Annotated in this window: 45 protein-coding genes and 1 pseudogene (1 of these 46 only partly in view); 14 read left to right on the top strand and 32 right to left on the bottom strand. The window is 72.0% G+C overall.

The window, feature by feature from the left end:
- A protein-coding gene (locus BG482_RS22000; protein ID WP_256096439.1) for a hypothetical protein crosses the window boundary here: on the bottom strand, positions 1-8 show its 5' end (the start). The gene continues 751 nt to the left of window position 1, outside the view; only the first 8 of its 759 coding nucleotides appear in the window; it begins with the start codon at positions 6-8; its stop codon lies beyond the left edge, outside the window.
- A 214-nt stretch (positions 9-222) separates the two neighbouring features.
- On the opposite strand from BG482_RS22000, the gene BG482_RS22005 reads away from it, so the two are divergent.
- The 4 genes from BG482_RS22005 (at position 223) to BG482_RS22020 (ending at position 9,314) form a co-directional block, all read left to right on the top strand.
- Complete coding sequence (locus tag BG482_RS22005; RefSeq protein WP_069770796.1) at positions 223-1,608, top strand: alpha-amylase family protein; 1,386 nt, start codon at positions 223-225, stop codon at positions 1,606-1,608.
- Positions 1,609-1,773: 165 nt separating this feature from the next.
- Positions 1,774-7,191: a pullulanase-type alpha-1,6-glucosidase gene (gene pulA, locus BG482_RS22010; protein WP_069770797.1), complete on the top strand. Its 5,418-nt coding sequence runs from the start codon at positions 1,774-1,776 to the stop codon at positions 7,189-7,191.
- A gap of 72 nt (positions 7,192-7,263) precedes the next feature.
- Entirely contained in the window at positions 7,264-8,907 is a 1,644-nt protein-coding gene (locus BG482_RS22015; protein WP_069770798.1) for a fused response regulator/phosphatase, read from the top strand.
- Positions 8,908-8,948: 41 nt separating this feature from the next.
- Entirely contained in the window at positions 8,949-9,314 is a 366-nt protein-coding gene (locus BG482_RS22020; protein WP_069770799.1) for a 5-carboxymethyl-2-hydroxymuconate Delta-isomerase, read from the top strand.
- Between the two features lie 4 nt (positions 9,315-9,318).
- On the opposite strand, the gene BG482_RS22025 is transcribed toward BG482_RS22020, so the two are convergent.
- From BG482_RS22025 to BG482_RS22045, 5 genes are all read right to left on the bottom strand, one after another.
- Positions 9,319-10,008 carry a TetR/AcrR family transcriptional regulator gene (locus tag BG482_RS22025; protein WP_107450679.1) on the bottom strand — a complete coding sequence of 230 codons (690 nt, stop codon included), beginning with the start codon at positions 10,006-10,008 and terminating at the stop codon, positions 9,319-9,321.
- A 79-nt stretch (positions 10,009-10,087) separates the two neighbouring features.
- Complete coding sequence (locus BG482_RS22030) at positions 10,088-11,113, bottom strand: PDR/VanB family oxidoreductase (protein WP_069770801.1); 1,026 nt, start codon at positions 11,111-11,113, stop codon at positions 10,088-10,090.
- Entirely contained in the window at positions 11,113-12,000 is an 888-nt protein-coding gene (locus BG482_RS22035; protein ID WP_069770802.1) for a metal-dependent hydrolase, read from the bottom strand. Before BG482_RS22035 ends, BG482_RS22030 begins: the two co-directional genes overlap by 1 nt.
- 86 nt (positions 12,001-12,086) lie before the next feature.
- Entirely contained in the window at positions 12,087-14,015 is a 1,929-nt protein-coding gene (locus BG482_RS22040; protein WP_069770803.1) for a hypothetical protein, read from the bottom strand.
- A 219-nt stretch (positions 14,016-14,234) separates the two neighbouring features.
- Complete coding sequence (locus tag BG482_RS22045) at positions 14,235-14,738, bottom strand: tetratricopeptide repeat protein (RefSeq protein WP_069770804.1); 504 nt, start codon at positions 14,736-14,738, stop codon at positions 14,235-14,237.
- Between the two features lie 100 nt (positions 14,739-14,838).
- On the opposite strand from BG482_RS22045, the gene BG482_RS22050 reads away from it, so the two are divergent.
- Positions 14,839-15,252: a hypothetical protein gene (locus BG482_RS22050; protein WP_069770805.1), complete on the top strand. Its 414-nt coding sequence runs from the start codon at positions 14,839-14,841 to the stop codon at positions 15,250-15,252.
- Positions 15,253-15,336: 84 nt separating this feature from the next.
- Here the strand turns inward: BG482_RS22050 and BG482_RS22055 are convergent, their stop codons facing one another.
- From BG482_RS22055 to BG482_RS22085, 8 genes are all read right to left on the bottom strand, one after another.
- Entirely contained in the window at positions 15,337-16,926 is a 1,590-nt protein-coding gene (locus BG482_RS22055; RefSeq protein ID WP_069770806.1) for a DUF1996 domain-containing protein, read from the bottom strand.
- Positions 16,927-17,101: 175 nt separating this feature from the next.
- Positions 17,102-17,758 (bottom strand): response regulator transcription factor, encoded by a 657-nt coding sequence (locus tag BG482_RS22060; protein WP_069770807.1) that lies wholly within the window; start codon positions 17,756-17,758, stop codon positions 17,102-17,104.
- Positions 17,743-19,026: a sensor histidine kinase gene (locus BG482_RS22065; protein WP_069770808.1), complete on the bottom strand. Its 1,284-nt coding sequence runs from the start codon at positions 19,024-19,026 to the stop codon at positions 17,743-17,745. Before BG482_RS22065 ends, BG482_RS22060 begins: the two co-directional genes overlap by 16 nt.
- Positions 19,027-19,078: 52 nt before the next feature.
- A complete protein-coding gene (locus tag BG482_RS22070; protein WP_256096440.1) occupies positions 19,079-20,215 on the bottom strand; it encodes an NAD-dependent epimerase/dehydratase family protein in 1,137 nt (378 codons plus the stop codon).
- A gap of 65 nt (positions 20,216-20,280) precedes the next feature.
- On the bottom strand, positions 20,281-20,883 hold the full coding sequence (locus BG482_RS22075; RefSeq protein WP_069770809.1) for a winged helix-turn-helix domain-containing protein: 603 nt from the start codon (positions 20,881-20,883) through the stop codon (positions 20,281-20,283).
- Between the two features lie 117 nt (positions 20,884-21,000).
- Positions 21,001-21,123, bottom strand: a complete 123-nt coding sequence (locus BG482_RS45355; protein WP_333741507.1) for a hypothetical protein — start codon at positions 21,121-21,123, stop codon at positions 21,001-21,003.
- Positions 21,124-21,278: 155 nt separating this feature from the next.
- Positions 21,279-22,310, bottom strand: coding sequence for a glutamine synthetase (gene glnII / locus BG482_RS22080; RefSeq protein ID WP_069770810.1), 1,032 nt, complete (start codon positions 22,308-22,310; stop codon positions 21,279-21,281).
- 296 nt (positions 22,311-22,606) lie between these two features.
- Positions 22,607-23,056: a MarR family winged helix-turn-helix transcriptional regulator gene (locus tag BG482_RS22085; protein WP_069770811.1), complete on the bottom strand. Its 450-nt coding sequence runs from the start codon at positions 23,054-23,056 to the stop codon at positions 22,607-22,609.
- An 84-nt stretch (positions 23,057-23,140) separates the two neighbouring features.
- Here BG482_RS22085 and BG482_RS22090 point away from each other — a divergent pair, with 84 nt between their 5' ends.
- Positions 23,141-23,986 (top strand): alpha/beta fold hydrolase, encoded by an 846-nt coding sequence (locus BG482_RS22090; RefSeq protein WP_069770812.1) that lies wholly within the window; start codon positions 23,141-23,143, stop codon positions 23,984-23,986.
- Positions 23,987-23,989: 3 nt separating this feature from the next.
- Here BG482_RS22090 and BG482_RS22095 read toward each other — a convergent pair whose 3' ends face one another.
- Together BG482_RS22095 and BG482_RS22100 are read right to left on the bottom strand one after the other, a co-directional pair.
- On the bottom strand, positions 23,990-24,739 hold the full coding sequence (locus tag BG482_RS22095; RefSeq protein WP_069770813.1) for a hypothetical protein: 750 nt from the start codon (positions 24,737-24,739) through the stop codon (positions 23,990-23,992).
- Positions 24,740-24,887: 148 nt separating this feature from the next.
- A complete protein-coding gene (locus BG482_RS22100) occupies positions 24,888-25,247 on the bottom strand; it encodes an arsenate reductase family protein (RefSeq protein ID WP_069770840.1) in 360 nt (119 codons plus the stop codon).
- Between the two features lie 141 nt (positions 25,248-25,388).
- Here BG482_RS22100 and BG482_RS22105 point away from each other — a divergent pair, with 141 nt between their 5' ends.
- Entirely contained in the window at positions 25,389-25,703 is a 315-nt protein-coding gene (locus tag BG482_RS22105) for a hypothetical protein (RefSeq protein WP_069770814.1), read from the top strand.
- A 158-nt stretch (positions 25,704-25,861) separates the two neighbouring features.
- Here the strand turns inward: BG482_RS22105 and BG482_RS22110 are convergent, their stop codons facing one another.
- Complete coding sequence (locus BG482_RS22110; RefSeq protein ID WP_069770815.1) at positions 25,862-27,046, bottom strand: winged helix DNA-binding domain-containing protein; 1,185 nt, start codon at positions 27,044-27,046, stop codon at positions 25,862-25,864.
- 309 nt (positions 27,047-27,355) lie between these two features.
- Here BG482_RS22110 and BG482_RS22115 point away from each other — a divergent pair, with 309 nt between their 5' ends.
- On the top strand, positions 27,356-28,696 hold the full coding sequence (locus BG482_RS22115) for a DUF2252 domain-containing protein (RefSeq protein WP_069770816.1): 1,341 nt from the start codon (positions 27,356-27,358) through the stop codon (positions 28,694-28,696).
- A gap of 156 nt (positions 28,697-28,852) precedes the next feature.
- On the top strand, positions 28,853-29,140 hold the full coding sequence (locus BG482_RS22120) for a hypothetical protein (RefSeq protein ID WP_069770817.1): 288 nt from the start codon (positions 28,853-28,855) through the stop codon (positions 29,138-29,140).
- Between the two features lie 68 nt (positions 29,141-29,208).
- Here BG482_RS22120 and BG482_RS22125 read toward each other — a convergent pair whose 3' ends face one another.
- From BG482_RS22125 to glnA, 3 genes are all read right to left on the bottom strand, one after another.
- Positions 29,209-29,832, bottom strand: a complete 624-nt coding sequence (locus BG482_RS22125; RefSeq protein WP_069770818.1) for a hypothetical protein — start codon at positions 29,830-29,832, stop codon at positions 29,209-29,211.
- Between the two features lie 5 nt (positions 29,833-29,837).
- The gene (htpX, locus tag BG482_RS22130; RefSeq protein ID WP_069770841.1) at positions 29,838-30,758 is read right to left on the bottom strand and encodes a zinc metalloprotease HtpX; all 921 of its coding nucleotides are present in this window, start codon (positions 30,756-30,758) and stop codon (positions 29,838-29,840) included.
- Positions 30,759-30,952: 194 nt separating this feature from the next.
- The gene (glnA, locus tag BG482_RS22135; RefSeq protein ID WP_069770819.1) at positions 30,953-32,362 is read right to left on the bottom strand and encodes a type I glutamate--ammonia ligase; all 1,410 of its coding nucleotides are present in this window, start codon (positions 32,360-32,362) and stop codon (positions 30,953-30,955) included.
- 197 nt (positions 32,363-32,559) lie between these two features.
- Between glnA and BG482_RS22140 the strand changes: the two genes are divergently transcribed.
- On the top strand, positions 32,560-33,027 hold the full coding sequence (locus BG482_RS22140; protein WP_069770820.1) for an RDD family protein: 468 nt from the start codon (positions 32,560-32,562) through the stop codon (positions 33,025-33,027).
- 72 nt (positions 33,028-33,099) lie between these two features.
- Here the strand turns inward: BG482_RS22140 and BG482_RS22145 are convergent, their stop codons facing one another.
- The 4 genes from BG482_RS22145 to lipB all read right to left on the bottom strand — a co-directional run bounded on the left by BG482_RS22145 (position 33,100) and on the right by lipB (position 36,219).
- On the bottom strand, positions 33,100-33,804 hold the full coding sequence (locus tag BG482_RS22145) for a DUF4191 domain-containing protein (protein WP_069770821.1): 705 nt from the start codon (positions 33,802-33,804) through the stop codon (positions 33,100-33,102).
- A 77-nt stretch (positions 33,805-33,881) separates the two neighbouring features.
- A complete protein-coding gene (locus BG482_RS22150) occupies positions 33,882-34,082 on the bottom strand; it encodes a hypothetical protein (protein WP_069770822.1) in 201 nt (66 codons plus the stop codon).
- Between the two features lie 289 nt (positions 34,083-34,371).
- On the bottom strand, positions 34,372-35,337 hold the full coding sequence (lipA, locus tag BG482_RS22155; protein ID WP_069770823.1) for a lipoyl synthase: 966 nt from the start codon (positions 35,335-35,337) through the stop codon (positions 34,372-34,374).
- An 84-nt stretch (positions 35,338-35,421) separates the two neighbouring features.
- On the bottom strand, positions 35,422-36,219 hold the full coding sequence (lipB, locus tag BG482_RS22160; protein ID WP_069770824.1) for a lipoyl(octanoyl) transferase LipB: 798 nt from the start codon (positions 36,217-36,219) through the stop codon (positions 35,422-35,424).
- A gap of 245 nt (positions 36,220-36,464) precedes the next feature.
- Here lipB and BG482_RS22165 point away from each other — a divergent pair, with 245 nt between their 5' ends.
- Positions 36,465-37,982 (top strand): regulator, encoded by a 1,518-nt coding sequence (locus BG482_RS22165; protein ID WP_069770825.1) that lies wholly within the window; start codon positions 36,465-36,467, stop codon positions 37,980-37,982.
- 71 nt (positions 37,983-38,053) lie between these two features.
- On the opposite strand, the gene BG482_RS22170 is transcribed toward BG482_RS22165, so the two are convergent.
- Both BG482_RS22170 and BG482_RS22175 read right to left on the bottom strand, forming a co-directional pair.
- Positions 38,054-39,472 carry an NAD(P)/FAD-dependent oxidoreductase gene (locus BG482_RS22170; RefSeq protein WP_069770826.1) on the bottom strand — a complete coding sequence of 473 codons (1,419 nt, stop codon included), beginning with the start codon at positions 39,470-39,472 and terminating at the stop codon, positions 38,054-38,056.
- A 161-nt stretch (positions 39,473-39,633) separates the two neighbouring features.
- Positions 39,634-40,527: a TIGR01777 family oxidoreductase gene (locus BG482_RS22175; protein WP_069770827.1), complete on the bottom strand. Its 894-nt coding sequence runs from the start codon at positions 40,525-40,527 to the stop codon at positions 39,634-39,636.
- A gap of 71 nt (positions 40,528-40,598) precedes the next feature.
- Here BG482_RS22175 and BG482_RS22180 point away from each other — a divergent pair, with 71 nt between their 5' ends.
- Positions 40,599-41,114 carry a GNAT family N-acetyltransferase gene (locus BG482_RS22180; RefSeq protein ID WP_069770828.1) on the top strand — a complete coding sequence of 172 codons (516 nt, stop codon included), beginning with the start codon at positions 40,599-40,601 and terminating at the stop codon, positions 41,112-41,114.
- Between the two features lie 18 nt (positions 41,115-41,132).
- Here BG482_RS22180 and BG482_RS22185 read toward each other — a convergent pair whose 3' ends face one another.
- Entirely contained in the window at positions 41,133-42,317 is a 1,185-nt protein-coding gene (locus BG482_RS22185; protein WP_069770829.1) for a MarP family serine protease, read from the bottom strand.
- 197 nt (positions 42,318-42,514) lie between these two features.
- On the opposite strand from BG482_RS22185, the gene BG482_RS22190 reads away from it, so the two are divergent.
- Together BG482_RS22190 and BG482_RS22195 are read left to right on the top strand one after the other, a co-directional pair.
- Positions 42,515-43,429 (top strand): peptidoglycan recognition protein, encoded by a 915-nt coding sequence (locus BG482_RS22190; RefSeq protein WP_107450682.1) that lies wholly within the window; start codon positions 42,515-42,517, stop codon positions 43,427-43,429.
- Positions 43,430-43,543: 114 nt separating this feature from the next.
- Positions 43,544-43,759, top strand: coding sequence for a hypothetical protein (locus BG482_RS22195; protein WP_069770830.1), 216 nt, complete (start codon positions 43,544-43,546; stop codon positions 43,757-43,759).
- 54 nt (positions 43,760-43,813) lie between these two features.
- Here BG482_RS22195 and BG482_RS22200 read toward each other — a convergent pair whose 3' ends face one another.
- The 5 genes and pseudogenes from BG482_RS22200 to sucB form a co-directional block, all read right to left on the bottom strand.
- Entirely contained in the window at positions 43,814-44,335 is a 522-nt protein-coding gene (locus BG482_RS22200) for a DUF4240 domain-containing protein (protein ID WP_069770831.1), read from the bottom strand.
- A 56-nt stretch (positions 44,336-44,391) separates the two neighbouring features.
- Positions 44,392-45,375, bottom strand: a complete 984-nt coding sequence (locus tag BG482_RS22205) for a YafY family protein (RefSeq protein WP_069770832.1) — start codon at positions 45,373-45,375, stop codon at positions 44,392-44,394.
- Between the two features lie 401 nt (positions 45,376-45,776).
- On the bottom strand, positions 45,777-48,482 hold the full coding sequence (aceE, locus tag BG482_RS22210) for a pyruvate dehydrogenase (acetyl-transferring), homodimeric type (protein ID WP_069770833.1): 2,706 nt from the start codon (positions 48,480-48,482) through the stop codon (positions 45,777-45,779).
- A 284-nt stretch (positions 48,483-48,766) separates the two neighbouring features.
- Positions 48,767-49,390, bottom strand: a complete 624-nt coding sequence (locus BG482_RS22215) for a GntR family transcriptional regulator (protein ID WP_069770834.1) — start codon at positions 49,388-49,390, stop codon at positions 48,767-48,769.
- 384 nt (positions 49,391-49,774) lie between these two features.
- Positions 49,775-50,854 (bottom strand): annotated as a pseudogene (sucB, locus tag BG482_RS22220) (2-oxoglutarate dehydrogenase, E2 component, dihydrolipoamide succinyltransferase); the annotation flags it as partial.
- Positions 50,855-50,969: the final 115 nt, after the last annotated feature.

Genomic DNA, 50,969 nt, shown 5'->3' on the forward strand with positions numbered 1-50,969 from the left:
GGGGTCATCGGGGGATTCAAGCAGGGCGCGGCGGGTCCTTCGACCGAGCAACCGCCCCACCGTCCCCCGGCCGCCGGGGTGTTGCCGCTCATCCGGCCGCCCTTTCTCGCAGATCCTTCACGCCACCCCCCTGCACTTTTCGGCCGACGACCCTTAACATCACGCCACTGCAAGGTTTCTGAAAGATTGCAGCAAGAGCCTTCAAAGACGAAGGAACCCCACATGACACGCAGCAGACCCCTTTCGGGCGCCCTCGCCCTGGCCGCCGCTCTGGCCGCCGTGATCGTCCCCGGCGCTTCCACCGCCGCCGCCGCCCCACCCGGCGCCAAGGACGTCACCGCCGTCCTCTTCGAGTGGAACTACGCCTCGGTCGCCAAGGAGTGCACGAACGCCCTCGGTCCCGCCGGCTACGGATACGTGCAGGTCTCCCCGCCCGCCGAGCACATACAGGGCTCGCAGTGGTGGACGTCGTACCAGCCCGTCAGTTACCGGATCGCCGGGCGGCTCGGCGACCGTACGGCGTTCCGGAACATGGTGAACACCTGCCACGCGGCGGGTGTCAAGGTCGTCGTCGACACGGTGATCAACCACATGGCGGCGGGCAGCGGCACCGGCACCGGCGGCTCGTCGTACACGAAGTACGACTACCCGGGCCTGTACTCCTCCTACGACTTCGACGACTGCACCTCCCGGATCTCGAACTACGCGGACCGCTGGAACGTCCAGCACTGCGAACTCGTCGGGCTCGCCGACCTGGACACCGGCGAGGAGTACGTCCGCAGGACCATCGCCGGGTATCTGAACGACCTGCTCACCTTGGGCGTCGACGGCTTCCGCATCGACGCGGCCAAGCACATCGACACCGCCGACCTCGCGAACATCAAGTCCCGGCTCACGAACCCCGGCGTGTACTGGAAGCAGGAGGTCATCTACGGCTCCGGCGAGGCCGTCCAGCCCACCGAGTACACCGGCAACGGGGACGTCCAGGAGTTCCGCTACGCCTATGACCTCAAGCGCGTCTTCACCAACGAGAACCTCGCCTATCTGAAGAACTACGGCGAGGGCTGGGGGTACCTGAGCAACTCGGTCGCGGGCGTCTTCGTCGACAACCACGACACCGAGCGCAACGGCTCCACCCTGAACTACAAGGACGGCGCGAACTACACCCTCGCCAACGTCTTCATGCTCGCCTACCCCTACGGCGCGCCGGACGTGAACTCCGGCTACGAGTGGACGGACGCGGACGCCGGCCCGCCCGACGGCGGCGCCGTCACCGCGTGCTGGCAGGGCGGCTGGAAGTGCCAGCACGCCTGGCCGGAGATCCAGCGCATGGTCGCCTTCCGCAACGCCACGCGCGGCGAGCCGGTCGGCAACTGGTGGGACGACGGCGGCGACGCGATCGCCTTCGGGCGGGGCGCGAAGGGCTATGTGGCCATCAACCACGAGAGCGGCTCGCTGAGCCGGACGTTCCAGACCGGGCTCCCCGCGGGCACGTACTGCAACGTGCAGAACAACACCTCCGTCAGCGTGAACTCCTCGGGGCAGTTCACGGCGACTCTGGGGGCCGACACGGCGCTGGCGCTCTACGCGGGCAAGTCCAGCTGCTGAGGCGGCCTGTGAGCAAGGGTCGTGAAAGTTCTTTCTCGTTCTTTCATGACCCTTGCTGTAAAGCTTGCGTCGGCGATACCGTCGCGCGGGCGCCCGGCGACGCAGTCGCGCCCCAGGCGCAGGGGTCGGACCCAACAGAGCCGCAGCCGCAAGGAGTTCCCACCTGTGATACCGAGATGGCCGGCGCCCGGGACGCGCCGAACCGCCCGCGCCGGACGAGTGGCCGCCGTCGCCGTGGCCGCCCTGGCCGCCGCCCTGGTCCAGCCGCTCGCGGCGCGGGCCGACAGCCCGCCCCCGCCCCCCTCCGACGCGAAGCTCGCCGCCGAGCCCGCCCGGCACGACGACACCCGTGAGCAGTTCTACTTCGTCATGCCGGACCGCTTCGCCAACGGCACCACCGCCAACGACCGCGGCGGACTGACCGGCTCGCGGCTGTCCACCGGCTACGACCCCACCGACAAGGGCTTCTACCAGGGCGGCGACCTCAAGGGCCTGACGAAGAAGCTCGACTACATCAAGGGCCTCGGCACCACCGCCATCTGGATGGCCCCGATCTTCAAGAACCAGCCGGTGCAGGGCACGGGGGCCGACGCCTCCGCCGGCTACCACGGCTACTGGATCACCGACTTCACCCAGGTCGACCCGCACTTCGGCACCAACGAGGACCTGCAGAGCCTCATCGCCAAGGCGCACGCCAAGGGCATGAAGGTCTTCTTCGACGTCATCACCAATCACACCGCCGACGTCGTCGACTACGCGGAGAAGTCCTACGACTACCTGTCCAAGGGCGCGTTCCCGTATCTGGCGAAGGACGGCACACCCTTCGACGACGCCGACCACGCCGACGGCCGGTCGGAGTTCCCGGCCGTGGACGCGGACTCCTTCCCCCGCACCCCGACGGTCCCCGCCGCGAAGAAGAACGCCAAGACGCCGTCCTGGCTCAACGACCCCACGATGTACCACAACCGCGGTGACTCGACCTACGCCGGCGAGTCCACTGCGTACGGCGACTTCTCCGGGCTCGACGACCTGTGGACCGAGCGTCCCGAGGTCGTCCGCGGGATGGAGAAGATCTACCAGCGCTGGGTGCGCGACTTCGACATCGACGGCTTCCGGATCGACACCGTCAAGCACGTGGACATGCAGTTCTGGACCCAGTGGGCGACGGCCCTCGACGCCTACGCGGCCAAGCAGGGCCGTGACGACTTCTTCATGTTCGGCGAGGTCTACTCCGCCGACACGTCGGTCACGTCCCCGTACGTCACCCGGGGCCGTCTCGACGCCACTCTCGACTTCCCCTTCCAGGACGCGGCCCGCCAGTACGCCTCCCAGGGAGGCAGCGCGAAGAAGCTCGCGTCCGTCTTCGCCGACGACTACAAGTACACGACCGACAAGGCCAACGCCTACGAGCAGGTCACCTTCCTCGGCAACCACGACATGGGCCGCATCGGGTACTTCCTGAAGCAGGACGACCCCAAGGCCACCGACGCCGAACTCCTCGCCAAGGACGAACTCGCCAACGAGCTGATGTTCCTCAGCCGCGGCAATCCGGTCGTCTACTACGGCGACGAGCAGGGCTTCACCGGCTCCGGCGGCGACAAGGACGCCCGCCAGACCATGTTCGCCTCCAAGGTCGCCGACTACCTCGACGACGACGAGATCGGCACCGACCGCACCCACGCGAGCGACGCCTACGACGCCTCCGCCCCCCTGTACCGGCAGATCGCGGGCCTCGCCGCACTCCGCAGGGCCAACCCGGCCCTCACCGACGGCGTCCAGACCGAGCGCTACGCGGCCGACGGTCCCGGCGTCTACGCCTTCTCCCGCAGCGGCCTCGGCAAGGACCCGGCCGAGTACGTCGTCGCCTTCAACAACGCCGGCACGGCGAAGGAGGCGACGTTCGCAACCGGTTCCGCGAACACCGCGTTCCGCGGGATCCACGGCACGAGGAAGACGGTCACGTCCGGAGCCGACGAGAAAATCACGGTAACCGTTCCCGCGGGCTCGGCGATCGTCCTCAAGGCCGACCGCAGGCCGGCCGCCCCCGCCGCCCGGCCGACGATCACGCTGCACGCCCCCGCCGCCGGCGCCACCGGCACCGTGGAACTCGGCGCGGACGTCGGGGGAGGCGGGCGGCTCGACCGCGTCGTGTTCGCCGCCCAGACCGGCGACGGCAGGTGGCGGACCCTCGGCTCCGCCGACCACGCCCCCTACAAGGTCACCCAGACGATCGGCGCGGACGTGCCGGCCGGCACCCCCCTGCGCTACAAGGCCGTCGTCGTGGACTCCGCCGGGCGCACCTCCGCCGCCACCGCCGCCTCCGTGACCGGCACCCCGCCCGCCGAGGAGGTTCCCACCGCGTCCTCGCGCGACTACGCGATCGTCCACTACAAGCGCACCGACGGCGACTACGCCGACTGGGGCCTGTACGCCTGGGGCGACCTCGCCGACGGCGAGTCGACCACCTGGCCCGCGAGCCACCCGTTCGCAGGCCGGGACGCGTACGGCGCCTTCGCGTACGTCAAGCTGAAGCCGGGCGCGTCGAGCGTGGGCTTCCTCGTCATCGACAAGGCGGGGAACAAGGACGTCTCCGCCGACCGCACCGTGGACGTCACCAAGACCGGTGAGGTCTGGATCGAGCAGGGCAAGGAGGCGGTCCTCACGCAACGGCCCGACTACCCGGCCCAGGACACCGCGAAGGCCGTCCTGCACTACCACCGTGCCGACGGGGACTACGACGGCTGGGGTCTGCACGTCTGGACGGGCGCCGCGAACCCCACCGAATGGTCCAAGCCCCTCCAGCCGGCCCGGACCGACGCCTACGGCGCGGTCTTCGAGGTGCCGCTCGCCGCCGGCGCCACCAGCCTGAGCTACATCGTCCACAAGGGGGACGAGAAGGATCTCGCCGCCGACCGTTCGCTGGACCTCACCGCGAACGGCCACGAGGTGTGGCTGCTGAACGGGCAGGAGAAGTACCTGCTCCCGCAGCCGGCCGGGTCCGCGGCGGCCCTCGACCTCACCACCTCCAAGGCGGTCTGGATCGACCGGAACACCGTGGCCTGGAACGGCTCGCAGGGCGCCGCCTCCACGCAGCTGCTCTACAGCCGTGAGGGCGCGATCGCGGTCGAGGACGGCAGGCTCACCGGCGACGCCAAGTGGCTGCGGCTGACGAAGAGCGCGCTCACCGACGCCCAGAAGGCCAGGTACCCGCACCTCAAGGACTACACCGCCTGGTCCGTCGACCCGCGCGACCGCGACCGGGTGCGCGAGGCGCTGACCGGTCAGGTCGTCGCCACCCAGCGGACCGGAGAGGGGGGCGTCCTGGCGGCGACCGGCGTGCAGATCGCGGGCGCGCTGGACGACCTGTACGCGGGCGCGACCACGGCGCGGCTCGGCCCGGTCTTCCGCGACGGCCGCCCCACGCTCTCCGTCTGGGCGCCGACGGCGCAGCAGGTCGCCCTGGAACTCGACGGCGCCACGGTCGCCATGCGGCGCGACGGCGCCACCGGCGTCTGGTCGGTGACCGGCCCGAGCAGCTGGAAAAACAAGCCCTACCGCTACGTCGTGACCGTGTGGGCGCCCAGCGTCCGCAAGGTCGTCGTCAACAAGGTCACCGACCCCTACTCGGTCGCCCTCACCGCCGACTCCGCGCGCAGCCTCGTCGTCGACCTCGGGGACAGGGCCCTGGCCCCCCGCGGCTGGTCGAAGCTCGCCAAGCCGAAGGCCGTCCCGCTGCGCGACGCCCAGATCCAGGAACTGCACGTCCGGGACTTCTCCGTCGCGGACCCGACCGTCCCGGCGAAGGACCGGGGCGCCTACCTCGCCTTCACCGACCGGGGCAGCGACGGCTCGAAGCACCTGCGGGAGCTGGCGGCGGCGGGCACCTCGTACGTCCACCTGCTGCCCGTCTTCGACATCGCGACCATCGCCGAGAAGAAGGCCGACCAGGCGACTCCCGCCTGCGACCTCGCCTCCTACCCGGCGGCCTCCGAGAAACAGCAGGAATGCGTTTCCGCGATCGCCGCGAAGGACGCCTACAACTGGGGGTACGACCCGTACCACTACACGGTCCCCGAAGGCTCCTACGCCACCGACCCGGACGGGACGGCCCGCACCGTCGAGTTCCGCAGAATGGTCCAGGCCCTCAACGGCGACGGCCTCAGGGTCGTCATGGACGTCGTCTACAACCACACCGCGGCGAGCGGCCAGGCGCAGACCAGCGTCCTGGACCGGATCGTCCCCGGGTACTACCAGCGGCTCCTCGCCGACGGCTCCGTGGCCACCAGCACCTGCTGCGCCAACACGGCCACCGAGAACGCCATGATGGGCAAACTGGTCGTCGACTCGGTCGTCACCTGGGCCAGGGAGTACAAGGTCGACGGCTTCCGCTTCGACCTCATGGGGCACCACCCGAAGGCCAACATCCTCGCGGTGCGCAAGGCGCTGGACGCGCTGACCCCCGCCCGGGACGGCGTCGACGGCAAGAAGATCATTCTCTACGGGGAGGGCTGGAACTTCGGCGAGGTCGCCGACGACGCCCGCTTCGTGCAGGCCACACAGAAGAACATGGCGGGAACCGGTGTCGCGACGTTCTCCGACCGGGCGCGCGACGCCGTCCGCGGCGGCGGCCCCTTCGACGAGGACCCGGGAGCGCAGGGCTTCGCCTCCGGGCTGTACACCGACCCCAACTCCTCCTCGAACAACGGCACTTCGGCACAGCAGAAGGCCCGGCTGCTGCACTACCAGGACCTCCTCAAGGTCGGCCTGTCCGGAAACCTCGCCGCCTACCGTTTCACCGACTCCGACGGCAAGGAGGTGACCGGCGCCGAGGTCGACTACAACGGCGGCCCGGCCGGCTACGCGCACGCGCCCGGCGACGCCCTCGCCTACGTCGACGCCCACGACAACGAGTCGCTGTTCGACGCCCTGGCCTACAAGCTGCCCGCCGGCACCTCCGCCGACGACCGCTCCCGGATGCAGGTCCTGGCCATGGCCACCGCCGCGCTCTCCCAGGGCCCGGCCCTGTCGCAGGCCGGCACCGACCTGCTGCGCTCGAAGTCCCTCGACCGCAACTCCTTCGACAGCGGCGACTGGTTCAACGCGATCCACTGGAACTGCGCCGCCGGCAACGGCTTCGGCCGCGGACTGCCCCCGGCCGCCGACAACGCGTCCAAGTGGCCTTACGCCAAGCCCTTGCTGAACACGGTCGAAGTGGGCTGTCCGCAGATCACCGCGGCCTCCGCCGCCTACCGCGACCTGCTGCGGATCCGGACGACGGAGAAGGCGTTCTCCCTCGGGACGGCCGCGCAGGTCCAGTCGGCGCTGTCCTTCCCGCTGTCCGGCAAGGACGAGACCCCCGGGGTGATCACCATGCTGCTGGGCGACCTGGTCGTCGTGTTCAACGCGACGCCCGACGCGCAGCAGCAGACGGTCCCCGCGCTCGCCGGGACCGGCTACCGCCTGCACCCGGTGCAGGCGACCGGCGCGGACCAGACCGTGCGCTCCTCCTCGTACACGAAGGAAACGGGCACGTTCGCCGTTCCGGCCCGGACCGTGGCGGTGTTCTCCCGGACGACGCCCTAGACAGCGGCACTACCGTGGTGGAGCAGGCCTCGAAACCGGGTCTGCTCCACCAGCGAGTCCGAGGCTGACTTGATGAGCGTCGACGGCAGACGGACAGACACGACGGTGCTCGTCGTGGACCACACGGCCGCCGGCCGGTTCGCTCTGGGGACCGTGCTGCGCCGTGCCGGTCACCAGGTCGTCGCCGTCGGCACCGGCCACGAGGCGCTCGTCGAACTGGACGTGCGGCTGCGCAAGGGCGGCCTGCCCGACGTGGCCCTCGTCGACGTGGAGCTGCCGGACATGAGCGGCTTCGAACTGCGCCGCCGGCTCAAGGCAAGGCCGCACATGGCCGGTGTGCCCGTCGTGCACTTCTCGGCGGCGGGGACGGAACCGCGGGAGCCGGGCGACCCGGCGGAGGGACCGGACGCGGGCGGCGAGGCGCGTCTGACGCTGCCCGCCTCGCCCGGGGAGATCGACGCGGTGGTCCGCGCCGCGGTGCGCGCCGCACGGCTGCGGGCCGACGACCAGGCGGCGGCCCGGCGGCTGACCCTGCTGTCGGAGGCGATCGTGGCCATCCAGTCGGCCCGTTCCCCGCAGGAACTCGCCGACGCGGCCGCCGAGGGCGCGACGCGGCTCACCGGCGCACCCGCCGCCGTCTTCGTCCTCGGGCCGGACGACGAGCTCTACCGCGGCGCTCCCCGCAGCCGCACCTCGCTCGCACTGCCGGACGCGGAGGCCCACCGGGCCGTGGTCACACTGCTGCGGCGGCTCACCCACGGGCAGGCGGGGGTGCGGATCACCACGGCGTCCGCGCCGCTGTGGCCGGCCGGAGTCTTCCGGCCGGGGATGCAGCACGACGCCCGTCTGGTGCTGATCCCCACCCAGGACGGCCGGGGGGCGGTCTGTCTGGCCACCCCGACCCGCGGGGTGCGCCGGGTGGACCCCGAGCGCGAGTCGCTGCTGGCCCGGCTGGCCCAGGCCACCGCGCTCGCCGCCGAGCCGCTGCTGATGTACTGGGCCGAGCGGCATGTCGCCCTCACCCTGCAGCACAGCTTCCTGCCCCAGCCGCACCGGCTGCCCGAGCTGCCGGGCGTCGACGTCGTCGTGCGGTACGTGCCCGCGTCGCGCGAGACGGAGATCGGCGGCGACTTCTACGCCGCCCTGCGCGCCGGGGACGGGGTGCTGACCGCGGTCGGCGACGTCGTGGGGCACTCGCTGGAGGCGGCCACCGTGATGGTCGAGATCCGGCACGCGCTGCGCGCCTACTGCGTCGACGAGAGCGACCCGGCCGTGCTCGCCGAGCGCCTCGACCAGATGCTCCAGCGCTACCACCCTGGGGTCACCGCGACCGTCTGCCTGGTCCTGCTCGACCCCGGCACCGGACGCGCCCGCGTCGCCAACGCGGGCCACATCCCGCCGCTGATCGTCCGGGACGGCCGCAGCGCCGACTACGTGAAGGCGGCCGGTCCGCTGCTCGGCCCGGGCCTGCCCCATCCGCCGCCCACCGAGCTGTTCCTGGAGCCCGGCGACCGGCTTCTCATGGTCACCGACGGGCTGATCGAGACCCGGGGCACCGACCTCGCGGTGTCGATGGAGCAGCTGCGCGCGGCGGCCACCGGCGCCATGCCGGGCCTGGACGCCCTGTGCGACACGCTCCTGAGCTGTTTCGGCAACGACCGCGAGGACGACGTCGCGATGCTGGCCCTGCGGCTGACGGACCAGGACCTGTCCTGAGGTTCTAAGGTGGGACCAGTTGACCTAGAACAGAGGTGCCCATGCCGCAGATCACCGTCGAAGTCTCCTCCGGGCTCGACCACGTCGACTGGCGCGGATTCGCGCTCGAACTGCACCCCGTCGTCGTGGAGACGGCGGCCGCGCAGCTGCAGGCGTGCAAGACGCGGGTCCTGCGCACCGAGGCGGACGTGGTCGGAGCCGTCGCGGCGGACGGCGACGGAGGCCCGGCGATCGTCAACCTCACGATCGCCCTGCTGGCCGGCCGGACCGACGAGACCAAGGCCCGCCTCGCCGAATCCGCTCTGGAGCTGCTGCGCAAGCACATCGCGCCGGTCGACGGTGTGAGCCTGCACGTGTCCGCCGAGGTCCGCGACCTCGACCCGTCGTACCGCAAGTACGAGGCCTGACCGTTCAGGAGGCCAGGGCGATCAGGCGGGTGGCCAGGTCGCCGAAGGGACCGTCCGCCGGTTCGTCGCCCAGCACGGGCCGCAGCAGGATGCGCAGCTCGTCGTCGTAGGCCGCGCTGACGGCGGTCAGCGCGGCGAAGTCGTGCACGAGCTGCCGTTCCAGCTCCTCGCGCGGGATGCGCCGCCCGTCCAGCCAGATCAGCGCGGTCGATTCGGAGAGCGAGATCCAGGAACGGACGACCAGTTCCAGCCGCGGCGGCGGATCGGTGATGTCCAGATGCGACAGGATCTGTTCGTAGGCGATCTGGCGCACGGAGTCGACGAGCGCGTTGGTGGTCGACGAGCCGACCGCCGGGCCGCCGCGCATCAGGGCGGAGAAACCGGGTCCGTGGGCGTCGACGAAGTCGAAGAAGCGGTGCATCACGCGCAGCAGCCGGGCGCCCAGAGGCCCCTCGCGCGGCTCGGTGAACCGGCTGGCCAGATCCTCCGAAGCCCGCTTCAACGCGGCCTCGTACAGGCTGAGTTTACCGGGGAAGTAGTGGTAGACGAGGGGGCGTGAGATACCCGCGGTCGCGGCTATCTCGTCGATCGAGACCTCGTCCGGCGAACGCTGGGCGAACAGTTCGAGGGCGACGCCGATCAACTGCTGCCGACGCTCCTCGACTCCCATTCTGCGACGAACCGAGGTAGTCATGCGGACACCTTACCGATCGAATCCGGACTCGAACGGCCTGGACCGGTCCAGGTGTCCGCGTGATCCGTCGACCGCACGATCACATGTCCAGCACGAGGCGCTCACCTCGTGCGCGCGAGACACAGATCAGCATCGAGTCGCCGCGCTCGGCGTCGGTGAGCAGCTCGTCACGGTGATCCACCTCGCCCGCCAGCACCCTCTGCCGGCAGGTCCCGCAGAATCCCTGCTCGCACGAGTAGACGGTGTCCGGCAGCTCGGAGCGCACGGCGGCCAGCAGGGTCGAGTCGGTGGGGACCGTCAACGTCCTTCCGCTGCGCCGCAGTTCGACCTCGAAGGGCATCCCGTCACCGACCGTGCGGGCGGCGAACCGCTCCAGCCGCACCTGCGGAGCCCGTGCGCGCACCGCCGCCATCAGCCCCTCGGGGCCGCAGCAGTACACGGCCGTCGCCTCGGGCAGACCCGCCAGCGACACGTCGAGATCCGGCCGCCCCTCCACCACCGTCACCCGGTCCTCCCCGAACGCCGCCAGCTCCTCCAGGAACGGCATCGACGCCCGGGTGCGACCGGCGTAGACCAGCCGCCACCCGACCCCTTCGGGCAGGGACCGCAGCATGGGCAGGATCGGCGTGATGCCGATGCCTCCGGCGACGAAGAGGTACGAGGGGGCCGGCACGAGCGGGAAACGGTTGCGCGGCCCGCGCACCTCGACCTCCGTCCCCTCCCGCACCTGCTCGTGCACCTCGCGCGAGCCGCCCCGCCCGTCCGGCACGAGCCGCGCGGCGACCGTGTAGGAGGTGGCGTCCAGCGGGTCCCCGCACAGCGAGTACTGCCGCACCAGCCCCGACGGCAGCACCATGTCCAGATACGCCCCCGGCTCCCAGCGCGGCAATCCGGTCCCCTCCAGCCGCAGTCGGACGACGCCGTCGGCGACCGTCTCGCGCGCGGCCACCCGCAGCCGCAGCGTCCGCGACCGGGGCCGCCCGGAGACCGGTTCCTCCAGGGCGGGCATCGGCCACAGCGGCGAGGTCCGGATCCGGTGCCGCAGCGCGCGCCGGACCAGCAGCGTGGCGCCGGCGAACGCGACCAGGGACAGCGGCTTCGGCATCACGAGGCCCTCTCTTCCGCGGCGAGCGCGGCCAGCGCGGCGGGGGAGGAGGCGAGATAGGCGACCGCCTGCTCGGTGCACCCTTCCTGCGAGGGATGGTAGGCCCGGCTCAGATAGCGCGGGACCGACCTCAGCAGATCACCGGTCGCGGGCAGCGTGCCCCGCCGGCCGCGGACGTAGAAGTCCTTGAGGGAGCCGCGGCCGTCGACCAGGGTGGGGTCGTTCGCCATGAAGAAGCGGATCCCGCGCTGCCACAGGAACACCATCGTCGCGAACGCCGTCGCCCAGGTCCGCACCCGGCGCCGGTAGCCGCCGTCCACGTGCTGGAAGAGGTCGAAGGCGACGGACCGGTGCTCGACCTCCTCCGCGCCGTGCCAGCGCAGCAGGTCCAGCATGGTGGGGTCGGCGCCCTGCCGGTCCAGTTCCCCGGCGTTGAGCACCCAGTCGCCGAGGAACGCGGTGTAGTGCTCGATGGCCGCGATCAGCGCCACCCGCTCCATCAGCCACCAGTGCCGGGCCCGCCCCGGCGGCAGGGTGCGGTCCCCGAGGAGCTTCTCGAAGAACCAGTCGACCTGCGCGGTGTACGGCGTCGGGTCGAGCCCCTGCTCCCGCAGATGCGGCAGCACCTCGTCGTGGGCCTGGGAGTGCATGGCCTCCTGCCCGATGAAACCGATGACGTCCTCGCGCAGCCGCTCGTCCCGGACGAGGGGCAGCACCTGCCGGTAGACGTGCACGAACCACCGCTCACCGGCCGGCAGCAGCAGATGCAGCACGTTGACGGTGTGCGTGGTGAAGGGGTCCCCCGGCACCCAGTGCAGCGGGGTGTCCTCCCAGGAGAAGGACACCTTGCGGGCCTTGAGGGGCGCCCGGTCGGCCTTGTTAGACATGACGTCAATGTACTGATGGGTAGGCCTCGGGTGAACCCCCGTGCGAGAACTCGCGAGAACTCGCCCGAACTCGTCCGAACGAGCTGTCAGCGCAGTCCGCCGATCGGCCGCCCGTCCCTCAACCGGCCTTCCAGACCGGCCTGCGCGCCCTGCTTCGCCGCCACCGTCAGCAGGTTGCCCTGCCCGGAGCCGCGCACCCCGCCCGTCGACCGCACGGACGCCGTCTCCTTGTCGCCGGCCGCGAGGAGGTACCAGTGGCCGCCCTTGGACTTCCACAGCACCCCGGCCAGCACATGAGGATCACGCGGGCCGCACGCCGGCACGTCACCGGCCTTCGCCACGGCCGCCCCGAACAGCCCGCCCGGCGTGTGGAACTGGGCCAGCACCCGGTTCCCGTCGCCCCGCCAGGTCTCGGCCCTGGTGCACACCCAGGCCGCCGAGCCGCTCCCGTCGGGCAGCGGCTGGCGCGCGTAGCCCCATGCGTTGACCGTCCGTACGCCCTGCCCGCGCGCGTCGGCCAGCGAACACGCGAACGGCGCCCAGGTGCGCAGCGCCTGCGCGCCGCTCGCCTCGCGGGCTTCGCCCGGACGCCCCGCGGTGAGGCGGGCGGGGACGAGTTCGCCGAGGTCGCTGAGGAGATGACTGCCCGATGCGTCCGTCAGCTGGAGCACGTTCCACGTCGTGCACGCGCCGGTGCGGGTGGCCGGGCTCGCCAGCGGCGAGGTGATCCCGTCGGTCAGCGTCAGCTCCATCGACCCGGCCCCCGGCTTCGACAGGTCCCGCTCGGCGGCCTTGGTCACCCACGGGGCCGTGAGGTAGCGGACGTTGCCGTCGGCCCGGTCGAGCACCAGCGCCGCCGCCTCGGCGCCGGACGCGCCGTCGGCCCGCGCGAAGTCGAGGGCCGCCCCGGCCGTGCCGTCCTTGGGCTCCGCGTAGCGGGCGATGCGCAGCCCGTCGTAGAGGATCACCACGCGCGCGTTGCCGACCTCGCCCGCGTAGAGCAGCTGCGGCGGACCGGCGGGACCGCCGGCCGGCGTCTCCGGAGTGGCGGACACCTGGACGGTCTCACCCGGGCGGGCCCAGACGGCGAGCGCGCGGCGCAGCAGCGTGGTGTCACGAGTCAGTGCGCCGCGCGCGGGCCACACCGAGAAGTCGGTGCGGGCGGAGGTCTTCCAGGCGGCGGGGGAGATCCGCACCAGCCGCCCGGGGTCCAGGGCGGCCTCGGCGGCCGGGTTCTGCGCGTACACCGGGGCGGCCGCCCCGTCCGGTCCCCAGCCGTCGCCGGGCAGCGCGACCAGCGCGCCGCACACCGCCAGCGCGGCCGCCGCGGCGAGCGCTGCCCTGGTGTGCCGGCGCCGCCGGATCAGATCGGTGGGCCGGGCCTGCAGGGCGCAGGGGTCGAACTCCGTCGATTCGGCGAGCAGCGCGTGCTCCGCGGCCGGGACCCGGGCGGCCTCCCGCAGGGCAGCCTCCACCTCCTCGACGCCGGCCTCGGTCAGCGCCTCGCGCACATCACCGTCGGGAAGCCGCTCCAGACCGCGCAGGACGTACGCGGCGCGCGCCGGGCCGGACAGGGCGGCGAGCCGCTGGTCCAGGGCGAGTTCGTCGGCGCCGCCCGGGCGGGGGAACAGGCGCAGCCCCCACACCTGGGGGAACAGCGGCGGCAACTGCGCCCGCTTCGGCCACGCCCGCAGCGTCAGGGGCACCCCCGCCTCCAGCGCCGTACGGATCACCTGGAGACGGACGTAGGCGTACCCGGGGTCGCCGTCGCGGCCGGTGGACTGGGCCGGGATGACGGGAACGGAGGCGCGGCCGCGGGGCAGGGCGCGCTGGACGAGGGCGTGCGCGGTCAGGACGCGCCGCCCGCGGCCGAGGCCGGGCGGCAGCACGAGATAGGCGAGCCGGACGAGACGCGGGTAGTGCTCGACGAGCGCGGCTTCGGCCTGCTCGACGTCGACGATCCGGTCGGCGGCGGATCCGGCTGCGGGGCGCGGGGCGACATCCTGTGACTGCACGTCCAGCAGAACGAGTGAGACGTGCGATGGTCACCGCGCACCGGCCCGGCGCGCACCGGCGCGACCGGCGGCCGTCGGCCGGTGTGCCGCCCTTCCCCTGCTGACGAACGGCTCCACCCGCCGGCCGCAGGCGTGAACCACGCCGGCCCGCCGGTCGTCACCGCAGCTCCGATGGGCGCTTCGGTGTCGCGTCGGCGTCGCGGATGTGCGCGTCGCCGTTCAGTGGTTGACGAGCGCCCGTGCGTAGTTGGCCATCGAGCGCTGGTAGCGCGGCAGATGAGGGGCCAGGGCGCCGAGGACCAGGGACAGGCCCTCGCGGTCCCGGCCGAGGCTCGACAGGCACAGGGCCAGCGTGGCGCGTACGGCGTCGTCCAACTCGTCGGACGGGCGGTCCAGTTCGGGGGTCAGCAACTCGACGCCCTCCTGCGCGCGGCCGATGTTGCGCAGGGAGCTGGAGAGCTGGATCTTGGCGCGCCTGCCCTTGTAGCCGCTGACGTCGCTCAGGCCGCGGGCGAGCGCCTCCCGGTACAGCGGGGCCGCCAGGTCCGAACGGCCGGTCGAGTCCCAGGCGCAGGCCTGCTCGAAGAGGCCCAGCGGGCTGCCCTCGGGCAGCTCGGCGGCGAGTGCGTCGACCACGGCCCGGAAGTCCGCTGCCTTCTCCTGCGGGTAGTCGTCGAAGGAGGTCCAGGCGGCGGTCACGCGATCTTCCCAGTCTTGGTTCACGGGGCCACTCTCGCACGCGTGTCCCCACCCGGCACCGGTATTTTGAGCGCACCGCGCGCGGGAGCCGTATCCAGAGCGAGGCTCTTGCTTGGAGGAACAGATGAAGATGACCCGACCGATGCTCGCGGCGGCCGCCGCCGCTGCGGCGCTGCTGCTGGCGGGATGCTCTTCCGGCGGCTCAGGGAAAGCCGAGGCGTCCATCCCCGGGGTGGCGAACGGCAGCCTGGAGCAACTGGCCGCGGCGGTGAAGTGCACACCGGACATGCAGACCGACGCGGACGAGATCCGCCAGGCCATCTGCAAGAACGCCGACGGCAAGTTCATCCTCGCCACGTTCGCCACGGACCGCGGACTGCGCGAGTGGATCAACACGGCCAAGGACTACGGCGGTCACTACCTCGTCGGCCGCAAGTGGGTGGCCGTCGGCGAGGACTCCACGGTGGCCGCGCTGCGCACCACGCTCGGCGGGGACATCGAAGAGGGCACCGACCACTCCGCGCACGCGGGTCACTGAACTCCGGTCCTTCTCCGGACAGCAGAGAGCCGGCGGTGGGAGATCCCACCGCCGGCTCTTTCATGCGGTCATCGTGTCAGTGTGTCACTGGCAGCGCTGGCCGTTGTTGACGCAGTTGGCGATCTTGTTCGCCAGGCCGTTCTTCGTGATGCTGATGAAGTCGTCGTGGTCGGTGGACGGCTTGTGGAGCTGCTCCGGGAAGCCGTCGACCGCGTAGGCGTTCTTCACCTGGCCGTTCTGGATGACCGGCGCGGGCACGCTGTAGATGAGACGCATCGTCAGCTGCGGGATCGCCTTGAAGCCGTTCTGGCAGTTGCCGTTGGCGTCGGCGAAGGCCACGTGCGAACGGTGGTTGGCGCTGTCGATGTTCTTGCCGTCCCAGCAGCTCTGGAAGGCGAACGAGCGGACCACCTTGCTGCCCTGGGGGCAGATCGGGTACTGCTCGGTCAGCTGCACCTTGTTCTCGAAGCCGGTGCAGCTCCAGTGCGCGTTGGCGTTGGCCAGACCGTTGGTGGTGGTCTTGGCGTCACCCGTGATGATCCGCAGGAACTGCGGCATCGCGACGACCTTGCTCTTGGGGCTGCCGACGTACTTGATCTCGGCCTGCTGGGCGGTCAGGATCTTGCCGACGTTGCCCTCCTTGCCACCGCCGTCCCGGTTCTGGTCGAACTCCTTGGTGCCGTTCTGCAGACGCAGCACGGGCCAGTAGTAGGACGACAGGTCGCTCTTGTTCGAGCAGCTGGTGCCGCCCTGGAGGAACGTGTTGTTGCTGGAGAACGCGTTGATCTTCTGGTTGCCGACGTAGTCGTGCGTGTGGTGCGCGCCGTTGGTCACGCCGGGTGCCACGATCACGTTGTCGGTGTTGAAGTTCTTGTTCGCGTTCACACCACAGGACACGGTGAACGTGCCGTTGGAGGCCTGGCCGTTCTTGCCGGGCTTGCCCTTGACGTTCGCCTGGACCTTCGTGATGTCGACGAAGTCCGAGGCGACGGGGCCGTTGCCGCCCTGACCGCCGTTGCCGCCCTGCTGCTGGCCGCCCTGCTGCTGGCCGCCATTGTTCTGGCCGCCGTTCTGCTGCTGGCCACCGTTGTTCTGCTGGCCGCCGTTCTGCTGCTGGCCGCCCTGCTGCTGGCCGCCGTTCTGCTGCTGGCCGCCCTGCTGCTGGCCGCCGTTCTGCTGTCCGGCGGTCGTGTTGTTCGCCGCCTGCGTGGTGCAGGCCGCGAGCTGGCTCAGCGAGTTGTCGAACTGGCCGCCCGAGCGCTGGATGTTGATGCGGATCCGGTCGATCGTCGCGGCCCGCTTCTCCTTGAGGGGGCCGACGATCGCGTTCTGCACGAAACCGGAGTCACCGGCCTGGGCCTGGCGCGTCGAGGCGAGTCGGGCGTAGGCCTCGGTGATCTGCTTGTCGAGGTTGGCCAGCTCGGTCGCGACGCCCTGCTTGGCCCCGTTGGGCACGCTCGTCAGCTTCTGCCCCACGTCCGGGCAGGAGATGGTGGCGACCTGCACGGCCGCGTTGGCGGCCTTGGTCTCGTTCTGGCCCGAGCTGTTCGACTCGTGCGCCGAAGCGTAGAAGTTCGCCCAGATCAGCCCGCCCCCGCCGAGCGCTAGGGCCGCCGATGCTGCCACGGCCTTGGTGGCCATCGACGAACGGCGTTTACGTGTGTTGCGTCCCATGGAACTCCTCTGACTTCCTTGCGGGGCAGCATCGAGGCGCCCGACAGGAGTGAAGCTGAAGCTGCTTCCTCCCTTACGCATCACGCCTCACAGGTGTTCAGCCCGCTCAGAAATTCATGAGAGCCCGCGGCCGCAAACAACCCCAAAACCCTCACACCACACCGTGGTTGGCGGATCAGTGGTCCCGGTCCAGATAGGCCAGCACCGCCAGCACCCTGCGGTTGTCGTCGTCCGAGACCTCCAGACCCAGCTTCACGAAAATGTTCGCGGTGTGTTTGGCGACGGCCCGCTCGGTGACGACCAGACTGCCCGCGATCGCCGCGTTCGACCGGCCCTGCGCCATCAGCTCCAGAACCTCCCGTTCGCGCGGGGTGAGCCGGTCCACCGGCCCCCGGCCGTCGTTCGCCCGCCGGGCCAGCAGCTGCTGGATCACCTGCGGGTCCATCGCCGTGCCGCCCGCGGCGACCCGCCGTACGGCGTCCACGAACTGCTCCGCGTCGAACACCCGGTCCTTCAGCAGATAGCCGACCCCGCCGCTGCCGTCGGCGAGCAACTCGCGCGCGTACAGCTGCTCGACGTGCTGGGAGAGGACGAGCACCGGCAGTCCGGGCCGCCTGCGGCGGGCCTCCAGCGCACACTGCAGACCCTCGTCCGTGTGCGTGGGCGGGAGCCGGACGTCGACCACGGCGACGTCCGGCTCCAGTTCGGCGAGGGCCCGCTCCAGTTCGGGCCCGGTCTCGACCGCGGCGGCGATCTCGAAGTCGTAGGCCTCCAGCAGCCGGACGAGACCGTCCCGCAGCAGGAAGAGGTCTTCGGCTAGGACAACACGCAAGGGATCTCCATGGTCACCATGGTGGGACCGCCGGCGGGCGAGCCGACGGCCAGGACGCCGTCGAATGTACCGAGCCGGCGCTCGATCCCGGCCAGCCCCGAGCCCGCCCCGATCGCCGCACCGCCCCTGCCGTTGTCGGTGACGGAGATCCGCAGACTGCCCTCCGAGTGACGCAGGTCGACCCAGATCCGGTCGGCGCCGGAGTGCTTGACCGCGTTGGTGAGCACCTCGCTCACCGCGAAGTAGGCCGCCGACTCCACGGGAGCGTCCGCACGGCCGCCCTCGATGTCCACGCTCACCTCGGTGGCGATCGGCAGCCGCAGCGCCAACGCCCGCACCGCGTCGCCGAGTCCGCGCTCGGCCAGCACCGGCGGGTGGATGCCGCGTACCAGGTCGCGCAGCTCGGAGAGCGCCTCGGCGGACGAGCGACGGGCCTGCGCGAGCAGTTCCTTGGCCTTCTCCGGGTTCTTGTCGACGAGCATCTCGACGGTGCCGAGGTCCATGCCCATCGCCACCAGCCGGGCCTGGGCGCCGTCGTGCAGATCCCGTTCGATGCGCCGCAGCTCGGCCGCGGAGGTGTCCACGGCGTCCCGCCGGGTCTCCGTCAACACCCGTACTCGCTCGGCGAGTTCGGCCTGGGTGGGGGAGAGTACGGCCCGGGTGAGGCGGAAGTGGTTGGCCAGCAGACGCGGGCTGTGGATGTAGCCGAGCACCAGGAGCACGCAGGCCAGGGCCGCCGCGCCGAAGGCGGACGCCTGTCCGGTGACCGGCACGAAGCCGTACCAGTAGGTGTCACCGGTCGCGCCCCGGTACACCCGCCACATCCCGGCCGCCAGCGCGAAACCCTCCACCGCGTAGAGGACCAGCGCGGCGGGCAGCAGCGCGGTGAGGTATCCGGCCGTCATGTCGACCAGAAGCCACCGCAGATCACGCCAGGTCGCCGGGTCCCGGAGCATCGCTGTCGTGCGCGCCCACGGCTTCGCGTCCTCCGGCACCGGCCGGTAGGCCGAGGGGATGCGTATCCCGCACCACTTCGCCGCTAGGTCCCGCCGCCGGTCGGCGAAGGACCGCACCCAGGTGAGCGCCCACGGCGTCGTGACCAGCCCGACCCCCACGACGGGGACGAGCGCGATCGAGACGACGGCGACCGTATAGCACAGGATGGCCTCGGGCAGGCAGACCAGGGCCAGGACGAAGGCCCGGCCGGAGGCGAGCGCCGCCGCCCGCGCACGGGTGCCCATGCTGCCGCTTTGCGTGTTGGCGTTCATGGCGTCAGTCTCGCGGACCGCCGATCGGCGGTCACTGGGCCGAGGTCCCCGCTCAGGAGGTGGTGCCAGATACACCCCCCGGGCCCGAGGCCCTGCTGCCCGCGACTGCCGTGCCCGCGCTTCCCGTGCACGCGCTTCCCGTGCACGCGCTTCCCGTGTCCGTGCTTCCCGTGCCCGCGGCTTTCGCGCCCGCCGCGAGGACCTTCGCCTCGACCTCCGGGTCCAGGCCCTTGCGGGGCCGGTCCGGACGGTGGGGCGCGACGCCGCCGATCGACGTCAGCCAGCTCCAGGTGTCGCCGACGGTCTCCTCGACCGGGCGGCAGACGAGCCCCGCCGCGATCGCCCGCGAGACGTCGGCCGCGTGCAGGGCGTCGTGCATGTCGGTGCCCGGCGGCACCCACACGGGCAGCTCGGTCCACGGCTCGATGCCCGCGTCGAGGACGGTCTCCGGCGCGGTCCAGCGCAGTTCGGCGTCCGAGCCGGTGGCGCGCACGCACGCCTCCAGCAGCTCGCCCATCGTCGCGTGGCCCTGCGGGCTCATCAGGTTGTACGGCCCGCTCAGCTCCCGCTCGACCGCGCCCAGGATCCACGCGGCGAGGTCGCGGACATCGACGTACTGCAGGGGCAGGCCGTGCGGGCCGGGCGCGAGGACCGGGCCGCCGCGCGCGATCCGGGTCAGCCACCAGGGCAGTCGGCCGACGTTCTCGTACGGGCCGAGGATCAGCCCCGCCCGTACGAGAACGCTGTCCCGCTCGCCGAAGGCGTCGAGGGCGGCCAGCTCGCCGCCGCGCTTGTCCTGGGCGTAGTCGCTCTGCCCGGCGCCGGGTTCGGCGCCCTCGACGAGCGCCGCGTCCTCGGCGTACCCGGCGGGCGGGGCCCAGGTGTACACCGAGCAGCTCGACACGTACACATACCGGCCCGCGCGGCCCCGCAGCAGCCGCGCCGCCTCGTGCACCGCGCGTGGCGCCGCCGACCAGGTGTCCACGACGGCGTCCCAGTCGCCTTCGCCGGGGTCGGCGAGCGCGGCGAGGCCTCCGGGCGCGGTGCGGTCGCCGGTCAGCGACCGGACGCCGGGGACGGGCGCCTGCCGCCCCCGGTTGAGGACGGTCACGTCCCAGCCCCGTCCGAGGGCCGCCTCCACGACGGCCCGCCCCGCGAACTCCGTCCCGCCCAGCACCAGAAGTCTCATGCCGTGACTGTGCCCGGTCCGGGCGCGACGGGGAACCGTGCTCTGCCGTCGGCAGACGAACCGGGTCAGCGGCCGGTCGGCGGGGTGTACTTGTAGCCGACGCGGCGCACCGTCTGGATCGACTGGCGGTGCTGTGCGCCCAGCTTGCGGCGCAGTCGTGCGATGTGGACGTCGACCGTGCGGCCGTCGCCCACGTGGCCGTAGCCCCACACCGTGGTGACGAGCTGGTCGCGGGTGTGCACCCTGTTCGGGTGGGTCACCAGGTGCGCGAGCAGCTCGAACTCCAGGTAGGTGAGGTCGAGTTGCCGCCCGTCCACCTCGGCGGTGCGCTGCACGGGGTCGATCCGCACGAGTGGACGTCCGGCGCCCCCGGCAGGCACGGCCTCGTCGGCCGCGGGCCGCTCCGGCACCGCCACCGGCAGGAAGGGCGGCTGCTGGTCGGCCGGGACGAGCACCAGGTAGCCGATCATCGGCGGCCGGCCCGGCAGCGTGGGCAGGGTGTGCTGGGGGGCGGGCAGCCAGGTCGTGCCCGGCGGCAGGAAGTCCACGACGTCGACCACCTCGTCCCGGTCGACGGCCCGCAGCCGATGACGGGCGGCGCCGTTCGGAGCGGGGGCGGCGGAGGTGGTGAGGGAGGGAGCGGAGGAGAGGGAACGAGTGGTCGCCATGAGAGGTCAGCTCTTTCGCGCGAGGAGTTCGTCGGGGAGGACGACGGCCGCGATTCGTGGTCGGGCTCGTCGAGGACGTACGTCGTGCGCGCTGGCCGAAGGCCGGGGTGTACGGCTTTAGAGGGCCGGCGCGTTCGTCGCGCGGCAACACACCCGGTCGAAGTCGTGGTGCTGACGGGAGGGCCAGAAGGGCTCGAGGTCATGGCGACCCGTCGCGGTGTTCTTCTGGAAGCTGGCCATGGGCCCATTGAAGCAGACACCCGCCCGTTGCAGGAGTCTTCTCTCACAGCTTGGACGCATCCCTGGCGCGAAGCGGACCCACGGCTCACGCCTGCGGGGAAGCGGGAAGGGGCGCCCGCCGAGTCGGCGGGCGCCCCTTCCGGGAAGTGCGGGGATCAGACCTGGGCGGCCTTCTCCAGCGCCGAGCAGCAGGTGTCCACGATCAGCCGGGTCACCAGGTACGGGTCGACGTTGGCGTTCGGACGGCGGTCCTCGATGTAGCCCTTGCCGTCCTTCTCGACCTGCCACGGGATGCGGACCGAGGCGCCGCGGTCGGAGACGCCGTAGGAGTACTCGTTCCACGGGGCCGTCTCGTGCAGACCGGTCAGACGGTCGTCGATGCCGGCGCCGTAGTTCTTGACGTGGTCGAGGGGCTTGGAGCCCTCGCCGAGCGACTCGCACGCGGTGATGATCGCGTCGTAGCCCTCGCGCATCGCCTTGGTGGAGAAGTTGGTGTGCGCGCCGGCGCCGTTCCAGTCGCCCTTGACCGGCTTGGGGTCGAGGGTGGCGGCGACGCCGAAGTCCTCGGCGGTGCGGTAGAGCAGCCAGCGGGCCACCCACAGCTGGTCGGAGACCTCCAGCGGGGCCAGCGGGCCGACCTGGAACTCCCACTGTCCGGGCATGACCTCGGCGTTGATGCCGGAGATGCCGAGACCGGCGGCGAGGCAGTTGTCGAGGTGCGCCTCGACGACCTCACGGCCGAAGATCTCGTCCGCGCCCACACCGCAGTAGTAACCGCCCTGCGGGGCCGGGAAGCCGCCCTTGGGGAAGCCGAGCGGGTAACCGTCCTGGAAGAACGTGTACTCCTGCTCGATGCCGAAGATGGGCTCCTGCGCGGCGAACTTCTCGGCGACCTCGGCGAGCGCGGCACGGGTGTTGGACTCGTGCGGCGTCATGTCGATGTTGAGGACCTCGCACAGGACGAGGATGTCGTCGCCGCCGCGGACCGGGTCCGGGCACGTGAAGACCGGCTTGAGGACACGGTCCGAGGCGTGGCCCTCGGCCTGGTTCGTGGAGGACCCGTCGAAGCCCCAGATCGGCAGCGCGTCGAGACCGGCGGGAGCGCCCTCGATGATCTTCGTCTTGGAACGGAGCTTCGCCGTCGGCTGGGTGCCGTCGATCCAGATGTACTCAGCCTTGAAGGTCACGGGCCACTTCCTTCGGGGGTGTGTCTGACGCACTTGCGGGTGCTGCGGCGCTGCGGCACTGGGGCGCCGCCTGTTCGCCCGGAAGCTTGTCAACAGGCGATTTCCCGATCATTGCTCGAATGTGAACCCCGTGTAACCTGGTGGTTCTGTGGTGCGCCTCACGCGGTGAGGGCTCCGGCCGGGAGCGGAGCGGGAGTCCGGCGGGAACGGGCGGCGGCGCGCGTGCGAGGGGGAGGGGACGGCGGGCGGCTCGTATGCGGGGGGAGTGGGCGGCCGGGAACGGGGCAGTCCCGTCGTCAGCCCGCCTCGGACGCGACTCGCCGCACGCCCTCCAGGAACCCGTGGATCGCGGCCCGCTCCCGCTCGTCGTAGCCGTCCAGCAGGTCGACCACGTGCCCGATGAGCGGACCGAAGAAGGCCTGGCCCAGCTCCACCGCCCGCTCGTCCACCTCGACGATGACCTTGCGCCGGTCCGTGGCGCCGCGCACCCGCCGGACGTGGCCGGCGCGCTCCAGGCGGTCGACGAGGGCGGTCGTGCCCGCCGAGTTCAGCCCGAGGGCGGCCCCGAGCCGCCCGGCGGTGACCTCCTCGGCGGCCCGCCGCGCGTCCATGAGGACGATCAGTGCACGCACGTCCGTCGGGTGCATCCCGTTGCGCTGCGCGAACCGGGCGCTGTGCAGCCCGAGTTCGACCGTCGCCGCACGCAGCAGATGCACGGTCTCCAGATGCGGGTCGTCGGCAGGCATACGGCGGTGCTCCCTCGGTTATTATCTCGCTCGGCGACTCTCTCGCTCGGCGAGATGATATCGGAGGGCAGGGGGCGGGGCACCATGAGCACGTACGACGACGGGACTTTCCAGGCGGCCTACGACACGGTCATGGCCAAGTGGCCCGCCGACCGCGAGGCCCTGCGGGTCCCCACCCCGTACGGCACGGCGTACGTCAACGCCTGCGGCCCCCGCGACGCGCCCGCGCTGCTGCTTCTGCCCGGCGGCGGGGGAGCGACCTCGGCGTCCTGGTTCGCCCAGGCGGCCGACCTCGCACGGGTGCGGCGGGTGTACGCCCCGGATCTCGTCGGTGCGGCGGGCCGCAGCACGGCGAACGGGGTGCGGACCCCCGCCGACCTCGACGCCTGGCTGGACGCGGTGCTGACCGGCCTGGGCGTCGAGGCGGCCGACGTCGGGGGGCACTCCTACGGCGGGTGGCTCGCACTCCGCCTCGCGCTGCGCGCCCCCGAGCGCGTACGTCGCCTGTTCCTCCTCGACCCGACCCAGTGCTTCGCCGGGTACAAGGCGACGTATCTGCTGCGCGCCCTGCCGATGCTGGTGCGGCCCACCCCGCGCCGGGTGCGCGCCTTCCTGGAGTGGGAGACGGGCGGGGCTGGGCTGGACCCCGACTGCCTCCGGCTGCAGGAGGCGGCGGCGGGATTCCCTGCGGAACGGCCGGTGACCGGTCCCCGTCCGCGGCCGGACGCCCTGCGGGGGCTGAAGGCTCCGGTCCTGCTGCTCGTGGCCGCGAACAGCAGGACCTCTCCCGCACGCGAGCCGGCGGCCCGGGCGGGCGCGACGGTGCGCGATCTGGAGACGATCGTCCTCCCGGACGTCTCTCACCATGCGCTGCCGTCTGCCCTGCCCTCCGGAGCGGGCCGCCGCCTCATCGGATTTCTCGGCGGCTGAGCCTCACCCCACCTTCTCGATCAGGGCCCGGCGGATGAGGAACTTGCCGGGCTCACGGACCTGTTCGAAGGCCGCGTTGTTGAGGAGGGCGCAACTACCGGAGACCGAGGTCACCTCGACGGTCGTGGACTTGTTGTTGTCCAGGTTGGTGACCTTCAGCTTGGTTCCGGCCGGGAACTGGTTGCTCGACGCGGCCGGTGCACCGGCCTCGCCGGACAGGGTGACCGTCGAACCGTTGCAGACCTGGCGGCCCGAGGCGGCGGCACCGCCGTTTCCCGCGTTGCCGTTGTTTCCCGCGTTGCCGTTGTTCCCGGTGTTCCCCGCGGGGGCGGAGGCCGCCTGCGAGGGCCGGCCCGCCTGGGCCCCGCCTGCCTGGGCCCCGCCTGCCTGGGCCCCGCCCGTCTGGGAGCCGCCCGTCTGGGAGTCCTGAGCCGACTCCCCGACGGCGCACCCGGACGCCTTCTGCTGGACCTTGATCTGCGCGATGACGGCCTCGCGGTTGGCGATGCGGGCCTCGGACTGCGCGTCCGGAGCGGCCCGCTGGCCGTCGATGAACTTCTGGTTGTTGCCGAGGGCGGTGGCGAGTCCCTGACAGACCGTCGAGTTCGCGGCCGACAGCGGCGTCGCGTTCTGCGGTGTCTGGGCGGCGTTCGAGGTGTTCGCCATCACGAAGGCCCCGGCGCCCGCGACTGCTGCTGCGCTGACGAGCAGCGCGATCTTCTTCTTCGTGCCGACAGTTCTCCTGCGCGACATGCGCGCCTCCTGAGGGATAGGGGAGCGTACGCCGCTATGTACGAGATACCGAACGAGGCTACTCAGCGGCCACGGGGCCCATTCGAGGTGACGTGCGTCACTGCGTCGACTCCCGCCGGGTGAAGGGCCCTCGGCCGCCGGGCCGGACTCAGCGGGACAGGGCGTCCCGCACGGCCTCGTCCGTGCGGGCCACGAGTGCGGTGCCGTCGTCCGCGGTGATGATCGGGCGCTGGATGAGGGCGGGGTGTGCGGCCAGGGCGCCGATCCAGCGTGCGCGCGTGCTCGTGTCCCGTGCCCAGTCCTTCAGGCCGAGTTCCTTGGCCGCCGCCTCCTGGGTGCGGGTGATGTCCCACGGCTCCAGGCCGAGACGGTCGAGCACCTCCTTGATCTCGTCCTCGCTCGGCACCTCCTCCAGATAGCGGCGGACGGTGTAGTCGGCGCCCTCGGCGTCGAGGAGTGTGAGGGCGCTGCGGCACTTGGAACAGGCGGGGTTGATCCAGATCTCCATGCCGGTCACGGTAGCTCGAAAGTGGCTCCAAAGCCCATGTGATCAGGGGCTTTTGTCAGTGGGGGACAGTAGAATAGAAGCAGTGTTCGAGGGTCCGCCGGAGGTGCCGGGTCGGGCCCTGACCGCGACAGGAGGATGCCTGTGCCCGCTGCCGCACTGAAGCCGAAGCCGTCCGCGACTCAATCCACAGCGACGCGTTCCGTCCAGCTCGACCTGCCCTGCGCGCCCGTCGAGAAGCGGCCGTTGCCGCCCGGGCGGCCTCGCGAGTGGTACGTCACGCACAACCGTCGTCTCAAGGCGATGCGTCTCGCCATCGCTCTGCTCGACCTCGGCGTCTACATGCCGAACCAGGCCCGCAACGAGAAGATCCGCAGCACGGCGCGGCTGATCGGTGTTCACCCGCCGTCGGACACGACGTGCCACATGGTGCGGGCGTTGATGCGCTACAGCCGGTGAGTCGTCGAGCCGGTGAGTCCGCGGACCGTGAGCCGTGAGCCGTGAGTGGTTGAGCGGGGTGCCGGGCGCCGTCGTGGGACGGCGCCCGGCGCTGCTCGACGCCGGGTGGACGGACGCCGGCGAGCAGGACTGCCGGCTCCGCGGAAAGACCCCTCGTCTCAGCTCACCAACTCCTTCTCCAGCGGCGTCCGGAATCTCGGCGTCACCCGGGTCGGGCCGAGCCACGCCCCCAGCCGCTCCGCCTCCGCCTCGATCGCCCTCCGCGCCTCGCCGCCCACGCCCTCCGTGTCCAGGACCCGCCACACGATCTCCCCGTCGGAGCGCTGGGCCCAACCCCCCACCACCCGGCCGTCCCACCACACCGTCGGTCCCACGTTGCCGCTGTAGTCGAACAGCGCGGGGCGCAACTCCGGGGCGAGATACCAGTCCCGGCCCTGCCAGCCCATCGCCGTCGGGTCCAGCGCCGGCAGCAGGGCCGCCCACGGGCCGTCGGGGGCGGGCGCGGGATCCACGTCCCCGTCGACCACGTGCCCCGTGCCCTCGTCCAGGGTCACCGCCCGCGCCCCGATCGCGGTCAGCGCCCGCCGTACGTCCGTCACCCGCCAGCCGGTCCACCACTTCAGGTCGGCCTCCGTGGCGGGCCCGCACGCCGTCAGCCAGCGCCGCAGCAGCTCCGACTGGGCCTGCGCGGTGGGGAGTTCGGCGTGCGCGGGGGCGAGGGCCCAGCGGAACTGGCTGGACGTCCACGAGCCCAGGGGACGCCCCCTGACCACCTTGCCCTCCACTCCCAGCACCTTCAGCAGCCGGGTCACGACGGTGTGGACGCCCTCGTAGGGCTTCCCGGCCGCGTACACGAACTGCTCCCGCAGACGCGGCTCCTCGCGGGCCAGTTCGGCGGCCGTCGCCTGCCCGAGCCGGGCGAGGGCGGCCAGCGCCGACTCCTCGACCTCCTTCAGCCAGACCGCGTCCGGGGCGCCGGCCATCGCCATGTGCCTCACCAGAGCGGCCCGCTCGCGGGCGGCCACCGCGAGTCCGGTCGAGGCGTGCACGACGGCCGTCGACTCCGTCGGGAACACGAACACCGTGTGCCGCATGCCGTGCATACGTACGAGGCTCCGGTCCGTGTACAGCGCCCGGTCCGTCTCCGGCACGGTCGTCGACGCGTCGGCGAGGCGGGCGCCGACCGCCAGATACACCGTCGCCGGGTCGGTGCCGTGCAGGGCCACGAGCGCGTCGGCCACCGCCGCGGGCGTCGCGGCCCGCGCCTCGGGGGCGAGGCGGTGCCGCAGGGCCAGCCTGGCCCGTCGCTCCGCCGCACCGATGTACCGCTGTCCGTCGCCCATCCCGGCCTCCGCCCGCCCTCGCCCCGCCACGTCCGGCCGCCGTCCGGCCGGCCCGCCGTCTCGTCGTCCGTCACTCGTCCCTGCCCGCATCCTCCCCGACACCACTGACAATCGCCCCCGACGACCGACGACCGACGCTCTTGAGGGCGACCCCGGCGTCCGCCTCTTCGTATGCGGCCGATTCCTGTCGTCGCAGGTCACCCGTTCGGTGTATCCGGCGTGCGCACCTCCGCGCAGCGGCCTTCACTGCGAACAGAAGCCCGGCGAGGTTGTGGGACGGGAGGCGGACGTGGTGCGAAGGCGACGCGGATGACCACCCCCGCCGAACGGGCGCGGCGCGGCAAGGCGGCCCGCAGGCGTGTCCCCAGGTCCGCGCACGCCTCCTGGCTGCCGTCCGTCGACCGGCCGGACCCCGTCGCCGTGCTGGAGCGGCAGGGCCGGGACCGGCTGCCCGAGCTGCTGCCCGTCCGCTACGGCAGGATGGCCGCCTCGCCCTTCGCGTTCCTGCGCGGCTCGGCCGCTGTCATGGCCGCCGATCTGGCGTCGCAGCCGCACACCGGGCTGACCGTGCAGCTGTGCGGTGACGCCCACCTGTTGAACTTCGGGGTGTACGTCTCGCCGGAGCGGGCGCTGCTCTTCGACCTCGACGACTTCGACGAGACGTTCCCCGGTCCCTTCGAGTGGGACGTCAAACGGCTCGCCGTCTCCGTCGCCGTGGCGGCCCGCGAGAACGGTCACCCCGAGACCCGGGTGCACCGGGCCGTCCTGGAGGCCGTGGCCGCCTATCGCGACGCCATGCGACGGCTGGCCCGGCTCGGCGAACTCGCCGTCTGGTACGAACGCATCGACGCCGACCGCCTGCTGCCCCTCGTGCACTCCGCCCGGCACCGCGGACGGGCCGAGGCCAGCCTCACCCGCGCCCGCCGCCGCATCAGCCTCCAGCCGCTCGGCAAGCTCACCGAGGTCGTCGACGGACGCCGCCGCATCATCCACGACCCACCGCTGCTCGAACCCGCCGGGGCCTCCGACAGCGCCGCTCTGCGCAAGATCTTCAGCGACTACCGCTCCACCCTCACTGACGAGCGCCGCCTGCTGCTGGACCGGTACCGATTCGTCGACGCCGCCCGCAAGGTGGTGGGCGTCGGCAGCGTCGGCACCCGCTGCTTCGTCGTGCTGCTCGCCGGCCGCGATGCCGAGGACCAGCTCTTCCTGCAGATCAAGGAGGCGCGCGCGTCCGTCCTGGAGGAGCATCTGCCCAGCGGACCCTTCGTCCACCCCGGCCGTCGGGTGGTCGCCGGGCAACGGCTGCTGCAGGCCGGCGGCGACGTCTTCCTGGGCTGGATGACCGGGCCACAGGGCCGCGCCTTCTACTGGCGTCAGCTGCGCGACGTGCAGGGCTCCGCCGACGTCGCCGGGATGGCCCCGGCCGACCTCCGGGCGTACGCACGGCTGTGCGGGACCGCGCTGGCCCGCGCGCACGCGCGGTCCGGCGACCGGCTGGCCATCGCCGGCTACCTGGGCGGCGCCGACACCTTCGAACGCGCCGTCGCCGAGTTCGCCCTGGCCTACGCCGCCCAGACCGCCGCCGACCACGCGGCCCTGGGCACGGCGGTCGCGGCAGGCGTGGTGACGGCCGCGCACGGGATCTGACCTCGGCCGCCGACCCGCCTCCTCTCGGGGCGGCGACGAAAATGAGGTGCACGGTGAGTGACCGTTTCCCTACTCTGGAGACGCCGGGCCGCCCCTTCTCGCAACGCTCGGTAACCGTCCGTCCCCGTCCGTCCCCGCCCAGGAAGGAGGCACGCCATGGGCACCGTCGTTCTCTCCGGGGCCGTCGTCCTGGTGGTCCTGGGATTCGGAAACCCGTTGTACTGGCTCGCCGCCGTCGCCGTCCTCTTCCTGTACGTGCGCTACGGGCTGGGGACGTCGACGCCGTCGTCGCCCTCCGCCGGGCCCGCCCCGAGCGCGGCGCCCGCTCCGACCTCGTACAAGGCCTACCGCGAGCGCCGTGACACGCAGGCCAGGTGGGAGCGCCGCTACCGTCGCGAGCGCCCCCTGGAGTCCCGCCGTCAGGAGCGTGAGCGCGGCAAGTAGAGCCGGAGCCGGCCGCGATCGACCGCCGGGCTCCGGGGCGCCCCGGAGCCCCCGGGCCCGGGGGCGTCCTACAGGCCCGGGGCGCCCCACACCGGGAACCAGCGGCTCAGGTCCTGTTCGATCCGCAGGTCGTCGGCGAGAGCGGCCTTCACCTGCAACTCCAGTGCGTTGTCGCGCCGTTGCCTCGCGCCGGGCAGCGGCGCGAACGGGTAGAACGCACCGCGCTTGTACAGATACACGAGCCCCAGCCGCCGTCCCGGGGCCCCGCCCTCCGCGTCGGCTCCCGCACCCCCCGCGGCCCGTTCCTCGAACCCGGCCAGGGAGCAGAGCAGTTGCGGCCCGAAACCGTTGACCTCCATCGCGCTGTTCACCGCGTGCAGGTCGTTGACCAGCGCCGACAGCTCGTCGGGTGTGCGGTGCGAGACGAGCCAGGAGTAGCCGAAGTCGTCCCGCTCGAGCCGCACCGCTGGGCCGTTGCGCTCGGTGTCCGCGTCGAGGAGCGCCTGGACCTCGCGGTGCGTCTGCTCGAACGCCGAGCCCTCGACGGTGGCGAAACACACGGCGCCCTGCCCGGTCGGGGTGAACCCGGTCGCCGCCTCCAGCGTCACCGCCGCCGACGGCAGCCCGAACAGCTGATCGAGGTCCGGTACGACCGGCCTGGTCCGGCCGAGCAGGATGTCCAGCAGCCCCATGCCGTTCAGCCGGCCTTCCCGGGCGTGGCCGCCTCGCCCAGCTCGGCGGAGATCCGCCCCAGCTGGTCGAGGCGCTGCTCCAGGCTCGGGTGGGTCGAGAAGAAGCGCTCGATGCCGGGCTCCCTGCCGGTGGCCGGGGTGAAGTAGAACGCGTTGAAGGCCTGCGCGGTGCGCAGGTCCTTGGTCGGGATGCGGGCGATGTCGCCGGACACCTTCGCCAGCGCGGACGCCAGCGCCGAGGGCCGTCCGGTGAGCAGTGCGGCGGCGCGGTCGGCGGCCAGCTCCCGGTACCGCGACAGGGCCCTGATCAGCAGGAAGCTGAGCGCGTACACGGCGGCCGACACCCCCATCACGGCGGCGAAGACGGCGGCGGTGTTCTGGTCCCGGCGGCCGCCGCCGAACACCTGCGAGTAGAACGCGAACCGGACGATCAGCCCCGCGATGACGCCCAGGAACGAGGCGACCGTGATCACGGCCACGTCCTTGTGCGCGACGTGCGACAGTTCGTGCGCGAGCACGCCCTCCAGCTCGGCCGGCTCCAGCCGGCGCAGCAGCCCCGTCGTCACGCACACCACGGCGTTCTGGGGATTGCGCCCGGTGGCGAACGCGTTGGGCATGTCCATGGCCGAGACGGCGACGACCGGCTTGGGCATGTCCGACAGGGCGCACAGCCGGTCCACGACGGCGTGCAGCTCGGGATACTCCTCCCGCTCCACCACCCGGCCGCGCATCGCGAACAGGGCGATCCGGTCGGAGAACCAGAACTGCGCGACGAACATGGCGGCGATCAGCACCACGACCAGCAACCAGGACTTCAGCAACACGATCAGCGCGACGACGAACGCCACGTACAGCAGTCCGAGCAGGAACAGCGTGACCGTCATCCGCACGGTCAGTCCCCGATCGCTCCGGAAACGGCTCTGCATCTGCACCACCCCGCAGTCAGGCACTCGCCCCTATGCCAGTGTGCACCCGGTCCGTCCATGGACGGATCCGGATAGACCCTGTGGAGAGCAAAGGAATGCTCCGGGCTCGGAACGGGGCCGTACGACGACGCCCCCGTCTCCTGACGAACAGGAGACGGGGGCGTCGCTGCGGGCCTGCGGGCGGCCCGGCCCGATCACACGTCGAAGTACAGCTCGAACTCGTGCGGGTGCGGGCGCAGCTGGAGCGGGGCGATCTCGTTGGTGCGCTTGTAGTCGATCCACGTCTCGATCAGGTCGGACGTGAAGACGTCACCCGCGAGCAGGAACTCGTGGTCCGCCTCCAGGCGGTCCAGGACGGCCGGGAGCGAGGTCGGGACCTGTGCGACGCCCGCGTGCTCCTCGGGGGCCAGCTCGTAGAGGTCCTTGTCGATCGGCTCGGCCGGCTCGATCTTGTTCTTGATGCCGTCCAGACCCGCGAGGAGCAGCGCGGAGAAGGCGAGGTACGGGTTGCCGGAGGAGTCGGGCGCGCGGAACTCGACGCGCTTGGCCTTCGGGTTGGAGCCCGTGATCGGGATGCGCATGGCGGCGGAGCGGTTGCGCTGCGAGTACACCAGGTTGACCGGAGCCTCGAAGCCCGGGACCAGACGGTGGTAGGAGTTCACCGTCGGGTTGGTGAAGGCCAGCAGCGACGGGGCGTGCTTGAGGATGCCGCCGATGTAGTAGCGGGCCATGTCCGACAGGCCCGCGTAGCCGGCCTCGTCGTAGAACAGCGGGGAGCCGCCGCTCCACAGCGACTGGTGGACGTGCATGCCCGAGCCGTTGTCGCCGAAGATCGGCTTCGGCATGAAGGTCGCGGTCTTGCCGTTGCGCCAGGCGACGTTCTTCACGATGTACTTGAAGAGCTGGAGGTCGTCGGCCGCGGCGAGCAGCGTGTTGAACTTGTAGTTGATCTCGGCCTGGCCGGCGGTGCCCACCTCGTGGTGCTGGCGCTCGACCTGGAGACCGGACGCGGCCAGCTCCAGGGAGATCTCCGCACGCAGGTCGGCGAAGTGGTCGACCGGCGGGGTCGGGAAGTAGCCGCCCTTGTAGCGGACCTTGTAACCGCGGTTGTCCTCGAGCGCACCGGTGTTCCAGGCGCCGGCCTCGGAGTCGATGTGGTAGAAGGACTCGTTCGCGGACGTCTGGAAGCGGACGCTGTCGAAGACGTAGAACTCGGCCTCGGGGCCGAAGTACGCGGTGTCGGCGATACCGGTCGACGCCAGGTAGGCCTCCGCCTTCTTCGCCACGTTGCGCGGGTCACGGGAGTACTGCTCGCCCGTGATCGGGTCGTGGATGAAGAAGTTGATGTTCAGCGTCTTGTCACGGCGGAACGGGTCCACGCGCGAGGTCGACAGGTCGGCGCGCAGCGCCATGTCGGACTCGTGGATGGCCTGGAAGCCGCGGATGGAGGAGCCGTCGAAGGCGAGCTCCTCGTCCGGATCGAACGCCTCGACGGGCAGCGTGAAGTGCTGCATCACGCCCGGCAGGTCGCAGAAGCGGACGTCGACGAACTTGACGTCCTCGTCCGCGATGAACTTCTTGGCCTCGTCGGCGTTCTGGAACATCCAGCTCCTCCTACTCCCGGCCGTCGAGCCGGGGTGGTAGTTCGTTCGTGCGGCCAGTGCGGTGGCACACGCTGTCGTCGACCCTAGGGACGGGTGATTTCTCGGGCGTGACCCATTTGTTTCGCACAAGTTAACCGGACCCTGCCCGGTGTACCCCACCTGTCCGTATCGCGAAACGAGCGCAGTACCGTGGACGCGTGGACAACAGGGATGCAATCGGCTCGTGGCTGTCGGGCCCCCGCGCGGCCGCCGAGGACGCCGGTGTCGACTTCGGATACCGGGGCGAGCAGCTCGGACTGCCGCAGGAGGGGCCGGGCTCGATCGCCCGTCCCGGCCGGCGGCTGGGCGCGCTCGCGGTGGACTGGGGCCTCAGTGTCTTGATCGCATACAGCTTGATCACCGATGGCTACCGGCCGGCGACCAGCAACTGGGCGCTGCTGGTCTTCCTCGTGATGAGCCTCCTGACCGTCGGCACGCTCGGCTTCACTCCGGGCAAGCGTCTCTTCCGTCTGCGGGTGGTCTCCGTCGACACCGGGGCCGTCAGTCCTCTGCGCTCCGCGGTGCGCACGGTCCTTCTCTGTCTGGCCGTGCCGGCCCTGGTCTGGGACCGGGACGGCCGCGGTCTGCACGACCGGCTGGCCCGAACGGTGGAAGTGCGCGGCTGAGACGGCGCATGAGGAAGGGGCGCCCGGATCACTCCGGGCGCCCCTTCCTCGTACCGTGTGCGAGGCATCGGTTCAGCGGGCCTTGCCGCCGCCGCCCTTCGGCAGGCGCATGCCCTTGGGCATCGGCCCCTTCGGCAGCGGCATGTTGCTCATCAGGTCGCCCAGAGCGCGCAGCCGGTCGTTGGTGGCGGTGACCTGCGGGCCGGCCAGGACCCGCGGGTACTTCAGCAGGGTGGTGCGCAGCTTCTTCAGGTCGACCTGGCCCTCGCCGGTGCCGACGATCACGTCGTACACGGGAACGTCCGCGACGATGCGGTTCATCTTCTTCTTCTCGGCGGCCAGCAGGCTCTTCACCCGGTTCGGGTTGCCCTCGGCGACCAGGACGATGCCGGCCTTGCCGACGGCCCGGTGCACCACGTCCTGGCTGCGGTTCATCGCCACCGCGGGGGTGGTCGTCCAGCCCCGGCCGATGTTGTCCAGGACGGCCGCGGCCGCGCCGGGCTGGCCCTCCATCTGACCGAAGGCGGCCCGCTCGGCCCGGCGTCCGAACACGATCGCCGTCGCCAGGAAGGCGAGCAGGACGCCGAGGATGCCCAGGTAGACCGGGTGGCCGATCAGGAAGCCGATCGCGAGAAAGACGCCGAAGGTGAGGAGGAAGACACCCGCGAGAACAAAACCGATCGTCTTGTCGGCCTTGCGGGTCATCTTGAACGTCAGGGCGATCTGCTTCAGTCGCCCGGGGTTAGCGGCGTCCGCCGCGCTGTCACTTCTCGCCATGCCACGAAGTCTACGTGGCCGCGGAAGCGCCTACGACGGCAGGAGGGGAGGTGTGGGGAGTGCGGGGAGGGGGTGGGTCAGGGGCGGGCGGAGGTGACCGCTTCGAGGACGCGCTGCGCCTCGACCCGGTCCTTGGCGCGACGGCGGTCCTCCAGGACGGAGGTCCAGGCGTTGCGTCGGGCGGTGCGCTGACCGCTGCTCAGGAGCAGCGACTCGACGGCGCGCAGTGCGGTGCTGAAGGTCGGGATCGCGGTGGCGCGAACGGGCGCGGCCTGCATGGCGGGTGTCCCCCTCGGACAAGGTTCTGGCACGGGTGGTACGGGGCTGTGTTCTACGTGACGTGATACCAGCGTCACTGTTTGGTGTTACCAGGGCGTGACCGACCGGTCAAACGCGAATGAAACCTTGATGCGGGGGGCCGAAACGCTGACGCGGCCCCGACGTACGTCCTCATCTGCGGGGACGGTCGGGACCGCGTCGAATCGGTCACTACTGGCGAGTAGCCACTTGTGCGCGAGTTCACACACTCGGCTTGCGGCCGTACGGCGCAAGAGAGGTGACGTCGCGTCAGACGGCTTGTGTGGCGATGAAGGAACCGCGCTTCTCGACGGCCATCCGGTAGAGGCGTCCGGCGCGGTAGGAGGACCGTACCAGCGGGCCCGACATCACGCCGGAGAAGCCGATCTGCTCGGCCTCCTCCTTCAGCTCGACGAACTCGTGCGGCTTCACCCAGCGCTCCACCGGGTGGTGGCGCACGGAGGGCCGCAGGTACTGCGTGATGGTGACCAGCTCGCAGCCCGCGTCGTGCAGCTGGCGCAGCGCCTCGCCGACCTCCTCGCGCGTCTCGCCCATGCCGAGGATCAGATTCGACTTGGTGACGAGCCCGTAGTCGCGGGCGGCGGTGATGACGCCCAGCGAACGCTCGTAGCGGAAGCCGGGCCGGATCCGCTTGAAGATCCGGGGCACGGTCTCGACGTTGTGCGCGAAGACCTCGGGCCGCGCGGAGAAGACCTCCGCGAGCTGCTCCGGGACGGCGTTGAAGTCGGGGGCGAGCAGCTCCACCTTGGTGCGCCCGGCCTCGCGCTCCGCGGTCTGCCGGTGGATCTGGCGCACGGTCTCGGCGTACAGCCACGCGCCGCCGTCCGCCAGGTCGTCGCGGGCGACGCCGGTGATGGTGGCGTAGTTCAGGTCCATCGTGACGACGGACTCGCCCACGCGCCGCGGCTCGTCACGGTCCAGCGCCTCGGGCTTGCCGGTGTCGATCTGGCAGAAGTCGCACCGCCGGGTGCACTGGTCGCCGCCGATGAGGAAGGTGGCCTCGCGGTCCTCCCAGCACTCGTAGATGTTGGGGCAGCCGGCTTCCTGGCAGACGGTGTGCAGCCCCTCGCTCTTCACGAGGTTCTGCATCTTCGTGTACTCGGGACCCATTTTCGCCCGGGTCTTGATCCACTCGGGCTTGCGCTCGATGGGGGTCTGGCTGTTGCGGACCTCCAGGCGCAGCATCTTGCGTCCGTCGGGTGCGACTGCGGACACGACCGGCTCCCTAGCGATTGATTCTTCGGCGTGCTCAAGCGTACGCCCGTGGATTTGAAAGTCCGGCGGTGGTGCCGACCTCGGTCAGGCCGAGACCCGCTCGATCTCGCGCGGCTTCGGCTCGGCGTTCTCCAGGACGTCCGCCAAGTGCCGCTCCACCACGGGCAGCACCTCCTCGATCGTGACGTCCCGGCCCAGCTCGTTCGCCAGCGAGGCGACGCCCGCGTCCCGGATCCCGCAGGGGATGATGCGGTCGAACCACTTGTTGTCCGGGTTCACGTTGAGCGCGAAGCCGTGCATGGTGACGCCCTTGGCGACCCGGATGCCGATCGCGGCGATCTTCCGGTCCTCGCGCCGCTGGCCGGCGTTGGACGGGGCGTACTCCGGGCCGTTCAGCCGCGGGTCGAACTCCTCGTCGGTGAGCCGGGGGTCGAAGTCCAGCGACAGCCCGCCGAGCGAGGGGCGCTGCTCCACCGGATCGCCGAGCACCCACACGCCGCTGCGGCCCTCGACCCGGGAGGTCTCCAGGCCGAACTCCGCGCACACCCCGATCAGGGCGTCCTCCAGGCGCCGCACGTGGGCGACGACGTCCACCGGGCGCGGCAGCTTCAGGATCGGGTAGCCCACCAGCTGTCCGGGGCCGTGCCAGGTGATCTTGCCGCCGCGGTCCACGTCGACGACCGGGGTGCCGTCCAGGGGCCGCTCGTCGGCGGCCGTGCGCCGGCCGGCCGTGTAGACGGGGGGATGCTCGAGGAGCAGCACGGTGTCCGGGACCTCGTCGACGAAGCGTGCCGCGTGCACCCGGCGTTGCTCGTCCCACGCCTCCTGGTAGTCCACGGCGTTCTCGCCGAACCCCATCCGGACGAACCGCAACTCGCTCACGGCAAGCGCCTCCCTGGAAAGTCGTCAGGCGCGTCGCGCGCCCAAGCCACTGTACGTCCGCGCGCTCCGCGTCAGCCCCACGGTCAATCCTCACACGATCGGATGAATGAAAGCGGAGATTTGCGACCGGGTGCTTACTCTCCGCTACATTCGCGCCGTTCACGAGGCCAAACGGGCTGATCACCGCATCAGCGCACTTCATCCGGGCACGTCACAGGCCCGGGAGGCAGGAGACCGCACCGCAGATGACGGAACGACCCGCGCAGCGCACTCCCAACCGCCAGCTCGCCGCGCTCATCGCCGAAGCGGGCTTCTCCAACGCGGGACTGGCCCGTCGCGTCGATCAGCTCGGTCTCGAACACGGGCTGGACCTCAGATACGACAAGACGTCCGTCACCCGGTGGCTGCGGGGGCAGCAGCCCCGCGGCACCACCCCCGCCCTGATCGCCGAGGTCTTCACCCGGCGGTTGGGCCGTCGCCTGACCGCCCAGGACCTCGGCCTGGACGCGTGCGCCCCCGTGTACGCCGGACTGGAGTTCGCGGGCACCCCCGAGGAGGCCATCGACATCGTCGGCGGCCTCTGGCGCAAGGACTCCGGCAGCCACGCCGAGCTCCGCAAGATCGCCTTCACCCCGGCGGGGCTCGTCGTCCCCAGCCGCGACTGGCTGATCGGCCGCCCAGACGACAAGGTCGCCCGCGGCGAGGCGCCTGCCCGGGTGCCCCTCCAGGCCCGCCCGGCCAGACCCGCCGCACCCCAGCACCCCGCCGCCCCGCAGCTCACGGCGCCGCCCGCCCGGGTGGGGGCCGGGCCGACGGCCGTGCCCCGGCAGCGCGGCCAGGGCGGCGAGCGCGGCCCCGGTCAGCGCGTCACCGGCGGCGACATCGCCGCGCTCCGCTCGGTCGGCGAACTCTTCCGCACCCTCGACGACAGGTACGGCGGCGGGCACGCGCGCCAGGCCCTCGTGCGGTACCTGGAGCACGAGTGCGAGCCCATGCTGCGCGGGACGTACGGGGAGCAGACCGGCCGCCGTCTCTTCGGCGCGGCCGCCGATCTGACCCGCCTCGCGGGCTGGACCTCCTTCGACATCGCCGCGCACGGCCTGGCCCAGCGCTACTTCGTCCAGGCCCTGCGGCTGTCCCAGGCGGCGGCGGACCGGGCGTACGGCTCGTTCGTGCTCGTCACCATGAGCCGCCAGGCCGTCTATCTGGGCCATGGGCGCGAGGCGGTGCAGCTCGCGCGGGTGGCCCAGCAGGGCGTCGGTTCGGGCGCCCCGCCCGTCGTGCAGGCGCTGCTGCACTCGGCGGAGGCACGCGGGCACGGGGTGCTCGGCGAGGTGCGCGCCTCCACGGCGGCCCTCGTGCGCGCCGAACGGGCGCTGGAGGCGGCCAAGTCCGGCGACGAGGTGCCGTACTGGGCCCGCTTCTTCGACGAGGCGCAGCTGGCCGACGAGTTCGGGCACTGCCACCGTGACCTGCAGCAGTTCCGGGCGGCGGCGCAGCACGCGGAGCGCTCGCTGCAGCTGCGTCCCGCCGCCCTTGCCCGCAGCAGGGTGTTCTGCCGGGTCGTCCTCGCCTCGGCCCGGCTCGGTCTCGGCGAACTCGACCAGGCGTGCCAGCTCGCCGCGGAGGCCGCCGGGCAGGCGGCGGAGATGCGGTCCGTGCGGGCCCTGGAGTACGTCAGGGACTTCGAACGCAGGCTGGAGCCGTACAAGGACGCGCCCCCGGTCCGCACCTACCGGGACAAGGTGGCGGCACTGGGCTGACGGGCGGCGGGCGGGCGTGGGCGCAAAGGGGCCGGCGCCCGGGGGGCGGGGCCCCCGGGGGGCGCCGCCGCTCACGCAGCCGCCTGCTCCTCGCGTGCCGTGGGGCGCGGGTCGGCCGCGTTCAGGGAACCGGCGGCGCCGAGGTCGGAGACGATCGCCGAGGCGGCCCGGCGTGCCGAGTGCAGCGCGCCCTGCACGGTGCTGGTGTCCCGATGGTCGCCGCACACGTACAGGCCCGCCAGCAACCGCACCGCGCGCCGCAGATCGTGCGGCGCCCGCATCGCCGGCACGGCCTCGGCGGTGTGGTGCACCGCCAGCGTCTCCCAGCGCGCGGTCGAGACGCCGTACAGCCGCGACAGGTGCACGCGGACGGCGGTGTCGACGCCCGGCGGCGGCGTGCCCAGGACCGTGGACGAGATCAGCGTGCGGCCCCCCGGGGCCCGGCTCGGGTCGACCCGGCTGATCACCGCCGTGTGCGCGACCGGGCCGCCCCGGTCGGCGTCGAGGAGCAGCGAGGCGTCGGTCGGGGGCGGTTCGTCCGTCGTGTGGTGGACGACCGTCACCGGGTGGAAGTCGGGCACCCGTAGTCCGGGGAGCAGCTCGGCCGCGGTGCGCGCGTCGGTGGCCACCAGGACGGCGCGGCAGCGGAACTCGCCGTGCTCGGCGGTGGTCACCGAGGTCGTGGAGACCGAGGTGACCCGCACCCCGGTGTGGACGGTGCCGGTCGGCAGCGTCCGGGCGAGCAGCTCCGGCAGCACATCGGCCCCGCCCTCCGGCAGCGCCAGTCGGCCGGCCGCGAAGGCGCGCAGCGCGAGGTCCGCGCAGCGGCTGGAGGTGGTGAGGTCCGGGTCGCACAGCAGGGCGGCGAGCAGCGGACGCAGAAAGCCGTCCACGGTGCGGGCGGGCAGACCACGCGCCGCGAGGGCCTGCGCGGCCGGCGACTCGGGGCGGCGCAGCAGCCGCTCGACCGGGGTGACGGCGAGCCGGGTGAGCGCGGCCCCCAGCCGGGCCTGGTCCACGGCCGTGCCCAGCGGCGCGCCCGCCCGCACCCGGGGCGGGGCCGCCGGACGGCCCTGCGCGGGCAGGGAGCCGACGGCGCGCGGCCGGGGCAGTCCGCCCGGCCGTGGAGTGCTCGCCAGGGCGCGTACGGCATGGAGTGCGCCCCTTGCGCTCCCCACACCGACCTGCGCGCCGGCGCGATGGCGGCGTCCGTCGCTGTGCAACAGGACCCCCGGCGCGAACGGACGCAGAACGAGCGCGTCCAGCCCCGGTGTCGAGGCCAGTTCGGGATACGCCGTGGACAGCAGCTGCCCGATGCGGTCGAGCCGGAACCCGTCGACTTTCTCCGTCGACATGCGGCCGCCCACGTAAGGGGCTGCCTCCAGGACCGCGGTCGTTACTCCTGCGCTGGCCAGCCGGTGTGCGGCGGAGAGGCCGGCGACTCCGGCTCCCACCACGACGACGTCTGCCTGGTACGCGGGCTCAAGCACGTGCCCCTCCTCGAGGTTGCGCGGCCGGTGGAGACGTCATGCCCCCAACAGCCGTCCCGGATACCCGAGTTCGGATCGAGGTTAGGGCCGAGATCGGTCAGGAACAGTCGCGCATGGACAGGGCACGGTCGCACAGCGGTCGCATGCGGTCACGAGGAGGATCAGGCGGCTCGGATCGCGTCCTCGATCCCGGGAAACGCGAAGACGAACCCTGACTCCAGCAGCCGCTTCGGCACCACCCGCGCACTGCCCAGCACATCCCCTGCCATCTCGCCCAGCACCGTGCGCAGCACCGGCGCCGGCACCGGGAAGAGCGTCGGCCGATGCAGCACCCGTCCCATCGCCGCGGTGATCTCCCGGTTGGTCCGCGGCTCGGGCGCGGTCAGGTTGAAGGGCCCCGACAGGTCGTCGCGGTCGACGAGATGCCGGATCGCCGCCACCTCGTCGTGCAGCGCGATGTACGACCAGTACTGCCGGCCGTCGCCCATCCGCCCGCCGAGTCCGGCGGCGAACAGCGGGAACAGCCTGCCCCAGGCCCCGCCGCCGCGGGACACCACCAGCCCGGTGCGGGTGAGGACCGTACGGACGCCCGCGTCCCGCGCCGGCGCCGCGGCCGCCTCCCACTCCACGCACAGCTCCGGCAGGAAGCCGGTCCCGGCGGGCGAGCCCTCGTCCACGATCCGCTCGCCCGTCTCGCCGTAGAAGCCCATCGCGCTGCCGTTGACGAACACCCGCGGCGGCGCGTCGAGCGAGGCGACGGCCTTCGCCAAGGCGGCCGTGCCGTGCACCCGGCTGTCGTGGATCCGCCGCTTGTACGCGTCGCTCCAGCGCCGGTCGCCGACGCCGGCCCCGGCCAGGTTCACCACCACGTCGCATCCGGCGAGCCCGGCCGTGTCCACCTGCCCCTTCTCCGGGTCCCAGCGGACCTCGTCCGCGCTCCTGGGCGCATGGCGGACCAGACGCCGCACCTCGTGGCCGTCAGAGGTCAGAGAGCGCACCAGGGCGCTGCCGATCAGACCGGACGCACCGGCCACCGCGATTCGCGTTCGTTCCATGCGGTCATCCTGCCCGCGCACCGGATAAAACCCGCGTTCGGTCACCGCCCGCCCGCAATAGGGTGACGGCCATGCCCGAGGGAACCGAGCCGCCCCAGACGCCCGCACTCCGCATCCGCACCGCGCTGCTCACCGACGAGGAAGTGCTGGCCGCCGTCGACCGGGTCACCTGGTCGCCCCTGCACGCCGTGATGCCGCGTCCGCAGCCGCCGTACGACGCCTTCTTCGACGAGCGGCACGTCCCCGAGGACTATCTGGTCGCCGAACTGGACGGGCGCGTCGTCGGGTACCTCCGTCTGGTCGTGCCCACCTCGCTGGCGTGCAACACGCACGTCCGGCAGATACAGGGCCTCGCCGTCCTCGACGAGGCGCGCGGCCGGGGCGTCGCACGGGCGCTGCTCCGCGCCGCGGTCGAGACGACCCGCCGGCAGGGCGCCCGCCGGCTCACCCTGCGCGTCCTCGGCCACAACGCCCCCGCGCGCAGGCTCTACGAGTCCGAGGGGTTCCTGGTGGAGGGGGTGCTCCCGGAGGAGTTCCTGCTGGACGGGAAGTACGTGGACGACGTGTTCATGGGCCGGCCGGTCTGACGTCGCCCGGCGCGAGGCTCAGGAGGTCGTCAGGTTTCCCGTGTCCACCGGGCGCGTCGCCGTCGCGGCCTGCTCGGCGTCGTCCGCGACCTCGGCCGCCGTCAGCACGTACCCCGTCTCGTCGTCGGAGGTGGAGCGCGCGAAGACCACGCCGAAGACCCGGCCCGTCGTGGTGAGCAGCGGACCGCCGGAGTTGCCCGGGCGCACCGTGGAGCGGATCGAATAGATCTCGCGGGTGACGATCCCGTCGTTGTAGATGTTCCGGCCGGTCGCCTTCACCCGGCCCGCGACCGTGGCCGCCTGGAGGTTCAGATCGCCGTCCTGCGGATAGCCGGCGACCACCGCCGAGTCGCCGCGCGAGGCGGCGTCGTCGAAGCTCAGGACGGGGGCCCGCAACTCCGGCACGTACAGCACGGCCACGTCCCTGTCCGGGTCGAAGAGCACCACGCGCGCGGCGAACGACCGCCCCACGCCGCCGATCCGCACGGTCGGGCGGTCGATGCCCGCCACCACGTGCGCGTTGGTCATCACATGCTCCCTCGCGTAGACGAAGCCGCTGCCCTCACGCCCCTGGTCGCCCGAGGAGCCCTCGATCTTCACCGTGCTCCGTCTCGCCGCGTCGGTCGCGCGCGCGGTGACGCTGTCGCCGGTGGGCTTGGCGACCTCGGCCGTCGACTCGTTCTCGAAGGGGTTGAAGACCTGCGGGAAACCCGCCTGGGTCAGCGCCGACGTAGCCCGTGAGAACCAGTTCGGCGTGGTGTCCGGCATGGCGTCCTGCACGGCCCCCAGCAGCCGCGAATCCCTTATCGACGACGTGACCACCGGCGAGGAGGACGCGCCCAGCACGCTCGCCGCCACCCACGCCACGACCAGCACGGCCACCGTGTTCGCCGCCGCCCCGCCGATCCCGTCGGCCGCCCGCAGCGGCCCCCGGTCCAGCTCACGCCGCAGCCGCAGCCCCAGCCGGCCCGCCAGCTCGTGCCCCGCCACCGCCGGGAGCAGGACCGCGAACACCGCCGTCACCGTCGCCGCCGTGGTGCCCGGCGTCACCAGGTCCATCAGCCACGGCAGGACCCACACGCCGATCACCGCGCCGCCGACGAACCCGGCCAGCGAGACGCAGCCCGCCACCAGCCCGCGCCGGTAGCCGGAAGCGGCGTAGGCCAGGATCACCAGCGCCAGCAGGATGTCGAGCAGGTCCACGCGGCCCCCCTTCTCTCGGATCCCCTAGTACGTGCGGGAAACGTCCAGTGATCAGTACCCGTCGATCACGCGCGCGTGACGGCGGACACCCGCCACGGGTGCCTGCACCTCGTAAAACGGCGTGGACCGGGAGGATGGTTCCACCAGGTGGCACAGCACACATCGCGGACGGACCGGAACCGGCCGACAGTGGAGCCATGTGTGCCCTCCGACCGGCATCCCGCGCCGCGCGCGGCGGACGCGGACGGTTCCCGGCGCGAATACCGGGCCCGTTCCTCGTGCTTCTGGGCTGTCTGCCCGGCCTCGCCGCCGTCGCCGCGCTGGGCCTGTGCGCGGGCGGCGTCGAACACGCCGCCCGCCCCGCGCCGCCCGCCCGAACGGCCGACGCCCGCGTCGCCACCGCCCACCAGGCGGCCCGGCCGCCCATCGTGCCCCGCTCCGCCTGGCTGGACGACCTGGCCCGCCACGCGCAACCGCCCCCGCGCTACGACGACAAGGTCGTCGCCGTCTTCGTCCACCACACCGACTCGCCCAACGGCTACGACTGCGCCGACGCGCCCCGGATCATCCGCTACCTGTACGCCGGCCAGACCGGGGCCAGGGACTGGGACGACATCGGTTACAACTTCCTCGTCGACCGCTGCGGCACCATCTACGAGGGCCGAGCGGGCGGTGTCGACCGTCCCGTCACCGGCGCCCACACCCAGGGCTTCAACCACCGCACGGCCGGCATCGCCGCCCTCGGCACGTTCACTTCCGGCATCCCGGTCCCGCAGGCGATGGTCGACGCGATCGCCGCCCTGACCGCCTGGAAGCTCGGCCTGTCCGGCGTCGACCCGCGGGCGGCCGTGCGGCTCACCTCCAGCAACAGCCGCAGCCGGTACGCCGCCGGAGCCACCGTCGCCTTCACCGCCCTGGCCGGCCATCGGGACGCCTACATGACCAGCTGCCCCGGCGCCGCGCTCACCGCACGCCTCCCGGAGATCCGCCGGGCGGCGGCGCGCCTGCAGGGCAGGACGTCCGTACGGGCTCTCACAGGAACGCCTCAGGCGCCTTTCAGCGTCCTCCCATCCCCGCGTCCTACGGTCGTGCCCACCACGAACCGACCGTAGGCGGGGAACATGAACAACAGCCGTGAGGAATCCGCTCAGTCCGCTCAGCAGGCTCGGCAGGCTCAGCAGGCTCAGCCGACCCGGTCCGCTCGGTCGGCGCGGCCCGTGCGGTCCATGAAGACGGGTTCGAGGGGCGTCGGCCGGGCCGTCGCCGCCCGCAGCCCCTGGGCCGTCCTGTGCGCCGTCGCCGCGGTCGTCCTCGGCCCCGCCGCGGCCACCGCGTCGGCCCTGGAGCAGGCCAACAGGGCGCCGCTGCACCACGCGGTGCGGATCGACCGGTCGCAGGCGTACCTCCCGGCGGACACCACCCGCCGCAGGCCGGCCGCGTGATCCCCGACGAGGGCCGGTCCAGGGCTCGCGTCGACGCCGGGTCCGTCCCGGAGATCACTCCTTGAAGCGCTGCCACAGCCGGGGATACCGCTCGGCCAGCGCCGCCTCGTTCTCGAAGTCGACGGGCGTGCCCTCGGGTTCGGCGGGCGCGGGCGGGATGCCGAGGTCCGGGGCGACGTCCCCGGTGAGCTGCTCGTAGGCCTCGTCGGCCGCGTACCCCAGTTCCTCGCCGTCCCCGTCGATCTCCTCGTCGAAGTCGTCCAGCAGGTCGGCGAGCGAGTCGGGGTCGCCGTGCAGCGCGCCCTCGAAGACCTCGCGCCCCTGTCCGATCAGCCAGCAACGGAAGAAGTCGAAGGCGTCGTCGCTCGCCCCGTCGAGGAGCAGCCAGGCGGCGCCCCACAGATCCCAGCGGTAGGCCCGGTTGTAGCGGGACTCGAAATGCCGGGCGAAGTCGAGCACGGACTCCGGGTCCAGCCCCAGCAGCCGCTCCACGAGCAGGTCGGCCTGCTCCTCGGGATCACCCTCGGCGCCCTCGCGGGAGGCGTCCACCAGCTCCCAGAACTCCGTCTCGTCCATCACGCGTCCAGCATCGTGCCTGACCGTGCGGGACGCACCCGGAGTGCCGGGGATTCTCATCCCGGCCGATACAACTCCGCCAGTCGTGCCGCGTCCTCGGCGAACCGTTTCCGCAGGGGCTCCGGGGAGATCACCTCGGCCTCCGCCCCCAGCGCGGTGAGCTGGGCGTGCGCCACGTCCAGCGACTCGACGCCCAGAGTGACCGTCACCCGTCCCCGGGCGTCCGGCTCCCCGGCGGTCGCCAGCGCGTCCCTGGCGGCCGGCGGGTCCACGGTGTGCGGCAGTGCGCGCACGCCCGCCTCCGAGAGCCGCACGACCACCTCGGTCCGCAGGATCGACCGCGCGAAGCGCTCGGCCTGCTCGGCCCAGAAGCCGGGGAGGTCGAACTCCTCGTCCCGGCTGAAACGGTCCCTCAGGTCCTCGGCGTCGACGAACCGGTCGATCCGGTACGTCCGGAACGCCCCGCCGCCGTCGCCCCGCACCCGGGCGCACAGGTACCAGACCCCCGCTTTGAGCACGAGTCCGTGAGGCTCCAGCTCCCGCTCGGCCTCCCGGTCCCCGCGCCGGTAGCGGGCCCGGACGCACCGGTCGTCCCACACCGCCTCCGCGATGAGCGGCAGCAGCGCGGGCGCGTCCGGCTCCTGGAACCACGCGGGCGCGTCCAGATGGAACCGCTGCGCCGCCGCCCGCGGGGCGTCCCGCAGGGACGGCAGCAGCGCCGCCGAGACCTTCAGCCGCGCGGCCGAGGCGACGTCCGCCAACCCCATCTCCCGCAGGGCCCCCGGCACCCCGCTGAGGAACAGCGTCTCGGCCTCGCCGCGCCCCAGCCCCGTCAACCGGGTCCGGTACCCGCCGACGAGCCGGTACCCGCCGCCCCGGCCCCGCTCCGCGTACACCGGCACACCGGCCTCCGACAGCGCCTGCGCGTCCCGCGTGACCGTACGCTCCGACACCTCCAGCTCCCGCGCCAGCTCACCGGCGGTCATGGCGGGCCGGGACTGCAGGAGCAGCACCATCTTGATCAGGCGGGCAGCACGCATGCGCCCATGATGCCGGGCCCCACCGACAACGGGCGGGTCGCGCACTCCGGCGGGTACGCAGACACCCCCGAGAGCCCGTGCCGCCCCGTCAGCCGTGACCGCAACATGACATGACACGAACTGGGCGAGACCCTTACGACCTGGCGGTTTGCGGCCCTGCGGTTTGCGGCCCCGCGGCCCACGGTCCTGTGGCCTGCGGCTTAGCCCGCGCCTATGGCCCTGCGGCCCCGTGGCCCTACGCCTCGCGCCCCCGCGTGTGCTCGGCCCGTGGGGTCCGTGGCACTTGGCACGTGGCGGGGCGGGGCGGGGGGCCGTCTCTCGGTCGGGGTCCGTGACGGTGGAGGGGGGTGCGGCTCCAGGCCGCACCCCCCTCCACCGTCATGCCGTCATCGGCCGGCCGCCTACAGGCCGTACCGCTCGCGGGCTTCCTTCACCGCCGTCGCCTTGACCTCGCCGCGCCGGGCGAGCTGGGCCAGCGCCGCCACGACGACCGACTCCGCGTCCACGCCGAAGTGACGGCGGGCCGCCTCGCGGGTGTCGGACAGGCCGAAGCCGTCCGCGCCCAGCGAGGACCAGTCCTGCTCGACCCACTGCGCGATCTGGTCCGGCACCTGGCGCATGTAGTCGGAGACCGCGAGCACCGGGCCCTCGGCGCCCTGCAGCGCCCGACGGACGTACGGCGTCCGCTCCTCGCCGCGCAGGAGCGCCGCGTCGGCCTCCAGCGCGTCGCGGCGCAGCTCGGTCCAGGAGGTCGCGGACCACACGTCGGCGGCCACGCCCCACTCCTCGGCGAGCAGCTTCTGCGCCTTCAGCGCCCAGTGGATCGCCGTGCCCGAGGCCAGCAGCTGGATGCGCGGGGCGTTGGCCGCCGCGACCTCCACGCCGGCCGACTCCGCCGTGTTGAAGCGGTACAGGCCCTTGACGATGCCCTCGTCCACGCCGGGGGCGGCCGGCTTGGCCGGCTGCGGCATCGGCTCGTTGTAGACCGTGAGGTAGTAGAAGACGTTCGGGTCCTCGCCCGGGGCCGCCTCGCCGTACATCCGGCGCAGACCGTCCTTGACGATCGTCGCGATCTCGTACGCGAACGCCGGGTCGTAGCTGAGCGCGGCCGGGTTGGTCGCGGCGATGACCGGCGAGTGGCCGTCGGCGTGCTGGAGGCCCTCGCCCGTCAGGGTCGTGCGGCCGGCCGTCGCGCCGACGAGGAAGCCGCGGCCGAGCTGGTCGCCGAGCTGCCACATCTGGTCGGCCGTGCGCTGCCAGCCGAACATCGAGTAGAAGATGTAGAACGGGATCATCGCCTCGCCGTGCGTCGCGTACGACGTCGAAGCGGCGATGAAGTCGGCCATCGAACCGGCCTCGGTGATCCCCTCGTTGAGGATCTGGCCGTTCTTGGCCTCCTTGTAGTACATCAGCTGGTCGCGGTCGACCGGCTCGTACGTCTGGCCCTTGGGGGAGTAGATCCCGAGCGACGGGAACAGGCTCTCCATACCGAAGGTGCGCGCCTCGTCCGGGACGATGGGGACCCAGCGCTTGCCGGTCTCCTTGTCGCGGACCAGGTCCTTCACCAGGCGGACGAAGGCCATCGTGGTCGCCACGTTCTGCGAGCCGGAGCCCTTGTCGAACGAGGCGAACGTCTTGTCGGCCGGGGCGGGCAGCGGCGCGAGGGCGTGCGTGCGCCGGGCCGGGGCCGGGCCGCCGAGGGCCGCGCGGCGCTCCTGGAGGTAGCGGACCTCCGGGGAGTCGACGCCCGGGTGCCCGTAGGGGACGACCCCGTCGACGAACTGCGCGTCGGAGATCGGCAGCTCCAGCAGGTCGCGCATCGCCTTGAACTCGTCCACCGAGAGCTTCTTCATCTGGTGGTTGGCGTTCTTCGACGCGAAGCCCTCGCCGAGAGTGTGACCCTTGACCGTCTGGGCCAGGATGACCGTCGGGGCGCCCTTGAACTCCACGGCCGCCTTGTAGGCCGCGTAGACCTTGTCGGCCTCGTGACCGCCGCGGGAGAGGTGGAAGCACTCCAGGATCTTGTCGTCGCTCAGCAGCTTCGCCATCTCGGCGAGCGCCGGGTCCTTGCCGAAGAAGTCCTGGCGGATGTAGGCGGCGTCACGCGTCTGGTACGTCTGCACCTGCGCGTCCGGCACCTCGCGCAGCCGGCGTACCAGCGCGCCCGTGGTGTCGAGCTGGAACAGCTCGTCCCAGGCCGTGCCCCACAGCGTCTTGATCACGTTCCAGCCGGCGCCGCGGAACTGGGCCTCCAGCTCCTGCACGATCTTGAAGTTGGCGCGGACCGGGCCGTCGAGGCGCTGCAGGTTGCAGTTGATGACGAAGGTCAGGTTGTCCAGGCCCTCGCGGGAGGCGAGCGCGAGTGCCGCCGTCGACTCCGGCTCGTCCATCTCGCCGTCGCCGAGGAAAGCCCACACGTGGGAGGCGGAGACGTTCTTGATGTCGCGGTTCGTCAGATACCGGTTGAAGCGAGCCTGGTAGATGGCGGAGAGCGGACCGAGACCCATGGAGACGGTCGGGAACTCCCACAGCCAGGGCAGCCGGCGCGGGTGCGGGTAGGACGGGAGACCCTCGCCGCCCGCCTCCTGGCGGAAGTTGTCCAGGTGCTGCTCGGTCAGCCGGCCGTCGAGGAAGGCGCGGGCGTAGATGCCGGGGGAGGCGTGGCCCTGGATGTAGAGCTGGTCGCCCGAGCCGTCGGCCTCCTTGCCCCGGAAGAAGTGGTTGAAGCCGGTCTCGTAGAGCCAGGCCGCGGAGGCGAAGGTGGCGATGTGGCCGCCGACGCCGTGTTTGCTGCCGCGGGTCACCATGGCGGCCGCGTTCCAGCGGTTCCACGCGGTGATCTTCCGCTCCATCTCCGGGTCGCCGGGCGCGGAGGGCTCCGCGGCGGTCGGGATGGTGTTGACGTAGTCGGTCTCGAGCAGCTTGGGCAGCGCGATGCCGTTGCCCTCGGCCCGCTCCAGCGTGCGGCGCATCAGGTATGCGGCACGGTGCGGCCCGGCCGCCTTGGCGACCGCGTCCAGTGAGGTCTGCCATTCGGCGGTCTCCTCCGGATCCCGGTCGGGGAGCTGGTCGAGCGCGCTCGGCTGGATGGCGTTGGGGTCGGTCATGTCGCCGCCTTCCTCAGTCGAAGGGGGTTCCCTCATCGGTAAGGGTTCGGGGGTGCCCTTGGTCTTTGGCAGGACAGGGCGTCGGGCACGGGCACGGCGTCGTTGTACGACTCCGCGGCGCGGCCCGTCGGCGACTGTAACTCCCTGATCGATGATCGATCAAAGGGTTGATGGGAAAAAACTCTCGATTACGAGAAAGTAGGCACGCGGTGCCTTTCGGTCAGGCACCCCGTGCCGCAAATATCCCTTGTTTCCGCAGGTGAGCGTCGGTGTGCTCGGCTGTGTCAGGGGCGCGGCGCGCAACCCAGGACATGCGCCTTCACCAGGTCCGCGATGCGTGGATCCCGCCGCCGGAAAGCCTGCACCAGCTCCTCGTGCTCCTCCGCGTACGACTGCTGCACGGTCCCGAGCCACCGGATGGACAGCGCCGTGAAGACCTCGATGCCGAGGCCCTCCCAGGTGTGCAGCAGCACGGAGTTCCCGGCAGCGCGCACCAGCTCCCGGTGGAAGCCGACGGTGTGCCGCACCTGGGCGGTGCCGTCGCAGGCCCGGTCGGCCTCGTAGAGGGCGGACACATGCGGATCGAGCGCCGAGCAGTCCTCGGCCAGCTTCTGGGCCGCCAGCTCCGCGGCGATCGCCTCCAGGCCGGCCCGCACCGGATAGCTCTCCTCCAGGTCGGCCGCCGTCAGATTGCGCACCCGGACGCCCTTGTTCGGCGCGGACTCGATCAGCCGCAGCGACTCCAGCTCGCGCAGCGCCTCCCGCACCGGCGTCTGACTGACCTCCAGCTCGGTGGCGATCCGTCGCTCCACGATCCGCTCACCCGGCTGCCAGCGCCCGCTGACGATCCCCTCCACGATGTGCTCGCGGATCTGTTCGCGCAGCGAGTGGACGACGGGCGCGGTCATGGGAGCTCCTTCGAGCGGGGGCCGCCCATCGGCCCCGGGGCGTTGACGTTTAGACAATACGGCCGAGGGCCCACGGAGGAGAGGCGCGCGGGGGCGCTTTTACGCAGGTGAGACGAGACTTACATGCGCGGGACGGGGCGGGCCCGCGGGCCGGCCCCGAGCGGACTCAGAGGTCGAGAACCGCGTGCAGCGCGTTGCCGGCGAGGTCCGTCCGCCCGGGGCCGGTGTCGCCGTCCGTGCCCGTCTCGACGCGCGCCGCCGTGAGCCGGGAGCAGATCCGTCGAGGCCGAGCGGGCCGAGAGAGCGTCGGTCGTCACGACCGGAAGACGAGCGCCCCCGTCCGGAGAACCGGACGGGGGCGCCTGTGCTGCAGGACCGACGGGGTCAGAGGCCGAGCTCGACCTCGAACTCACCGGCCTCCAGGATCGCCTTGACCGCGGTCAGGTAACGGGCCGCGTCGGCGCCGTCCACCAGACGGTGGTCGTAGGACAGGGTCAGGTACGTCATGTCGCGGACGCCGATGACCGTGCCCTCCTCCGTCTCGATGACGGCCGGACGCTTGACCGTCGCGCCGATGCCGAGGATCGCGACCTGGTTCGGCGGCACGATGATCGTGTCGAACAGCGCGCCTCGCGAACCGGTGTTGCTGATGGTGAAGGTCGCGCCGGACAGCTCGTCCGGGGTGATCTTGTTGGCCCGGACCTTGCCGGCCAGGTCGGCCGTGGCCTTCGCGATGCCGGCGATGTTCAGGTCGCCCGCGTGCTTGATGACCGGGGTCATCAGGCCCTTCTCGGAGTCCACCGCGATACCGATGCTCTCGGTGTCGAAGTAGGTGATCGTGCCCTCGTCCACGTTGATCCGGGCGTTGACGGCCGGGTGGGCCTTCAGCGCCTGGGCCGCCGCCTTCACGAAGAACGGCATCGGGGACAGCTTGACGCCCTCACGGGCGGCGAAGGAGTCCTTCGCCTGCGCGCGGAGCTTCATCAGGCGGGTGATGTCGACCTCGACGACCGAGGACAGCTGCGCCTGCTCGTGCAGCGCCTTGACCATGTTGTCGCCGATGACCTTGCGGATGCGGGGCATCTTGACGGTCTGGCCGCGCAGCGGGGAGGCCTCCAGCGCGGGGGCCTTCCTGGCGGCGGCCGGCGCGGCGGCCGGAGCCGGAGCGGAGGCGGCTGCCTTCGCGGCCTCGGCGGCGGCGAGGACGTCCTGCTTGCGGATGCGGCCGCCGACGCCGGTGCCCTTGACGGAACCCAGGTCGACGCCGTTCTCGGCGGCGAGCTTGCGCACCAGCGGGGTCACGTACGCGCCCTCGTCGCTCGCCTGTGCGGCCGGGGCCGGGGCGGCGGCGGGAGCCGGGGTGACCGGAGCCGGAGCGGCCGGCGCGGGGGCCGCAGCGTCGTTGGACACGGTGCACCCCCGAACCGGGCCCCCCGGGGACGTCATGGCAGATCCCTCCGGGGCTCGTGACCTCTCCGGCCCCAGGTCGAACCCTTTCCGGCCGTCGGCCGGGCCTGGACCATGCACGCCCGTCCGGACGAGCTGCCCCTGTCACCGGCCGCTGCGCCGACCCGAGTGG

The organism is Streptomyces sp. LUP30, from assembly GCF_001746365.1.
Lineage (GTDB): Bacteria > Actinomycetota > Actinomycetes > Streptomycetales > Streptomycetaceae > Streptomyces.

Bases quoted from the DNA above. Each gene is read 5' to 3' on its own strand.
- BG482_RS22005 (WP_069770796.1), top strand. From the start codon at position 223: ATGACACGCAGCAGACCCCTTTCGGGCGCCCTCGCCCTGGCCGCCGCT.
- BG482_RS22015 (WP_069770798.1), top strand. From the start codon at position 7,264: ATGAGCGTCGACGGCAGACGGACAGACACGACGGTGCTCGTCGTGGAC.
- BG482_RS22020 (WP_069770799.1), top strand. From the start codon at position 8,949: ATGCCGCAGATCACCGTCGAAGTCTCCTCCGGGCTCGACCACGTCGAC.
- BG482_RS22025 (WP_107450679.1), bottom strand. From the start codon at position 10,008: ATGACTACCTCGGTTCGTCGCAGAATGGGAGTCGAGGAGCGTCGGCAG.
- BG482_RS22030 (WP_069770801.1), bottom strand. From the start codon at position 11,113: ATGCCGAAGCCGCTGTCCCTGGTCGCGTTCGCCGGCGCCACGCTGCTG.
- BG482_RS22035 (WP_069770802.1), bottom strand. From the start codon at position 12,000: ATGTCTAACAAGGCCGACCGGGCGCCCCTCAAGGCCCGCAAGGTGTCC.
- BG482_RS22050 (WP_069770805.1), top strand. From the start codon at position 14,839: ATGAAGATGACCCGACCGATGCTCGCGGCGGCCGCCGCCGCTGCGGCG.
- BG482_RS22055 (WP_069770806.1), bottom strand. From the start codon at position 16,926: ATGGGACGCAACACACGTAAACGCCGTTCGTCGATGGCCACCAAGGCC.
- BG482_RS22065 (WP_069770808.1), bottom strand. From the start codon at position 19,026: ATGAACGCCAACACGCAAAGCGGCAGCATGGGCACCCGTGCGCGGGCG.
- BG482_RS22070 (WP_256096440.1), bottom strand. From the start codon at position 20,215: ATGAGACTTCTGGTGCTGGGCGGGACGGAGTTCGCGGGGCGGGCCGTC.
- BG482_RS22075 (WP_069770809.1), bottom strand. From the start codon at position 20,883: ATGGCGACCACTCGTTCCCTCTCCTCCGCTCCCTCCCTCACCACCTCC.
- BG482_RS45355 (WP_333741507.1), bottom strand. From the start codon at position 21,123: ATGGCCAGCTTCCAGAAGAACACCGCGACGGGTCGCCATGACCTCGAG.
- BG482_RS22085 (WP_069770811.1), bottom strand. From the start codon at position 23,056: ATGCCTGCCGACGACCCGCATCTGGAGACCGTGCATCTGCTGCGTGCG.
- BG482_RS22090 (WP_069770812.1), top strand. From the start codon at position 23,141: ATGAGCACGTACGACGACGGGACTTTCCAGGCGGCCTACGACACGGTC.
- BG482_RS22095 (WP_069770813.1), bottom strand. From the start codon at position 24,739: ATGTCGCGCAGGAGAACTGTCGGCACGAAGAAGAAGATCGCGCTGCTC.
- BG482_RS22100 (WP_069770840.1), bottom strand. From the start codon at position 25,247: ATGGAGATCTGGATCAACCCCGCCTGTTCCAAGTGCCGCAGCGCCCTC.
- BG482_RS22110 (WP_069770815.1), bottom strand. From the start codon at position 27,046: ATGGGCGACGGACAGCGGTACATCGGTGCGGCGGAGCGACGGGCCAGG.
- BG482_RS22115 (WP_069770816.1), top strand. From the start codon at position 27,356: ATGACCACCCCCGCCGAACGGGCGCGGCGCGGCAAGGCGGCCCGCAGG.
- BG482_RS22120 (WP_069770817.1), top strand. From the start codon at position 28,853: ATGGGCACCGTCGTTCTCTCCGGGGCCGTCGTCCTGGTGGTCCTGGGA.
- BG482_RS22125 (WP_069770818.1), bottom strand. From the start codon at position 29,832: ATGGGGCTGCTGGACATCCTGCTCGGCCGGACCAGGCCGGTCGTACCG.
- htpX (WP_069770841.1), bottom strand. From the start codon at position 30,758: ATGCAGAGCCGTTTCCGGAGCGATCGGGGACTGACCGTGCGGATGACG.
- glnA (WP_069770819.1), bottom strand. From the start codon at position 32,362: ATGTTCCAGAACGCCGACGAGGCCAAGAAGTTCATCGCGGACGAGGAC.
- BG482_RS22145 (WP_069770821.1), bottom strand. From the start codon at position 33,804: ATGGCGAGAAGTGACAGCGCGGCGGACGCCGCTAACCCCGGGCGACTG.
- BG482_RS22150 (WP_069770822.1), bottom strand. From the start codon at position 34,082: ATGCAGGCCGCGCCCGTTCGCGCCACCGCGATCCCGACCTTCAGCACC.
- BG482_RS22165 (WP_069770825.1), top strand. From the start codon at position 36,465: ATGACGGAACGACCCGCGCAGCGCACTCCCAACCGCCAGCTCGCCGCG.
- BG482_RS22175 (WP_069770827.1), bottom strand. From the start codon at position 40,527: ATGGAACGAACGCGAATCGCGGTGGCCGGTGCGTCCGGTCTGATCGGC.
- BG482_RS22180 (WP_069770828.1), top strand. From the start codon at position 40,599: ATGCCCGAGGGAACCGAGCCGCCCCAGACGCCCGCACTCCGCATCCGC.
- BG482_RS22190 (WP_107450682.1), top strand. From the start codon at position 42,515: ATGTGTGCCCTCCGACCGGCATCCCGCGCCGCGCGCGGCGGACGCGGA.
- BG482_RS22195 (WP_069770830.1), top strand. From the start codon at position 43,544: ATGAAGACGGGTTCGAGGGGCGTCGGCCGGGCCGTCGCCGCCCGCAGC.
- BG482_RS22200 (WP_069770831.1), bottom strand. From the start codon at position 44,335: ATGGACGAGACGGAGTTCTGGGAGCTGGTGGACGCCTCCCGCGAGGGC.
- BG482_RS22205 (WP_069770832.1), bottom strand. From the start codon at position 45,375: ATGCGTGCTGCCCGCCTGATCAAGATGGTGCTGCTCCTGCAGTCCCGG.
- aceE (WP_069770833.1), bottom strand. From the start codon at position 48,482: ATGACCGACCCCAACGCCATCCAGCCGAGCGCGCTCGACCAGCTCCCC.
- BG482_RS22215 (WP_069770834.1), bottom strand. From the start codon at position 49,390: ATGACCGCGCCCGTCGTCCACTCGCTGCGCGAACAGATCCGCGAGCAC.